At 45.7% G+C, this 57,531-nt stretch carries 56 protein-coding genes and 2 pseudogenes (1 of these 58 running past the window's edge); 39 read left to right on the forward strand and 19 right to left on the reverse strand.

The window, feature by feature from the left end; genetic code table 11:
* The first annotated feature begins 129 nt into the window (after nucleotides 1-129).
* Together C1T21_RS27640 and C1T21_RS00790 are read left to right on the forward strand one after the other, a co-directional pair.
* On the forward strand, nucleotides 130-252 hold the full coding sequence (locus tag C1T21_RS27640) for a hypothetical protein (protein ID WP_258012324.1): 123 nt from the start codon (nucleotides 130-132) through the stop codon (nucleotides 250-252).
* A 21-nt stretch (nucleotides 253-273) separates the two neighbouring features.
* On the forward strand, nucleotides 274-990 hold the full coding sequence (locus C1T21_RS00790) for a hypothetical protein (RefSeq protein ID WP_103046824.1): 717 nt from the start codon (nucleotides 274-276) through the stop codon (nucleotides 988-990).
* 762 nt (nucleotides 991-1,752) lie between these two features.
* Here C1T21_RS00790 and C1T21_RS27645 read toward each other — a convergent pair.
* Together C1T21_RS27645 and C1T21_RS00795 are read right to left on the reverse strand one after the other, a co-directional pair.
* Nucleotides 1,753-1,941, reverse strand: a pseudogene (locus tag C1T21_RS27645) (tyrosine-type recombinase/integrase); the annotation flags it as partial.
* A 228-nt stretch (nucleotides 1,942-2,169) separates the two neighbouring features.
* The gene (locus C1T21_RS00795) at nucleotides 2,170-3,162 is read right to left on the reverse strand and encodes a YiiG family protein (protein WP_103046825.1); all 993 of its coding nucleotides are present in this window, start codon (nucleotides 3,160-3,162) and stop codon (nucleotides 2,170-2,172) included.
* Nucleotides 3,163-3,989: 827 nt separating this feature from the next.
* On the opposite strand from C1T21_RS00795, the gene C1T21_RS00800 reads away from it, so the two are divergent.
* A complete protein-coding gene (locus C1T21_RS00800) occupies nucleotides 3,990-5,411 on the forward strand; it encodes a tetratricopeptide repeat protein (RefSeq protein ID WP_103046826.1) in 1,422 nt (473 codons plus the stop codon).
* Between the two features lie 182 nt (nucleotides 5,412-5,593).
* On the opposite strand, the gene C1T21_RS00805 is transcribed toward C1T21_RS00800, so the two are convergent.
* Nucleotides 5,594-6,112, reverse strand: coding sequence for a DUF3231 family protein (locus C1T21_RS00805; RefSeq protein WP_025723699.1), 519 nt, complete (start codon nucleotides 6,110-6,112; stop codon nucleotides 5,594-5,596).
* 154 nt (nucleotides 6,113-6,266) lie between these two features.
* Between C1T21_RS00805 and C1T21_RS00810 the strand changes: the two genes are divergently transcribed.
* Complete coding sequence (locus C1T21_RS00810; RefSeq protein ID WP_103046827.1) at nucleotides 6,267-6,515, forward strand: WGxxGxxG family protein; 249 nt, start codon at nucleotides 6,267-6,269, stop codon at nucleotides 6,513-6,515.
* Between the two features lie 157 nt (nucleotides 6,516-6,672).
* Entirely contained in the window at nucleotides 6,673-7,221 is a 549-nt protein-coding gene (locus C1T21_RS00815; protein ID WP_374703713.1) for a glycosyltransferase, read from the forward strand.
* A 239-nt stretch (nucleotides 7,222-7,460) separates the two neighbouring features.
* On the opposite strand, the gene C1T21_RS00820 is transcribed toward C1T21_RS00815, so the two are convergent.
* Both C1T21_RS00820 and C1T21_RS00825 read right to left on the reverse strand, forming a co-directional pair.
* The gene (locus tag C1T21_RS00820) at nucleotides 7,461-8,102 is read right to left on the reverse strand and encodes a hypothetical protein (protein WP_103046828.1); all 642 of its coding nucleotides are present in this window, start codon (nucleotides 8,100-8,102) and stop codon (nucleotides 7,461-7,463) included.
* A 281-nt stretch (nucleotides 8,103-8,383) separates the two neighbouring features.
* Entirely contained in the window at nucleotides 8,384-9,364 is a 981-nt protein-coding gene (locus tag C1T21_RS00825) for an SPRY domain-containing protein (RefSeq protein WP_103046829.1), read from the reverse strand.
* A gap of 288 nt (nucleotides 9,365-9,652) precedes the next feature.
* On the opposite strand from C1T21_RS00825, the gene C1T21_RS00830 reads away from it, so the two are divergent.
* Both C1T21_RS00830 and C1T21_RS00835 read left to right on the forward strand, forming a co-directional pair.
* Nucleotides 9,653-9,886, forward strand: coding sequence for a hypothetical protein (locus C1T21_RS00830; RefSeq protein ID WP_180984527.1), 234 nt, complete (start codon nucleotides 9,653-9,655; stop codon nucleotides 9,884-9,886).
* 195 nt (nucleotides 9,887-10,081) lie between these two features.
* Entirely contained in the window at nucleotides 10,082-10,897 is an 816-nt protein-coding gene (locus tag C1T21_RS00835) for a DUF2935 domain-containing protein (RefSeq protein ID WP_103046830.1), read from the forward strand.
* Nucleotides 10,898-10,976: 79 nt separating this feature from the next.
* Here C1T21_RS00835 and C1T21_RS28370 read toward each other — a convergent pair.
* The 3 genes and pseudogenes from C1T21_RS28370 to C1T21_RS00850 form a co-directional block, all read right to left on the reverse strand.
* Nucleotides 10,977-11,171: pseudogene (locus C1T21_RS28370) on the reverse strand (alpha/beta hydrolase family protein); the annotation flags it as partial.
* 109 nt (nucleotides 11,172-11,280) lie between these two features.
* On the reverse strand, nucleotides 11,281-11,646 hold the full coding sequence (locus C1T21_RS00845) for a cupin domain-containing protein (protein ID WP_103046831.1): 366 nt from the start codon (nucleotides 11,644-11,646) through the stop codon (nucleotides 11,281-11,283).
* A gap of 109 nt (nucleotides 11,647-11,755) precedes the next feature.
* A complete protein-coding gene (locus tag C1T21_RS00850; RefSeq protein WP_061830017.1) occupies nucleotides 11,756-12,298 on the reverse strand; it encodes a GNAT family N-acetyltransferase in 543 nt (180 codons plus the stop codon).
* A gap of 175 nt (nucleotides 12,299-12,473) precedes the next feature.
* Here C1T21_RS00850 and C1T21_RS00855 point away from each other — a divergent pair, with 175 nt between their 5' ends.
* Genes C1T21_RS00855 through C1T21_RS00865 form a run of 3 tightly spaced genes read left to right on the forward strand, consistent with a single transcriptional unit; the run spans nucleotide 12,474 to nucleotide 15,118 of the window.
* Complete coding sequence (locus C1T21_RS00855; RefSeq protein WP_103046832.1) at nucleotides 12,474-13,328, forward strand: aminoglycoside 6-adenylyltransferase; 855 nt, start codon at nucleotides 12,474-12,476, stop codon at nucleotides 13,326-13,328.
* Nucleotides 13,312-13,905, forward strand: a complete 594-nt coding sequence (locus C1T21_RS00860; RefSeq protein ID WP_103046833.1) for a dienelactone hydrolase family protein — start codon at nucleotides 13,312-13,314, stop codon at nucleotides 13,903-13,905. Before C1T21_RS00855 ends, C1T21_RS00860 begins: the two co-directional genes overlap by 17 nt.
* A gap of 58 nt (nucleotides 13,906-13,963) precedes the next feature.
* Nucleotides 13,964-15,118: a hypothetical protein gene (locus C1T21_RS00865; protein WP_103046834.1), complete on the forward strand. Its 1,155-nt coding sequence runs from the start codon at nucleotides 13,964-13,966 to the stop codon at nucleotides 15,116-15,118.
* 24 nt (nucleotides 15,119-15,142) lie between these two features.
* On the opposite strand, the gene C1T21_RS00870 is transcribed toward C1T21_RS00865, so the two are convergent.
* A complete protein-coding gene (locus tag C1T21_RS00870; protein WP_103046835.1) occupies nucleotides 15,143-15,832 on the reverse strand; it encodes an ArsR/SmtB family transcription factor in 690 nt (229 codons plus the stop codon).
* Between the two features lie 98 nt (nucleotides 15,833-15,930).
* Between C1T21_RS00870 and C1T21_RS00875 the strand changes: the two genes are divergently transcribed.
* The 4 genes from C1T21_RS00875 to C1T21_RS00890 all read left to right on the forward strand — a co-directional run bounded on the left by C1T21_RS00875 (nucleotide 15,931) and on the right by C1T21_RS00890 (nucleotide 20,543).
* Nucleotides 15,931-16,569: a flavin reductase family protein gene (locus C1T21_RS00875; RefSeq protein WP_103046836.1), complete on the forward strand. Its 639-nt coding sequence runs from the start codon at nucleotides 15,931-15,933 to the stop codon at nucleotides 16,567-16,569.
* A 63-nt stretch (nucleotides 16,570-16,632) separates the two neighbouring features.
* Nucleotides 16,633-17,250, forward strand: coding sequence for a nucleotidyltransferase family protein (locus C1T21_RS00880; RefSeq protein ID WP_258012325.1), 618 nt, complete (start codon nucleotides 16,633-16,635; stop codon nucleotides 17,248-17,250).
* 145 nt (nucleotides 17,251-17,395) lie between these two features.
* Nucleotides 17,396-18,688, forward strand: coding sequence for a homocysteine synthase (locus C1T21_RS00885; protein ID WP_023986774.1), 1,293 nt, complete (start codon nucleotides 17,396-17,398; stop codon nucleotides 18,686-18,688).
* 190 nt (nucleotides 18,689-18,878) lie between these two features.
* On the forward strand, nucleotides 18,879-20,543 hold the full coding sequence (locus C1T21_RS00890; RefSeq protein ID WP_103046837.1) for a CoA-disulfide reductase: 1,665 nt from the start codon (nucleotides 18,879-18,881) through the stop codon (nucleotides 20,541-20,543).
* Here the strand turns inward: C1T21_RS00890 and C1T21_RS00895 are convergent.
* Nucleotides 20,528-20,896 (reverse strand): VOC family protein, encoded by a 369-nt coding sequence (locus tag C1T21_RS00895; RefSeq protein ID WP_103046838.1) that lies wholly within the window; start codon nucleotides 20,894-20,896, stop codon nucleotides 20,528-20,530. The genes C1T21_RS00890 and C1T21_RS00895 overlap by 16 nt on opposite strands.
* Nucleotides 20,897-21,040: 144 nt before the next feature.
* On the opposite strand from C1T21_RS00895, the gene C1T21_RS00900 reads away from it, so the two are divergent.
* The 6 genes from C1T21_RS00900 (at nucleotide 21,041) to C1T21_RS00920 (ending at nucleotide 26,912) form a co-directional block, all read left to right on the forward strand.
* On the forward strand, nucleotides 21,041-21,370 hold the full coding sequence (locus C1T21_RS00900) for a hypothetical protein (RefSeq protein WP_023986776.1): 330 nt from the start codon (nucleotides 21,041-21,043) through the stop codon (nucleotides 21,368-21,370).
* Nucleotides 21,371-21,708: 338 nt separating this feature from the next.
* Nucleotides 21,709-21,831 (forward strand): hypothetical protein, encoded by a 123-nt coding sequence (locus C1T21_RS27650; protein ID WP_023986778.1) that lies wholly within the window; start codon nucleotides 21,709-21,711, stop codon nucleotides 21,829-21,831.
* 99 nt (nucleotides 21,832-21,930) lie between these two features.
* The gene (locus C1T21_RS00905) at nucleotides 21,931-22,239 is read left to right on the forward strand and encodes a hypothetical protein (protein WP_023986779.1); all 309 of its coding nucleotides are present in this window, start codon (nucleotides 21,931-21,933) and stop codon (nucleotides 22,237-22,239) included.
* Nucleotides 22,240-23,023: 784 nt separating this feature from the next.
* Entirely contained in the window at nucleotides 23,024-24,526 is a 1,503-nt protein-coding gene (locus C1T21_RS00910; protein ID WP_103046839.1) for an HD-GYP domain-containing protein, read from the forward strand.
* Between the two features lie 174 nt (nucleotides 24,527-24,700).
* A complete protein-coding gene (locus C1T21_RS00915) occupies nucleotides 24,701-26,146 on the forward strand; it encodes an ATP-binding protein (RefSeq protein WP_103046840.1) in 1,446 nt (481 codons plus the stop codon).
* A 46-nt stretch (nucleotides 26,147-26,192) separates the two neighbouring features.
* Nucleotides 26,193-26,912 (forward strand): NAD(P)H-binding protein, encoded by a 720-nt coding sequence (locus C1T21_RS00920; protein WP_103046841.1) that lies wholly within the window; start codon nucleotides 26,193-26,195, stop codon nucleotides 26,910-26,912.
* A 77-nt stretch (nucleotides 26,913-26,989) separates the two neighbouring features.
* Here the strand turns inward: C1T21_RS00920 and C1T21_RS00925 are convergent, their stop codons facing one another.
* Together C1T21_RS00925 and C1T21_RS00930 are read right to left on the reverse strand one after the other, a co-directional pair.
* On the reverse strand, nucleotides 26,990-28,258 hold the full coding sequence (locus C1T21_RS00925) for a DUF4179 domain-containing protein (protein ID WP_103046842.1): 1,269 nt from the start codon (nucleotides 28,256-28,258) through the stop codon (nucleotides 26,990-26,992).
* Nucleotides 28,255-28,782, reverse strand: coding sequence for an RNA polymerase sigma factor (locus tag C1T21_RS00930; RefSeq protein ID WP_103046843.1), 528 nt, complete (start codon nucleotides 28,780-28,782; stop codon nucleotides 28,255-28,257). The genes C1T21_RS00925 and C1T21_RS00930 overlap by 4 nt, the downstream gene beginning before the upstream one ends.
* Nucleotides 28,783-29,045: 263 nt before the next feature.
* On the opposite strand from C1T21_RS00930, the gene C1T21_RS00935 reads away from it, so the two are divergent.
* Both C1T21_RS00935 and C1T21_RS00940 read left to right on the forward strand, forming a co-directional pair.
* Entirely contained in the window at nucleotides 29,046-29,426 is a 381-nt protein-coding gene (locus C1T21_RS00935) for a RidA family protein (RefSeq protein ID WP_013308546.1), read from the forward strand.
* 123 nt (nucleotides 29,427-29,549) lie between these two features.
* A complete protein-coding gene (locus C1T21_RS00940) occupies nucleotides 29,550-30,614 on the forward strand; it encodes an undecaprenyldiphospho-muramoylpentapeptide beta-N-acetylglucosaminyltransferase (protein ID WP_103046844.1) in 1,065 nt (354 codons plus the stop codon).
* Between the two features lie 98 nt (nucleotides 30,615-30,712).
* Here C1T21_RS00940 and C1T21_RS00945 read toward each other — a convergent pair whose 3' ends face one another.
* Nucleotides 30,713-31,468, reverse strand: coding sequence for a TspO/MBR family protein (locus tag C1T21_RS00945; RefSeq protein WP_103046845.1), 756 nt, complete (start codon nucleotides 31,466-31,468; stop codon nucleotides 30,713-30,715).
* Between the two features lie 244 nt (nucleotides 31,469-31,712).
* Between C1T21_RS00945 and C1T21_RS00950 the strand changes: the two genes are divergently transcribed.
* From C1T21_RS00950 to C1T21_RS00960, 3 genes are all read left to right on the forward strand, one after another.
* The gene (locus C1T21_RS00950; protein ID WP_103046846.1) at nucleotides 31,713-32,666 is read left to right on the forward strand and encodes a bile acid:sodium symporter family protein; all 954 of its coding nucleotides are present in this window, start codon (nucleotides 31,713-31,715) and stop codon (nucleotides 32,664-32,666) included.
* A 250-nt stretch (nucleotides 32,667-32,916) separates the two neighbouring features.
* Nucleotides 32,917-34,041: an NADH-dependent flavin oxidoreductase gene (locus C1T21_RS00955; RefSeq protein ID WP_103046847.1), complete on the forward strand. Its 1,125-nt coding sequence runs from the start codon at nucleotides 32,917-32,919 to the stop codon at nucleotides 34,039-34,041.
* A 112-nt stretch (nucleotides 34,042-34,153) separates the two neighbouring features.
* Nucleotides 34,154-34,741, forward strand: coding sequence for a GNAT family N-acetyltransferase (locus tag C1T21_RS00960; RefSeq protein ID WP_076158775.1), 588 nt, complete (start codon nucleotides 34,154-34,156; stop codon nucleotides 34,739-34,741).
* Here C1T21_RS00960 and C1T21_RS00965 read toward each other — a convergent pair.
* Together C1T21_RS00965 and C1T21_RS00970 are read right to left on the reverse strand one after the other, a co-directional pair.
* Nucleotides 34,707-36,341, reverse strand: coding sequence for a response regulator transcription factor (locus C1T21_RS00965; RefSeq protein WP_103046848.1), 1,635 nt, complete (start codon nucleotides 36,339-36,341; stop codon nucleotides 34,707-34,709). The genes C1T21_RS00960 and C1T21_RS00965 overlap by 35 nt on opposite strands.
* 7 nt (nucleotides 36,342-36,348) lie before the next feature.
* Complete coding sequence (locus C1T21_RS00970; protein ID WP_103046849.1) at nucleotides 36,349-38,163, reverse strand: sensor histidine kinase; 1,815 nt, start codon at nucleotides 38,161-38,163, stop codon at nucleotides 36,349-36,351.
* A 208-nt stretch (nucleotides 38,164-38,371) separates the two neighbouring features.
* Between C1T21_RS00970 and C1T21_RS00975 the strand changes: the two genes are divergently transcribed.
* From C1T21_RS00975 to C1T21_RS00985, 3 genes are all read left to right on the forward strand, one after another.
* The gene (locus tag C1T21_RS00975) at nucleotides 38,372-39,253 is read left to right on the forward strand and encodes a carbohydrate ABC transporter permease (protein ID WP_025721893.1); all 882 of its coding nucleotides are present in this window, start codon (nucleotides 38,372-38,374) and stop codon (nucleotides 39,251-39,253) included.
* Nucleotides 39,254-40,090 (forward strand): carbohydrate ABC transporter permease, encoded by an 837-nt coding sequence (locus C1T21_RS00980; RefSeq protein ID WP_103046850.1) that lies wholly within the window; start codon nucleotides 39,254-39,256, stop codon nucleotides 40,088-40,090. It begins immediately after the preceding gene.
* Between the two features lie 222 nt (nucleotides 40,091-40,312).
* Nucleotides 40,313-41,608, forward strand: a complete 1,296-nt coding sequence (locus tag C1T21_RS00985) for an ABC transporter substrate-binding protein (protein ID WP_103046851.1) — start codon at nucleotides 40,313-40,315, stop codon at nucleotides 41,606-41,608.
* An 82-nt stretch (nucleotides 41,609-41,690) separates the two neighbouring features.
* On the opposite strand, the gene C1T21_RS00990 is transcribed toward C1T21_RS00985, so the two are convergent.
* Nucleotides 41,691-42,230, reverse strand: a complete 540-nt coding sequence (locus C1T21_RS00990) for a dihydrofolate reductase family protein (RefSeq protein WP_103046852.1) — start codon at nucleotides 42,228-42,230, stop codon at nucleotides 41,691-41,693.
* 106 nt (nucleotides 42,231-42,336) lie between these two features.
* On the opposite strand from C1T21_RS00990, the gene C1T21_RS00995 reads away from it, so the two are divergent.
* From C1T21_RS00995 to C1T21_RS01035, 9 genes are all read left to right on the forward strand, one after another.
* Nucleotides 42,337-43,290: a helix-turn-helix transcriptional regulator gene (locus C1T21_RS00995; protein ID WP_103046853.1), complete on the forward strand. Its 954-nt coding sequence runs from the start codon at nucleotides 42,337-42,339 to the stop codon at nucleotides 43,288-43,290.
* Nucleotides 43,291-43,447: 157 nt separating this feature from the next.
* Nucleotides 43,448-46,573 carry a DEAD/DEAH box helicase gene (locus tag C1T21_RS01000; RefSeq protein ID WP_103046854.1) on the forward strand — a complete coding sequence of 1,042 codons (3,126 nt, stop codon included), beginning with the start codon at nucleotides 43,448-43,450 and terminating at the stop codon, nucleotides 46,571-46,573.
* Nucleotides 46,574-46,593: 20 nt separating this feature from the next.
* Complete coding sequence (locus C1T21_RS01005) at nucleotides 46,594-47,319, forward strand: phosphoribosylglycinamide synthetase (protein ID WP_103046855.1); 726 nt, start codon at nucleotides 46,594-46,596, stop codon at nucleotides 47,317-47,319.
* A gap of 151 nt (nucleotides 47,320-47,470) precedes the next feature.
* The gene (locus C1T21_RS01010; RefSeq protein ID WP_103046856.1) at nucleotides 47,471-48,376 is read left to right on the forward strand and encodes a M15 family metallopeptidase; all 906 of its coding nucleotides are present in this window, start codon (nucleotides 47,471-47,473) and stop codon (nucleotides 48,374-48,376) included.
* Nucleotides 48,377-48,466: 90 nt separating this feature from the next.
* A complete protein-coding gene (locus C1T21_RS27655; protein WP_258012326.1) occupies nucleotides 48,467-49,024 on the forward strand; it encodes a hypothetical protein in 558 nt (185 codons plus the stop codon).
* Entirely contained in the window at nucleotides 49,024-49,362 is a 339-nt protein-coding gene (locus C1T21_RS01020; RefSeq protein WP_023986799.1) for a hypothetical protein, read from the forward strand. Before C1T21_RS27655 ends, C1T21_RS01020 begins: the two co-directional genes overlap by 1 nt.
* 1 nt (nucleotide 49,363) lies before the next feature.
* Nucleotides 49,364-50,797, forward strand: a complete 1,434-nt coding sequence (locus C1T21_RS01025; protein WP_103046857.1) for a glutathionylspermidine synthase family protein — start codon at nucleotides 49,364-49,366, stop codon at nucleotides 50,795-50,797.
* A 94-nt stretch (nucleotides 50,798-50,891) separates the two neighbouring features.
* The gene (locus tag C1T21_RS01030) at nucleotides 50,892-51,305 is read left to right on the forward strand and encodes a DUF350 domain-containing protein (RefSeq protein ID WP_103046858.1); all 414 of its coding nucleotides are present in this window, start codon (nucleotides 50,892-50,894) and stop codon (nucleotides 51,303-51,305) included.
* Between the two features lie 233 nt (nucleotides 51,306-51,538).
* Entirely contained in the window at nucleotides 51,539-52,615 is a 1,077-nt protein-coding gene (locus C1T21_RS01035) for a Gfo/Idh/MocA family protein (RefSeq protein ID WP_103046859.1), read from the forward strand.
* 166 nt (nucleotides 52,616-52,781) lie between these two features.
* Here C1T21_RS01035 and C1T21_RS01040 read toward each other — a convergent pair whose 3' ends face one another.
* Together C1T21_RS01040 and C1T21_RS01045 are read right to left on the reverse strand one after the other, a co-directional pair.
* Nucleotides 52,782-53,282, reverse strand: coding sequence for an NAD(+) diphosphatase (locus C1T21_RS01040; protein WP_103046860.1), 501 nt, complete (start codon nucleotides 53,280-53,282; stop codon nucleotides 52,782-52,784).
* 135 nt (nucleotides 53,283-53,417) lie between these two features.
* Nucleotides 53,418-54,896: an MFS transporter gene (locus tag C1T21_RS01045; RefSeq protein WP_103046861.1), complete on the reverse strand. Its 1,479-nt coding sequence runs from the start codon at nucleotides 54,894-54,896 to the stop codon at nucleotides 53,418-53,420.
* A gap of 164 nt (nucleotides 54,897-55,060) precedes the next feature.
* Between C1T21_RS01045 and C1T21_RS01050 the strand changes: the two genes are divergently transcribed.
* Nucleotides 55,061-55,483 (forward strand): MarR family winged helix-turn-helix transcriptional regulator, encoded by a 423-nt coding sequence (locus C1T21_RS01050; RefSeq protein WP_103046862.1) that lies wholly within the window; start codon nucleotides 55,061-55,063, stop codon nucleotides 55,481-55,483.
* Between the two features lie 102 nt (nucleotides 55,484-55,585).
* On the opposite strand, the gene C1T21_RS01055 is transcribed toward C1T21_RS01050, so the two are convergent.
* Nucleotides 55,586-56,164 (reverse strand): TetR/AcrR family transcriptional regulator, encoded by a 579-nt coding sequence (locus tag C1T21_RS01055; protein ID WP_103046863.1) that lies wholly within the window; start codon nucleotides 56,162-56,164, stop codon nucleotides 55,586-55,588.
* 186 nt (nucleotides 56,165-56,350) lie between these two features.
* Between C1T21_RS01055 and C1T21_RS01060 the strand changes: the two genes are divergently transcribed.
* Nucleotides 56,351-57,531 carry the 5' portion of an MFS transporter gene (locus tag C1T21_RS01060; RefSeq protein ID WP_103046864.1) on the forward strand. 43 nt of this gene lie beyond the right edge of the window, so only the first 1,181 of its 1,224 coding nucleotides appear in the window; the start codon lies at nucleotides 56,351-56,353; its stop codon lies off the right edge, out of view.

Raw genomic sequence — 57,531 nt, forward strand, 5'->3', positions numbered from 1 at the left:
GGATCCGTATTTAAAATGGATTTCGTTAGTTATTGTATTTAGTAATTTTTTAATCCAATCCCCTGTAATTGCTCTATCTTTCACGGCTCAAGCTATTCTACTTCTACCACGGAAGGGAGGTGAGCAACAATGAAAAAGAGTATCGCGCGTCTTGTATCTAAACTGTTAGTTAACGATGCAGAAAAATCTTCTAGATCCGAAAAAACATTGGTAGGCGCAATGCCGCTTCCAAAAGAATTAAAAAAGAACTAAAAAAGAAATGAACATACTCATATGGAAAACAGACAAATTTTCGCACCTGAGATACTTCCAAGTGGGGACTTTGGAAATAGGTATTCATTTTTTGAAAAAGACTTAGTGTGTGTAGAGAGATGGATACCGAAGTCCAATTATGAAATACCCTTCTTCATTACAACGGATGGAAACTTTACCGCTCCTACAACACACGGGGAATTCGCTGATGGATTCCCCGATTTTATTAGCTTGGACTCGGGAAACTTGGTAAATTTAAAAAATGTCTCTAGAACGGAAACAGGTGAATATGGAGGGAAAGTTTTTTTCGGCGAATCTGACGTGTATACTAGCGTTAATAAGCTCAATTCGACGGTGCTTACTGATCTTATAGAAGCTGCCAATAAGCGGCCGACCGATCAGCGTTTTATTATAGGCACTGTTAATTCTAAGTCAGGTCTTTTTCCTGCTAGAGACGTTTATTATATGGACATGTGGGACCCGAAGAAAAATTACCATGTACCGCGTTTCTATTATGCTGGCGGATTTTACGTGGTTGCTCTTACCATGCGACATTGCCAGGATGCTTTTCCTTATCTATTTCCCGCAACTCCAGGCCACCTCATAAATGTATCCAAGGTAGCTGGGTTTGATGAACACAGTTTTGGCACGATAGTTAGGTTTAAAGATACGGATTATACGTGTCCGATATCGAAGCCAAAACATAGAAAATTGAAAAAATACTTCAAAAATAACTAAACCCGGCCAATGGTCGGGTTTTTATTATCATATTTTATCTTCATTGTCAATATCAATCTACCCTAGGATGGCCCAAATCAATTCGACATCATACGACATTTTTCCCCTTTACGCCATAACATGATAGTTGATATAAAAGGGGTAAGAGATTCAAAAAAATAGAATAACAGGAACGCAAGTTCTCGTTACGGGAAGGGAGTTAAAAAAACGCCTCCCAAAAGAGAGGCGCTTAATGTGGGTTGGCATCCCTGCCAGGATAGCCAAATCAGCCCCACAGGAAATTGAATCAACGTGAGTATACATGAAAAATAATTGCCAGTAAACATCACATCATGGGAGTTGATTAAATGGAACATGACACAATTACAATAAAAAAAGATATTAAATATGAGTACATTTCTCTGATAGCGGAAGCAATCACTAAAACTATGGGAACAGGAGAAATAACCAAAGTTAGAGTTGTTTCTGAAAATTCGATCTCAGACGTTTGTCTTTAAAAATGCAAACAGAAATGCAAACATACTTAGGGAAACACAACGTTACTTAATGACACTTAAAAGACCCAAAAACCTTATACCTCAAGGTTTTTGGGTCTTGTTAATACTAGCAAAACCTTGTCGCTACAAACTCGTAATGCGTAGGCCGGGGGTTCAATTCCCTTCACCAGCATTCTATGAAACTCAAGCACAGCGCGGCTTCCAAGCTTTTTGGAGGTCGCGCTTTTTTGTTGAATTGAGCATTCTTCTACCATTCTTCTACCCTTTAGTCTAGTAAAGTAGGTTTTTCGGTGCTAATGCTCTCTCCTGTGATTGAATCGCCAATGTTTTTTAACACCGCTTCTTGGAGATTCGGAAGAACATGTGAATAGGTATCCAGAGTCACATTGATAGACGAATGTCCAAGTCGCTCTTGAACGATGTTCGGATGAATACCAGCTTTGAGAAGTAATGTTGGTTATTTTTACACTTCCAGGATTATGCGGTTCCAGAAATTAAAGCAGCATTTTTAAATCTTATTGTTAATGTGCCGGATCAAGCTTTTAACCACCATCATAGCATTCACCCTCAAGTTACCATTGGAGGATTTTAAAGCAAAAGCTCTGCTAACCTTATGGTTGGCAGAGCTTGTTCGTTACCGGAACTCCGTATTTGTTTTCGCAGCCCCTATCGTTAGATACGCTTAATTTATTTCATTATATCGTTCGACTGCCTTGCTTAGCTTATAATTGAAATTCTCAGGTGTGCCATCCGTAGTGTTCAGGAACTGGCCGTTCAGGTCAGAATCAGATACAGGTTCCTTCTTATTGATGCGTTCAATGACTTTCGAAGCAGCCGCTTTTGCCTCAGTGGCTGAATCAACATAGTTCCTGATACTGAAGCTGTTAATCCCTTCTTTTTGAACTCGATTCTTGTCTTTTGAGATTGTCATGAGCGCACTCAGATCTGCGGTCATAATGTCGTATTTGGCTTTAAACTTCGTCATATCAAGCTGCAGCACATTGTCGGCGGTGATACCCTGCTCATCCATTTCAATGGCCGTAGCCTCGGCATCTATCATGAACTTCAAGGCATTATACCTGATCTGCTGGTCTGAATCCTTGAGTTTTTGCAGTTCAGCCAGACGCTGCTCGTTACCCAACTTTTGCATAGCCGTGAAGTATTGTTTGGAGACAGTCTCGTAAGCGAGATTGGCACTTACCAGCTTGGTATGCAGCTGTTTTCCTTTTGCGAAATCATCATCCACGTAGCCTTTTGTATCATAGTAGGCTTTCATCTCGTCCAGGACGGACAACAGATCATTGATGACCGGTGTCAGTTTGATCACTGCGGGGTCTGCGTTCGCAAAAGCAGGTTGGCTTGCGGTATAGCCGTTCGCTTTATCAATAACTTCCCGCTCAGTTTCAGCAACGCCGAGCATGATGAAGCTGAAGTTCTTCTCGATTACAGGCTGTGTATCAACTCCGAACTTCTCGAAATAATGAACCAGAACCTCATTGATTCTGCCTGTCATCAAGTTATTCAGCCTCACATACGCATTGTATTTTTCGATTTCTTTGCTCTCGCCGGACGTAACACCTGCAGACGCTTGATCCACGGTGGATGTAATGGCAGAACAAGCGGACAACATTGCACCTAATATGATAATGGCAATAAAGAATGATAGCTTTCTCAAAATAGTGATTCCTCCGACTGAGTAATTTAACGTGCTTTTCTTTTGTAAGATGTCTGAATAGGGAGAGAACAACTGACCTCTTCTGGTCGATTAAATTCCCTCTTCGCCGCATATCAATGTTGATTGTGAAACAATCTATTCAATTTTAAATTTATTTGGTGAATAGGTCTTGAGACTTGAGTAGCATAATTTTATAAATTTCTTTGTTGTTGACGATTGTTCTGCCAACTTCCTAAATGCTTGTATTCCATTGGAACTGTCCTGCTCGTTAGCTTAACGTCGCCGTTCAGTCTACTAGCTTTCAGCAGGCCGCTGTGCCAGCTATGAAGGATCTGGAGATAAAGACGGGGAGGCGCACAGAGGACATAAAAATTAGGCTGCTTGCTTTAGAGCAAGATAACTATATTTATGGGGGCGGATAATTCTACACTACGGGATATCGTCATCTGGAGGGCTGGGATCGCAAACAAAAGATCATTCTACTCGCAGGAGACGGAGAAGGGTACTTTAGAGAGCATTAGGCATCAATCTCGTCTTGTTGCCTCAATTATTTCCTTCTAACGGCTTCGGATCATTTATAAATATTTGAGGAGCCTTAGGGCGAACGTAATTAAATAATTACAGACTTTTTTTGGACAATCTTATACGCTGAGGTCTTTTTAGTAGGATTATTATGTTATATATAATTAGTTTTTTTGTTTTCGTTTCATGCTAAAAATTAAATTCTAGCATTAGTTGCACGGTATATTGACAGTTGGTCAATTATGGTGAAAAATGAAGTATGTTTTTAAAAATTATGGAATATTTATGCGAAGGGTGGCTATGGCATGAAGCATACACCTACGATTCGGGCGGAATTAGACAGGTACCTACAACAAGAGGCTTTGAGCATGACGGAGTTTGGACATATTGCAGGCATGAACAGGGGGATAGTAAGTAGCATAGTGTCAGGAAATAAATCTATGTCTGTTAACCAGATAGATCGCATTACTGAGGCTATGGGTTTACCAGAAGGCTATTTTTATGATCTATTTATAGAGAACTACATCATCGATCATCCCCCGAATATGAGACGAATTGAGCCATTTTTGTATCGCTGTGCGGAGTTGGACAAGCTGGGTGCAATCCGTCGAGTGGTAGAAATCATCATGGACAACCTACTCTATTCGCCTAAACTATTTGATATGGCAGAAGCGCTATTAGCACAGGGACGACATGATGCTGCATTGCTGCTCTATGAGGGCGTAGCTGAAGCGGAGAAGTACCAACATTCTGAGCGCTTAGCCATCTGTCAATATCGTATATTCACGATTCAAATTGGAGACGATCAAAGTCGCAATCTCAGTGCAGCTACGATATTTGAAGCTTTTGTTGAGCGCTTAGATGAATTAGACCAACTCGACGCACTGAAGGATTTGGCTAACGTGTATCGTTCTTTGCGTAAATGGGATAAGGTTGATGAAACAGCGAAAAAAATGAAGCAAAAAGCGAAAACTCAATATTCGTTGAAACATCAACAGAAGAATCGAAAGTGTGACGAGACTAATAAGCAGCTAAGTCGTCCCTTGTTTGTATACATTTCCTATGCCGATTTATTGTGTGCGAGTGTCTGTGAAGCTCAAGGCAACTATCAACAAGCTCTAGATTATACATACACCTACGCTAATCTAGATTGGGTCAAAGAGACTGACGACGACACTCAACACTGGGTTAGCTTGTTTAAAAGTTGGGCAGAAGGTAATACTTACGTATATAAACTGTTGTCAGGAGATATAAGTGTGCTTCAAGATTATGTTGAATATATTGCAGCGACATCAGCCACTAACGAGAATGAGAAAATCTCAAAACTGTTGAATGTTATAATTTCAGCAAACCAATATAACATAGATGTGGAAGGTATACTTCAGCAATTTGAAGCCGAAATAAACGCTTTTGCACAACAGCAACCATCATCAGATGATATGTATACCCAACAGGTGATACCGGATTATATCGCGTGGTTTGGTTACGAGTTAGCTTATTATTATTTACATCGAGGATCTTACATTGATGGTTTTAAACATTTGATGTATGCAATGGTAAGTTATCATACATTAAATAATGAGACTTATTTTATAAACTGCATGGGTTTGTTTTTACATTTTCGAGATTATGCAGTTCCTGAAACCAAAGCAGCATTTTTAAATTTTATTGAAAAGGTGTGGATGACCAATGTTGAAAAAAATGGTACTGCTGATCATTGCGGCTAGCTTTTTGTTTATTGTTACTGTGCCGGATCAAGCCCTTAACCACCACAATAGTATTCAGCCTTACGTTACCATCGGAGGTGCTTAAACGTAAGCAAAGCAAATCCCCGCAAACCTTAACTGGTCGGCGGGGATTTTTGTTGAACAATCTAAGGAACAGTGTGTTGAAGATTCGTGCGGGAAGTTTAGGCTTTAACTGGTTCAGGTCTTTTTAATTGAAGAGGGGGAGGTATTAGCCAACCCTTTTCTTTGTTCATTTTTAGAATACGAACTCCCAGAGCAGTCTTAGTTAGATGATATTTCGCAAATAAAGCCCCGATGTCTTCTCTAATGGATTGACCCATAGCTTGGCTGCAAGATGTCAATCCCACAGAGGTATCTAATGCGATTTTAGCTGCAATTTCGGGATCAGTAAACCTTGCACCAACCGGGATATCCTCAAGTTTCACAGGGGGTCTTTCAGGCAAAATAGGAGCTGGAGCAATACCATTATCAGTAAGCATTGCGTCGCATTCCTGGATTTCCAGTTTAGCTTGATCAATAAGATCATCCAGTATTTTTTTGAGTTCTTTGTCTCCTGCGTGGTTTAAACATGCTTGGTAAAATGAAACGCTGCCTTTCGCTAACGCTGAAAACTGCCACACACTATAAATTTCACCGTAATGCATGGGCTCGTCTTTTGGATTCCCGCTTAGGATACCCATTATAAAAACCACTCCTTTTTTAATTTTAATGATGTACAAATTTATGATTCCCAGTAGTGAAGATTTAATGTATGTATACGAAATAAGTCCTACTGGGCATGCTAAATTCATTAAAGAATTGATTTCAAACAAAATTTAAAGGAGTGGTTTAGGTATGGTGAAAAAAATGAAGATAATGGTTGTTGTTGCATTAATGATTTCATGTTTTGGAGCGGCAGTAGCATTTGCTGAAAACGGTGATACCAATATGGGCACAAACGATAATGGTAGAACACAAATGCTGACTACTAATAATAACGATAACGATAACGATAATGATAATTGGGGATGGCTTGGTCTGTTGGGGTTAATTGGATTGGCGGGTTTAAAACGTCGCGAGCCTGAAAACCACAAAAAAAGATAATCGTAAATAACAACTCAAAAACAACTTAACAATCCCCGCTAACCTAACCTGGTCGGTGGGGATTGTTTTTAATCGAACTATGTCTTTAGACGAAGAATAAAGATTAAGACACCACTTTTGATCTCTGCGATGATGGCTAGCAGTCGCGCAAGCGAAGATAGGCGAGGAGAAGAATTCTGCTTGCCTAAGTTCCAAAATGGTGCAACTGAAAGGCGATATGCAGAAGGTATGTACCAGAAGTTATATTGTCAGCGCCATATCTAATCGTCAAGATCAGAAGGACGTATTGGACCGGCTTTTACGGAACCAGCAGGATATAGGCAATGTGATCGAGCCTTATTATGGGGAGGCCGCCGGTAATAAGCTGGCGGGTCTTCTGAGGGAGCATATTCTGATCGCGGGGAAAATTGTAGCGGCTGCCAAAGCGGGCAATCAGGCGGATGTGAAAAAGCTAGATGCGGATTGGCATAAAAACGCCGACGATATCGCCAGGTTTTTAAGTGCAGCGAATCCGAACTGGCAGTTTAAAGCGCTACAAGATATGCTGTATACGCACCTTCAGTTGATTACGGAATTAGTCCTTGACTGTATCAAAGGAGATTGGAAAGCTTATATTGCAGTAATCGACAAAAACGAGATCCATATGATTCATTTAGCGGACATCTTGACAGAAGGCACTGTCAAACAGTTTCCTGAAAAATTTTAAGTGAGCGCTATAGACGCTGCCAAGCAGATTAGCTTTCTATAATCGCCCCAAAGGGTGGTATAGAAAGCTTTTTTATCGGTTTAATGAATCGTTAATACAACTATGAATGCAATCGGCATGTCGAACCGATATACGTTCTCCCGCAGCTCAATGTTATTGACTCTATTTCGACGCACTCATAATACGTAGGGGTTCAATTTCCTTCATCAGCATTCTGTGAAACTCAAGCACATTAAAATTTATTGATTTTCCTTCGTGAGAAAAGAAGCTGCTAACAGTGTAGTATTCGTATAGCCACCTGAGACATTTTCATATGAAAAATTAGCGATAGGAACTCCAATAACTGTGGCAACGTCTCCTTCAAAAATTTCTCCACTTGCTCCCGGATAAACTGCCATTACTGTATTATCATTTTCATCACTAATATAAACGATAGCCGTTGTTCCTATAGGAATGTTATCTTCTTCTATATCTATTACATCACCGCTTATTTTTACAAATTTGTTTAAGTATAAGTTCAGATTTTTATTTAAGTGTTTTGTTGTTACGGATTTATCTACTAGATTAATGACTTTGCTTTTATCTGTGGAAGGAAATAAGTCACTGTTTTTAACAATGAAGTCATAAGATGTTTGTTCCATAGAAGCTTGATCTTCTGTTAACACGGGTGTTCCATCTTTCATGAATTCAGCAAATAAATATTGTTTATCTGTGACCTCATTTGTAGAAGCTTGCTGAGCAGTATTTTCATTGCTTGCTGTTTGTTCAGTAGCAAAGGATGTACTTGAAGACCCAGACCTTGTCGTTGTTTCCTTAAAATTGCTTCCACAAGCTGTTAAAGCTACAGAAAGTAGAGCAATGGATAGAATTTTTTTTAACATGACGAATTCTCCTGTGTATCCTCATCGGTTGAGGTAGTTGCTCATTTTATCTTGTTACCTTTATTATCGAATATTGGTGTTGAATACATAAGCAAAGCACAGCACAGCTTCCAGGCTTTTTGGAAGCCGTGCTTTTTTTGTTAAAAAAAACGATGTGCAAACTTTTAGTCCAGAAAAAATGTATCGTCCAGTATAGCAGTTTAGGCGTGATCTCGAGATTACAGTAAATGTAAATAAGGACTTCATCGGCATATTAGCCGATATGAAGTCCTTCATCATGTTTATTTAGTTGAATATTCGCTTACTTCAAATGTGAGAATTTTGTTGAAGATTACGTAGTCTTTGCGATTGCTGAATGGACCTTTGTTGTTATTGTGCTTGTCAATGGCAAAGAAAGAAGCACCTCTACCAGCATCTTTAGCGTCATACCAAGCGATGAAGGCATTGAGTTCTTTTTTACTCAGATCGAATTCTTTATCAAACCCATTGTCCATGGTTACAGTCAGAATGGCGCGATCACCAGTTGGTTGGGAGGCCCCATCGGTATCTGACGGATCCGGTGTAGTAGAAGGATCAGGCTTTGTAGACGGATCCGGTGTAGTAGAAGGATCAGGCTTTGTAGATGGGTCTGGTGTAGTAGAAGGATCAGGCTTTGTAGATGGATCCGGTGTTGTAGATGTACCTGATTCTTGGTAAGGCAAAAATCCTTCAGGAACTGGATATTTAAAATCGCTTGCTCCGAAATTAGCTTCGTAAGTCATTTTTCCACCAGTTCCATTCGCGACCATCGGGAAAACCTGTGTTCCTTCTAGTTCAGATGGTTTAACGGTGTTGGCTCCCAGGGAAACGCCATTCTTGTACCAAACAATTTTATCGTTATCTAAGTCCAGTGCAACACCGATAACATCATTAAGTCCAAACATAGGACCATAAGCTGTTCGTACGTCTGATGTAATTTTATTTATAATTTCACCACTATAACCGTAGTATGCTTGATATTTCGGACCAGATTCACCTGTTATTCCTACTAATGAAATACTGTGGCTAACCTTTACTTCCCAATACCATTTTCCTTTTGTTTTTCCCACTGTTGCTTTGTCGCTTGCTCCTACTTCCCCAAGAGAAGTTACTACAGATCCGTTTTTCCAAGTCACATTTGTAGTCTCAGCTTTTGTAACGGCAGGGAACAAGGAGAACACCGAAGCTCCAATGAGAAGGGCTAACACTATTGTTCCAAGTTTTTTGAATATAATATTTTTCAGGACTTCCTCCTAAATATATGTAATAACAAGTGAATTATAGAATTAGATTGGGAGAATTGTCCAAACATTAAATGATATATATTCAAATATGAGTATTATTATGGAATTAAATTTGTTTCAGGGGAACGTAGGTCGTCGAAAGTATAAAGGCACTAGTCATTAAATTGGAGGTTTCGAAGAAACATCCGATTAAGCTTCGTAAGAAACAGTGGATGCATGCGCAGAAATGTTTAAAGCAGAAGGAATCCATATGTGGTTCACCGAAATGGAATATTTGAGGTGATCATCGTGAAACGCACATATAAAGTATTGAAGACAGACATGGAGTTGTTTGGAGCTGCTCTGGTCCAGGCACATGTATACGTTGTATCCGTTGATGAGGAATTGCGTGTGACATTTGAGGATTATGGGGGAGTAGTAGAGGAGGTTAAGCTAGAATCAGTTAAGATAGCGGGTAAAATTTTTATGCGAGACCAGTTTGAATTTCGAATAGACCTAGTATCAGGAGAGGACCCAGAATGACTAATAACTCCGACGGTCAATAGCCAGTATAGAGAAATATTTCACGTACATAAATAAGGCAACAGAGTTACGAGTCACAATAGCTCAACTTCGGAATTAGATTGTATGAGGCGTAGGATTCGATATTCATAATGACAAGGCATATCCCATATGACTAAGTAAGTGCTTTTTTGCTCACATAGAGGAGGGATATGATTGGATGCATTCGTTTCACGCTCATTAGATGAAATACGATTTTGGTCCAGGATTATGAAGGAGCATTCATTTTTTCTGGGGTTAGGTTTTCGAGCGGAAGATACTCAACTTAAAACAGAAGCCAATCGGTTCTACGCCATTTTTGAGGATATTGAGAAAAGGTCGCATGAATTTAATACCGAGACAGATCCTTATACAATCAAAGAGTTTAATACGGAAGTTCAGAATGCGGCGACAAATATTTGGGCATTTAAGAGAATGGTATTGGGCCTTATATTACAATGCAAACTTCCTGGGCAAACCAATTTTCCCTTACTGGTAGATCACGTAAGCCGGGAAGCCAATTATTTCAGAAATCGTTTAGGAGAACTCAATTCAGGAAAGCTTGAACCATTACCCGATGCAATTATTGATGAAAATGTATTTTTCTTAAAAATCATGGCCGATCACGCAAAATTTATAGGCCATTTGCTTGATCCATCCGAACGTAAACTGGTTGAACAAGCTAGGGAGTTTAGTAATGATTTTGATATGCTGATGTTTCAAGCGATTGACCTAAGTCATATGCGGCCACAGTCACAAACCGTTCCACTCCTGAGTCAATTTGTTGATGAGAACCGTGTCTCTGTGAAGTCTTTGCGTGATTTTAAGAAAACAGCGCGTGATTTAATCGACGAGTGCCGAATAAAAAGCATTATCCATCCTTTATTGGCCGATCATGTATTTCGTGAAGCTGAGAGGTTCCTTTTTATTCTCGATATGTTTGATCAATCCTTATCAGGTGTTAAGGTGAATAAGAGAGAAATCATGCACTGAGAGAAACTAACAAAAAATCCAACAGCGGCAGACCAAGACCTGAAAAATAAAGTCTTAGACAGCCGCTGTTGTCTTCCAACTAACGTGTATGAGTACATAGAAAATCCAATATGTCAGCATTAAGCATCCTATGGAAACGTTCGCGATCAAAGCCGGGAGGGTCTTGCGATGGGAGAAATGCCGGAGTCCTCATCGATTCCGGGAAAGGACTCAGAAAGGAGAAATGTCCGGCGTTTTTTACTGTTTTGTATTGTACCTTCTTAGGATCTGGCACGCACTATTCTAAAATTCTGCGTTTCTTATCATCCATCATACTTTTCCTTGCTCGAATTAGCACAAAACACGTATGTTTATTCTGTATTAAAGCTCGTCATTATTGCATTTTAAATCCAAATATCATTGACTGCTGTTAATTCTGAATCCGCTTCTCCAGTATTTACTACACCTCTCGGCTCTACTAGCATGATGTGGCACTCCTGATGTGCGAAAGGCTTGTGTTCGACCCCCTTAGGTACAATAAACATTTCTCCCTGAGAAACCTGTACCCGTCCATCTCTAAAATCAATAAACATCTCGCCTTCAAGTACAATAAAGACCTCGTCAGTATCTTGATGATCGTGCCATACAAAATCCCCAACTATTTTCACCAATTTAAATTGATAGTCATTCATTTCACCAATAACTTTCGGAGACCAATGATCACTAAACTTAGATAACTTTTCATGCAGTTTGATTGATTGATACTTCATAATAACCTCCTTGGAATTTCCTGAAATTCAATTACAGTAATAAGAATATTGAGATTTGGTACTTTTATCTACTACCTACAATGGTTAAACGATTGTTCGCTCTGAAAAACTAGATATCCTCTGACGGATTTATAATCGCCAGTACCTGGTGATCCTCCCATTTTCCGTTGATCTTTACGTTGCTTCGAGAGATGCCTTCTTTATGAAAGCCAGCCTTCTCAAGCACACGGATGGATCCTGGATTCCGAGGAGAGGCTTCCCCGAAGATTCGGTGAAACTTTAGCTCATCGAAAGCATAGCGAACCACCTGCTTCACCGCCTCCGTCGTATAGCCCTTGCCGTTATATGCTTGGTCTAGGCTGTATCCGATCATACAGCTTTGAAGCGGCCCCCTCACCACAAAAGATAGACCTATGCTGCCTATAATCCGGTCGTCCTCCTTGTGGCATACCACAAAGGAATATTTCCGATCCTCCATCATGTCGGTCTTGCTCTTAATAATCGTCTGGAGCTGGTACTCCTCCGTATAGTACTTCTCTTGGTTGTTTGGTGAAAACTTATCAAAGAACTCCTGATTGCGCTTGTACATTGCTGCCAACTCTGCGGCGTCCGTCTCCTCAGAGAACCGGATGTATACTTGCTGCTCCGACATTTGCACCATCCTTCCAAACTATAATATTGAAAGAATTATATCACAGGCTGAAGATTGGGAAATGATTTGATGAATGGTGTATATCAGGCAGCATTCCTTTGAATGTTAACAAAAAAATATATAGCGAAATTATTGGATTGCATATAATGTTTTCTAAAAAAGGGAGGCCAGAAAGTTGAATTATACTTACGAAGTGCTTGAGGAGCGCATATCCGAATGGGGACTCTCTAATGAAGAAATTATTGCGGTTTATATCGTTGGGTCCCGGGCAAGAGAGGACAAACCTTTTGATGAGTTTTCTGACTTGGATGTAGTCGTCTTTTCAACGAATCCAGATTACTATCTTCAAAATGATCAATGGTTATTAAACATCGGCAAGGTTTGGACCAGCTTTATGTTTCGAACGGCAAAAGGAGATCCGGAAAAACTCGTTCTCTTTGACCAAGGGGCTGAGGTTGATTTTCTATTCCGTCATACATCCGATCTGGATCATATAATCAAAAATGGACGTATTCCTGAAGGGTTTCAGCGGGGGGGCAGGATGCTGCTCGATAAGACGGGAAATGGAAACCAAATCATCCCTCAAACCACTACGATCCCGGGTACTCCTCCGATATCTGAAGGTGCTTATCTACAGGTTGTTAACATGTATTGCTTCGCCTCTCTCTATGTGGCTAAACAAATTTTGCGCAATGATCTGTGGGTAGCTAAGCAAAGAGATACGGACTGTAAACAATTATTGCTGCAAATGATAGAGTGGCATGCAAAAGCTGTACATGGATCGGAATATGATACTTGGCATGCAGGGAAATTCATAAATGAATGGGCTGATCAAGATGTCGTTGCTGATTTGAGAAAATCTTTTGGGGAATATGATCCCAATCATAGTTGGGAAGCACTGGTCGTATCCTTTGAGTTGTTCAAACGGTTATCCTCGGAAGTGGCAGCTAAGTATAAATACTCGTATCCGAATGACTTGTTTTCCCATATTCAAAACTGGTTAGGGGGACAATATGATAAGCATAGATAAAAAGTCGGACACCCTAATTGTTGTGCTGCATGAGATTTATGGGATTAACCAGCATATAGAAAATTTTTGCAGCTCATTATCGGATCAGGGCTATGCTGTCATTTGTCCAAATTTACTAGGCAAAGAAACGCCTTATGACTATTCGCAAGAGGAAACTGCCTACACCAATTTTATGAATAATATAGGATTTGACCGCGCTTTCTATCATATCGAAAGTTTATTATTAAGTAATCGAGCTCGTTATAAAAAGGTATTTATCGTCGGCTTTAGCATAGGGGCAACGATTGCCTGGCTGTGTAGTAAAGAAAAGTATGTTGATGGAATCGTAGGATACTATGGCTCTCGTATTAGAAATTATTTAGAAATAGCTCCACATTGTCCAATACTGCTTTTTTTCCCACAGGAAGAACCATCATTTAATGTGGATGAGCTCATTTCAACTTTAGACAACCGTAATATCCGGGTACATAAATTCAGTGGACAGCACGGATTCAGTGACCCGTACTCTCCCCGATATAACGTACACTCAGCTCAGCAATCATTTAAAGAAATGGTAGAGTTCTTCAAGGAAGGTTGATCAATGAACAGTTCATCTAGCCCACACCTTTTTCATTGTTCTGGGGAAACGCACAGTCATGATGTGCGAATTAGTCATATGTATATACATCATTGACTATGAAAAGGGGATGTATGTGGCTGTGGCTACCTTTTATCAAGCCTTCAAATTGAAGAGTCGGATTTGGCGAACGATGCTAAAGCGGAACGGAGTAACAGGGATTGGAGTAGGCTATGCTGATCCTAACAGACCCGCAAAGGGTGCGGCGATTGTGTTATATACCTTGAGAAATCTTTCGGCTGTGACGCAAACCAAATTGCAGGCAGTAACCCATAATATAAGTCGGGCTTCTGCGGTACCTATCCGAATTTTAGGTGTGGGTTCCTTCAAAAGGGAAGCGACGGCTCCTACCCAAACGAACCCTCGCCAAAGATGGCGCCCTGTGCCCGGTGCAGTCAGTGTAGGAACGACGGTTCCCACCACTGCAGGAGGAACCGGAGGACTCATTGTTATTAAGAATAATACTTTGTTTATTTTGAGTAATGCCCATGTTCTAGTCCCGACGAATACAAACCAATTTCACAATACCATTCAGCCTTCTCCGGCAGATGGGGGCAGAACGGCGGATCAGATCGGGAGAGCTTTTCAATTTGTCCCGCTTACTACGACAGGTGTTAACTTTCAGGACTCTGCCATTGCTATTGCCAATTCAAACAGTCTGCTTAACCCGAGGTATCTGATTAACCAAAGCGGTGGCCTCATTACCGTACCCGGGCACTTATTGAGCTACCGTCTGGGAATGACGTTTAAAAGAATGGCAAAAACCAACGGCTTCGCCAGAGGAGTCGTGGAGGCGATTGGCGTGGAACAAAGGGTGAGAGGCGATTCGGGAATCAAGATTTTCCGTGATCAAACGGTCATTCGTTTTACCCAGGGACGAACTGGGCCTGGAGATTCAGGTTCCGTATGGCTGAATGACAGTAACGATCGGTTGAACAACTATGCGGCCGCGGTCCATTTTGCCGGATCTACAGACGGAACGCGTTCTACATCTTTCCCGATTGAACGAGCGATGAGAACGTACGGAACCTTGGTCGCCATCCCGGCTGGAGCTGGAAGATATAAAGCAGGTGTAGCAAAGGGAAAGGCTCCAAAAAACAATTATGCCTATGTCCGTCCAATGACGAGAAAACAACTGGCCTTGTCTCCAATCATAAAATCCAATGCGGAATAAGAGAAGGACTAGAACTATGATGATCTAGTCGACTTCTATCGAAAATATCTCTTTAAAACCTCTTTTACCATCGGCTGTAATACGTATCGCTCGGGTTGTGGGCAGACGCTCGATCCAATTTAATTCGAATAATCTGTCTAGAACAGCACTTCCTAAAGCACCTGCAAGGTGATGGCGTCGTTCACTCCAATCCAGGCATTTATGTGAGAAGGAGCGGCGCTTTTGTCTTGTTTTTTTTAGATCAATCTGAAAGTCAGTGAAGAAAGCCTCTCCTGATTCCGTGATATGAAGCCCGTCCTGATCTTCGAAAAGAATCCCCTTTTGAATGAAAAAATTCATGAGCTGTACGCCTAATTGACCCGCAACATGATCGTAGCAAGTTCTTGCCAACCGTAGGGCCTCGTTTTCAGAGGCATGTTTGAATGAATGGATAGGGACAGGCGGAGCTATAGATAAAAATGACTCCATCACCCGGGCAACTTCGGGGTCTTGAATGCCATAGTAACGGTGCCGCCCCTGTTTTTGCACAGTAACGACTTGTGCCTCGGTCATTTTTGCTAGATGGAAGCTGGCTGTTTGCGGTTTGATGCCTGCCATATGGGCCAATTCACTTGCCGTGTGGAACCTGCCGTCTAATAAAGCGGTGAGTATAGCTGCACGGGAAGGCTCGCTAACAAGAGAAGCAATCATGGCTACATTTGACTTGGTACTCATGGCACGATTATCCCCCTTTGTAATCCATACTTCGATGAAGGTTGAAATATTTATATTTTACAATAGGGAGGTAGATCTGAATAGAAGGAGAAGAGATGATGAACCCAATACATCAGATGAATGAGATGAATCATAGCCCAGACGTTATAACGATTAACCCTAGCATTTTATATTACGGAACCCCTGTGATTTTACTCAACACGCTGAATGAGGATGGAACAACCAATATTAGCCCCATTTCCTCCTCGTGGGCATTAGGAGATTGTGTGGTACTAGGCATTGGAACAGGTGGCAAAGCATTAGAAAATATGGAGCGGCATCCCGAATGTGTAATCAATGTTCCTGGGCCTTCGATGTGGGAAAATGTAGAACGTTTGGCTCCTTATACAGGCAAGAATCCTGTTCCAGCGGAAAAAAAGGAACATGGGTTTATGCACCATAAAGATAAGTATGAGATCAGCGGACTAACTTCGATTGAGTCGAATAGGGTCAAGCCCGCCCGAATCAGGGAGTGCCCTATTCAAATTGAAGCCAAGGTCAAGGATGTAAGAATCCCTAACCATTCTCCTTATTTTGCGATCGTCGAAACTCAAGCCATACAGGTGCATGTTCATCAGGATATCATCCTCGGCGAGAACCATATTGATCCGACAAAGTGGAGCCCGCTCATCTATAACTTCCGCCATTATTTCGGCCTTGGGGAGCAGTTGGGTAAAACCTTCCGGTCTGAAACCTGATGATATAATGAAATGTAAATAAATCCTGATGAAGCATTTATTTTAGAAAATGGAGGGTACAAGTTGAAAACCAATTTCTCTGTTTATAATCAGGATCTTGCTGTTCAGATGGATGGTCTAACCCGGATTATAGAGTCAAACCCTATGCTAGATGCAGTGTTGCAGAAAGCAGTTGAGTTAGAAATAAAGCATTATTACGTAGGTGCCGGGTGTATTGCGCAAAGTGTCTGGAACCACCTGCTCGGCTTGCCCCTTCAACATGGGATTAACGATGTTGATTTTGTGTATTATGATGCCGACGTATCGTATGACAAAGAATGCGAGGTGATCCATAACGTCAGGGAACAGTTTGGAGATATGGATATGCCTGTCCGTCTGGATATTAAAAATCAGGCGCGCGTTCACTTGTGGTATGAACAGCATTTTGGCTATACGATCCAACCGTATAACTCTCTAGAGGAAGCTATCAATACTTGGCCTACGACTGCTACGGCCTTAGGCGTGCGAAGGACAGAGGGCGGAGCTTGGAAAGTTTACGCCCCTTTCGGATTAAATGATCTGTTTGGGTTAATCGTGAGGGCTAATAAAGTCCAGATAACCCAAGAGATATACAATAACAAGGTACAAAGATGGAGAGCCAATTGGCCGGGACTAAGAGTTATTCCTTGGGAGTCGAATTGAACATTTTAATAATATCCTACCTGAATAATGAGAATTATCTTCCCAAATCGTTCTTTTTGTGCGAGAATGATTGAAAAATCATCCATGAGTACGCATACAGGAAGAGACGATTCATACAGCACGTATAACAAGGGAGGAAATAACCATGTCAGAAGAACGCAAGCTGTCATTCGAAACTCTCGCTGTCCATGCCGGACAACAAATTGATCCTACTACCTTTGCCCGCGCCGTTCCATTGTATCAAACCACTTCATATGGATTTCGGGATGCGGAGCATGCGGCTGATTTGTTCTCGCTGAAAGAATTCGGCAACATTTATACGCGTCTGATGAATCCGACCACGGATGTATTCGAGCAACGGATCGCCGCGTTGGAAGGCGGGGCTGGCGCGTTGGCAACGGCTTCGGGAGCGGCGGCAATTTCCTTCTCCATCCTGAACATTGCGGGAGCTGGGGATGAAATTGTGTCGGCCTCCAGTCTGTATGGCGGTACATATAATCTATTTTCTACAACACTGCCGAAATTGGGCATTAAAGTACATTTTGTCGATTCGGATGACCCAGAGAACTTCCGCAAAGCCATTACGGATAAGACGAAGGCATTATTTGCCGAAACGATTGGCAACCCACAGGGCAATGTGCTGGATGTGGAAGCTGTAGCGGCGATTGCGCACGAATATGGTATTCCGCTAATTGTGGATAACACATTCCCAAGTCCTTACTTGTTGCGCCCTATTGAATACGGAGCGGACATTGTCGTGCATTCTGCAACGAAGTTTATTGGCGGACACGGTACGTCTATTGGTGGGGTGATCGTGGACAGCGGCAAGTTTGACTGGAAAGCGAGTGGTCGTTTCCCAGGACTGACTGAGCCGGACCCGAGCTACCACGGAGTTGTTTACACCGAGGCGGTGGGACCTATCGCATATATTATCAAGGCACGGGTGCAATTGCTGCGGGACTTGGGAGCAGCCATTTCTCCATTTAATTCATGGTTATTGCTTCAGGGCTTGGAGACACTTCATCTGCGGTTGGAAAGACATAGTCAGAATGCCTTGAAGGTAGCGCAATATCTCGAAGGCCACAAGGATGTGGAGTGGGTCAGCTACACCGGGCTGCCAAGCCATCCGTCCTATGAATTAGCTCAAAAGTACTTGCCGAAAGGACAAGGAGCAATCCTGACCTTTGGTATTAAAGGTGGAAGCCAAGCGGGAAGCAAGCTAATTGCGAATGTAAAGCTATTTTCTCATTTGGCGAATGTGGGTGATTCCAAGTCTTTAATTATTCACCCGGCAAGCACAACGCACCAGCAGTTGAATGTGGAAGAACAGGTCGCTGCCGGAGTCAAACCAGAGCTGTTACGCCTATCTGTCGGGACAGAAGCGATAGACGATATTTTGTACGATCTGGAACAGGCGATCGCGGCCAGCCAGCAGTAGTAGCAGTAGACCCTTCTTAGACTAAGTGTGACAGAGCATTCGTGTAGCATCGCAAGTGATTTTTCGACCCAGATCGGTATTCGTTCAGGGTTGATCAGGCGGGGGGCAACCTCCGTCTTTTTTTGCGTGTTGACATCATACCCCCATAGGTATATATTATACCCCGTAGGGTATATGAGGAGGGGAAGAAATGGGTAGGAAAATAGTTATTATTGGCGGGGTAGCAGGTGGAGCTTCTGCTGCTGCGAGATTGCGTAGATGGAATGAGGAAGACGAGATTATTCTGTTTGAACGCGGAGAGCATGTTTCTTTTGCGAACTGTGGCCTTCCCTACTATATTGGCGGGACAATCCATGCGCGGGAGAAGCTGTTTCTCCAGACGCCTCAAGGGATAAGAGACCGTTTTAATATAGATGTAAGGGTACTGAAAGAAGTGATACAAATAGACCGCGAGCAGAAGCTCGTCCGCTTCCGCGATATGATTACAGGGGAAACAGATGAGCAGCCGTACGATATTGTGGTATTGTCGCCGGGAGCCAAACCGATGATACCGGACATTCCCGGATTACATGAAGCTGTGAATGTATTTACATTAAGAAACATTCATGACATGGACGTCATTAAAGCATATGTAGATGAAAGACATCCCCAGCATGTCACGGTGATCGGGGCCGGATTTATTGGGCTGGAGATGGCCGAGAATTTGCGGGAGCGTGGACTTGCAGTAACTATTATTGATATGGGTCAACAATTATTGAATCCGCTGGACCCTGAAATGGCCAAATGGGTAGAACAGCATATGAGGCTGAACGGGGTGGAGGTGCGTTTAGAGGAAGGAGTCACGGCTTTTGAAGAGCAGGGGACACAACTTCGATTGACCTCCGGGGGTGTGCTTCATACGGACATGGTTATTCTGGCGATCGGTGTTGTTCCTGAAAATGAGTTGGCTAAGCAAAGCGGATTGGAACTTGGTTTTCGCGGCGCCATTCAGGTCAACGCCCAACTGCAAACCAGCGATCCGGCCATTTATGCGGTGGGGGATGCCATCCAGGTCAAAGACCGCAATCATGGGTTTGCAACGATGGTATCACTAGCTTGGGGAGCCAATCGTCAGGGGCGTTTGGTAGCGGATCATATTAACGGTCAAGCCATTTCTTATGATGGGGCGCTTGGAACATCCGTAATTAAGACCTTTGCATTGACTTCAGCTTCTACAGGTAATAATGAAAAAACATTACAGCGGCTGGGCGTTCCTTATCAGGCTGTTCATATTCATCCTGGTTCGCATGCCGGCTATTACCCTGGCGCATCACCCATTGCTATGAAGCTGCTCTTTAATCCTGAGAACGGGATGATCTATGGGGCGCAGGCTGTTGGAGCTGATGGAGCAGACAAAAGGATTGATGTGATTGCGACGGCTATTCGTGGTCATTTGAACGTCCGTGAGCTGGCTGATATTGAACTTGCTTACGCACCTCCCTATTCTTCAGCAAAAGACCCTGTGAATATGGCGGGTTACGTGGCTTCGAATATCATGGATGGGCTGGTCCAAACGATACAGTGGCATGAAGTTGATGATTTTCACCGCAATGGTGGTCTTATTATTGATGTTAGGGATGCGGTGGAGCTACAGGCAGGGGCCATTCCAGGTTCGATTCATATTCCTCTGGCCGAGATTAGAGAGCGGATGGCAGAAATCCCCAGTGATCTGGAGATCGCGGTATCCTGCCAAGTCGGTCTGCGAGGCTATATTGCGGCCAGAATTTTGACTCAAAACGGTTATCGGGTGAGGAACGTTGATGGTGGCTATAAGACGTATTCGGTTATGGCTGAATGTGATCATCTCTTAAAATAGTTCATCACCCATCCAATCTGGTTGAGGTGATCCGTTACTTCGCCGTGCAACGCACCAAAGAAAGTATCTTGTAGCTCCACGGTAACGGTACCCTTTTCTGCTAGTGCGCGGTAAGCTTGCTTAAGCTCGTCCTCACTTTCACAGTCGAGAATGATTTGTACATGCTGTGCTTTCAGCGGTTTACCGTAGGAATCTGAAAAATGGATATGACTGCTACCCAGGTGAAGTTCAGCGTGCAAGAGTCTGCCTTCCTGCTTGTTTAGCACTTTGATTTTCCCGCCTAACACCGATTGGTAATAATCAATGGACTGCTGCACATCGTTTACAATGACAAAAGGACTTGCACTTCTCATGGGATCATCATTTCCTTTCATGTCTTTGGTGTAGGATCGCTACTGTACATTATTTACCTTATCCGCAGGGTTTACCCCTTTTCTGATCAAATTATGGCTTGGTTCACTGTGTGACGTCTGTTACAATAGAAGAGGCATATACGAATGGATAGAAAAGAGGTTGAACAGGTGGGCACTTCAGTGATTTGGGAAGCAGTTATATATTGGGTGATCTTGGTGATTTCCGCTCTGTGCGTGATCGCAGTATCGGGTACTCGGAAGACAGCAAGCACGATTATTTTAGCGCCCGTTGTTTTGTTCTGTACCATATTTATGATGCAGGGATCAGTGTTTACTGCCATGAATCACCCGACGATGGGGTCTAATGTCGGTTTGGGTATGGCATTTCTGACAACATGGGTGGTCAGCGGAATATTGTTTGCTGTAGCGCTTGTAATTGCTTTTATTAAATATAACAAGAAGAACAAGGCGTAATTTAGCCTTAACCTCAGATGGATAAAGGCTTTCGGTGATGTGCCGAAAGCCTTTTTTTGTATTTTTTTAACAATGTAGGATGTCTCTGCTTATCTGCGTCTTCTCATAAGCAATACAACGATCAGCACGACGATGATCACGATCAATAGGAATTTCATATTCAATAACCTCCTTGGTCTGTCTCATATTTGGTATTAACCACTTTTAGTTAGTATGTACCGATGAATCTCAAGCAAGTATTTATTGTTGATTACCTGGGAAAAATTAGAATGTGGGACTAAAAAGAGGTTTACAGGCTTAGCTGGAAAGTGTATACATAAAGTAAGGAGGCGATTGCCATGAGTGATCGTGCATTTCATTTGTTCTATATTATTTTCTTAACGGTTCTGGCACTTGGAAGTGTTGGTGGAATCGCCTGGTGGTTGCGCTCTGTTGGTCGTCAGGAGAAGGAAAAAAACTAAATTCAACATGGGCATAAAAGCCCGAATGCATCTTCCAGTAGGAGGATGCATTTTTATATGTTATAATGGGAACGTATGTTCTTTGTAGGAGGGAAGACGATGTTGCCAGATTTGGAACGAAAGCTGCTACGTATTTTGTATAATTATTTCGCCCAGCATCGCCACATGCCCACAATGGCGGAATTGACCGTAAAAACAGGCAAGCGAGACGCTGAAATTACAGTCGCCTTGCGACATATGGAACAGGAACGCTACATCACTTGGGAAAACAATTCGGGTACCCAGCATGTTGTTTTACTGGAAGGGTGGGAGCGTCCCTCGACCCAAAGGCGCACTCAAGCGGAAACAAGACGTTCCACTACGCAAACGATGCCGCCCGATGGTACAGAATATTGGACGAATTATTAGAAGGTATATAAAACTGGAAAATTAATGAGTTTTTAAGGTGCATATCATTTAGTTTTAAGAAAGCGAGACTATAATGACCCTATTAACCCCTTTTTGATCAAGCTATAGGCCCTGCCGATGTATCGGCAGGGCCACTTTTTTGTTCATAGATATGCTTTCCGTATATGAAAAATCCCCCGGGGATCATCCGGAGGATGGTGCAGTTTGCATATACTGCACGGCCTGCTCAAACTTCATCGTTTGATGGCATAATATATATTCAACCCCTGCTACCTTGCATTATATGGTCAGCATGTTCATAAGGGGCAGTGTGATTCCACTGTTCATTTTCCAAACGACAAAAGCCCTACCTCTCTTTCGTCCTTGCGGCTCCGATGACCGCGCCAGTGTGAATGTGAAAATCTTCGGCAAAAGCTCAAAATTCTACATTAGGGTTATACATAAAATTTGGAGAAGCTCCATACGGTGATTAGGAGTAATAGCTTGTTGCGTGGAATCTTATGGGGTTAATACATATTCTAATAGTATAGCAAGAATGATTATAAAACACAAGTCATTTTTTGTTTTTTGATGATAGACTGGAAAAATGATGGCTAAAATGTCCTTCCCTCGCGAGTTTCTTAATTAAGAATAAGATGATTTTCCATCTATAAATTGCAGATTAAAAGCCGTCCTCGTATTTATGTAAAATGCTCAAGCAAGAAGGTAAACTTTTGATGGTTGGACTCCGATATTGAATACACAAGATATTTTAGAGTGTACGGATGAAAAGAGGGGTAGCAATTTGCCGACCTATAAGCGCTTTATTCAGCATGTTATCCTGAACTATATTATAGGTTCGTTTATCGCTGTATTGTTGGTAGGTATGATTTTTGTATTTTCCACGTTAAATGTAGCCCACTATGAAATTCTGGGTCTTGTTAAAATTATTGCATTTTCCAGCGTTATTATGATTGCTTGTGAAACCATAGTGTTTCGAATGCATTTGAGACCCGTTCATCGTTTTTTTCTAGGTAACCAGGAAACGCTCCAGGATGTAGAAGCGGTGTATATCCGGGTTCATCATCTGCCTAATTTGTCAGTTTTACGTATTGTTGGACCGCATTTGTTAGGCTTCTCTATCCCGGCAACCGTTATTGCGCTATGGATGATACATACTGGACAACTTACTTTTCCCTTTTATTATGTAGGAATCGCCTGTATAGGAGCTTGTCTGGTCGCTTCCATGCACGCACTGGTTGAATTTTTCCTGACCATGAGAGCAATCAAACCGCTTCTGGAGGAAATTCGTGATCGAACCTACCAGCAATATGGATTAAACCTGTCTCTGCGAGGACGAGTCCTGCTATCGCTTCGGCATAAATTTCAGTTAAGTGCGACGCTCATTGGTGCTTTTCCTTTATTTTTATTTTGTTTAGCTACACAGATTCGCCTGGAACGTTGGGAGGCGACGGATTCTAGCTCCTATTGGGCTTGGGCGGGTACGATTTTAATTTTTGGTGTAGCCTTTGCTTATCTGGGCGGCAGGTTGCTGACCCGTGAGATCGAACAGCCGATCCACCATCTGCTGGAAAAAATGAATGAAGTGAAGGAAGGCCGCCTGAACAGTAATGCCAGCGATTTGTATTCGGACGAATTTGCGGAGCTGGTCGAAGGATTTAACATGATGATCGAGGGCCTGAAGGAACGGGAAGAAAAGAACGGTCAGCTATTGGACAGTTACTTCGCCACCTTGGCGGCAGCACTGGATGCGCGAGATGCCTATACCGCAGGACATTCTTTGCGTGTAGCTGAATATTCCGTACTCATTGGGCGCAAGGGAGGTTTGAATGAGACGGACCTCGACTTGCTGCGCAAAACAGCCTTGCTGCATGATATCGGTAAAATCGGCGTGGCTGACGCTGTGCTGCTCAAGGACGGTAAGCTGACGGACGAGGAGTTTGATCAGATTAAAATGCACCCGGTTATGGGAGAGAGCATTCTCCGGCAAGTTGAGCCGGCTTATGCTATGGCCCCTTATTTGCCCGGCGTGCGCTCGCACCATGAGCGTTATGATGGCAAGGGATACCCTGACCAGCTCGCAGGGGAAGATATCCCCTTATTTGGGCGAATCATTGCTGTAGCGGATGCTTATGATGCGATGACGTCTGATCGTCCCTATCGGCAAGGTATGAAGGAAGAGAAGGCGGTTATGATATTGGAGGAGGGAAAGGGAACCCAATGGGACCCTTATTTTGCCGAATTATTTGTCAAAGAGTGGCGCCGGAACAAAGGCATCACAAGCTGACTCTATAGGTATCAGCACTAGGGCGAGCCATTGAGGTTCGCTTTTTTTATATAGGAATGTAAGCATCTTTCGACATGTCGAAAGATGGGGCTTCATGTTATGATGTACAAGAAAGGCAAACGCGGTTAACATAGGCCTGGCATCCAATTTTTTGCGCTATGGGAGTGTGAGTCCATGCAATTTTCAATGATGTTTCTGATGAATTTAGGGATGCTGATTGCCGTTGCCTATGTGGCGAACGTGATTTATAAATATGGTTTGAGTCGTACCTCTTCGCGGTTCAAATATGTCAGCTCGGTGCTGCTAGTGATATTTGGCGGATGGGTCAGCTCTTGCTTTGGTTTTAACTTTAGTGAAACGGTTATTTTTGATCTGCGTTTCGTACCGCTGATTATCGCGGCGTTGGTGTATCCCCGCTCCTATACGCTTATTATTATTGGGGTCGCAATCGGACTTACGAGATTTACCTTCGGCCTGCATACGGCGGCGTGGGTCGGCTTTTTGAATATGAGCATTCTGGGCGTCCTGTGCGCCGGATTGAACTACTGGATGCGCCGTTCCACCTGGCGTTTGATTATCAAGGCATCGGTAACCATTTTAGCGGTTAATATCGTAAATACGTTAAATATTGCCTGTCTAGGCGTCATTCCCTGGCGCTATTATGTAGCGGAGGTTGTTCCTCTTACACTGCCTATCGGCATCGTTCTCAGTTTTTTATTTGCTCTGATTTTACGTGACTTTCAGATGGAGCAGCAGCGGAATCATCAGATTAAGCAGGCGAATGAGTTGTTATCAGAGCAGCGAGATGAGTTGCAGAAGGCAAAGGTCATTCTAGAGGAACGTGCCAAGCAACTGATGATGGCTTCCCAATATAAATCGGATTTTATGGCAACGATGTCGCATGAGTTACGTACACCTCTTAACAGCATCATTAATCTGGCGCAAATTATCAATGAGCAGGGAAAAGAGCTGGATGAGGACGAGCTAGACCAGTACAGTGATCTAATTTATGCCTCCGGGCATGATTTGCTCCAATTGATCAACGACATTCTGGACCTATCCAAGGTCGAGGCTGGGCACATGGAAATCGTAAGTGAGCCAGTCAGTGTACGTGAGATTGCGCAGGTGATGATGATGCATTTTGAAGTCACAGCGAAGGATAAAAATCTGGAATTCAGCTTGAAGGAGCATGAGCCTATACCGAATGAAATCCGGTCTGATTCCAAACGCGTACAGCAAATTTTGCGTAATCTGTTGTCCAATGCCTTTAAGTTCACTCATGAAGGACGTGTATTGCTGGAAATCAGCACACAACATCTGGATCGAAAGGGACAGGAGGGAGATTGGGTTGTATTTGCTGTAAAAGATACGGGCATCGGCATTTCCAAGCTTCAGCAGCATGTTATTTTTGAGGCATTCCAGCAGGCGAACGGTTCCATTAATCGTAAATATGGAGGAACTGGGTTGGGATTGTCCATCAGCCGTGATTTTTCCCGCTTGTTGGGCGGGTTTATCCGTCTGGAGAGTGAGGAGGGCAAGGGAAGTACATTTTCCCTGTACCTACCGATGTGTCCGTCCAAAAGCAAGGAGGCGGACGAACAGCCGTTTAAATTAACCTAATCGCAATTGTAGGAGCAGGAGCGCTATGGCACAAAGGAGGTCTATCATGGAACGCAAAGCGGTCGTTGTGGGTGCAACAGGGCTTGTCGGGGGTTATGTTGTACGAGAGCTGCTGGTGCAAAAGGAATACAACCGCGTCATGGTTATGGGCAGACGTCCATTGGACATCAAGCATCCCAAGCTGGAGCAGGCGCTCATCGATTGGGAACAGCCGCAGAAAGCGGCGTTCGCCTTCGAAGGGGTGGATGATGTTTTTTGCTGTCTTGGGACAACGATGAAAAAGGCGGGCTCCAAGGAGCAGTTCCGTCAGGTGGATCTGGACTACCCGGTGCTGACAGCCCAGTTGGGCAAAGAAGCTGGAGCGGTACAGATGCTTGCGGTCTCTGCGATGGGCGCCGATCCAGACTCACGCGTGTTTTATAATCGCACCAAGGGTGAGGCTGAAGAGGCGCTTGCTGCTGTCGGAGTGCCTGCGCTGCATTTGTTCCGTCCGTCGCTGATTTTGGGCGCGAGACCTGAACGACGTTTGGGTGAAGCCGCTGCCGCTGTTGTCATGAAAGCGCTGGACGGTCTGATGACGGGCAAGCTCGCTTCCTACCGCGCCATCCCGGCCCCGGTCATCGCACGAGCCATGGTACGAATTGCTCTCGCACAGGCGAGCGGCGTACATATTTATCCGAACGACATCATTCGAGTCATCGGTGCAGAACTAACATCCGATGATGAGAAATCCGGTACAGGAACGGCTCCTGATGAGAATATGTAAAACCACAGCTAGGGTTAAAAATGACAATAACGCTGCTGCTGCCCGATGATTCGGACAACAGCGGCGTTATTTGTGTTTTATTGGCGGTTTGTATGTTGCGACACATCTATCGTAATCTCTAATTCATCAATATAATGTCGTGTCCAGTTGCCATTAGCATCGAGTAGGGCACTACCTCCTGGTTGTGTTGGCAATATATAAGGCTTGAAAATGATCTTCTGGGGAGTGTCCACAAAAGGAGTAAACAGGGTGATCATTTTGCTGTCACGTTCTTTGGTAAGGGGAACTCCAGAGCCGCTCAGGAGCTGGAGTTCTCTTCCCTGCTCGTCGAATATAGCATACTCAAGCATATCCAATTCCTTTTTGGTGTACTGGATCGTGTGGCCGTTTTTGATGTACTTGTATTCTCGCTCCACAGTGTAATCATCCGGCATATGTGCAATATCGGTCAGCATTTTGAACGACGTTGTGATCTTGGTCGTGATGGGTGTAATTTCTACCTTTTCTGCCGTAAATGCAAGATACGGATTAGACTTGCTCATTTGCAGCTGAAGAATCTTGTTATTTATTTTAGTTTTGTGAACCGTGGTTTGTATGCGAAACGGCTCGGACACACCTTTTAACTTGGCATATACCTCTAGCTCAAACTGATCTGGTAAGGCGGGTTTACCACTGGCAGGGTCACGCATATACGCAATCAGCATAGAATTACTATCTTTGCCTGGGCGGCCATACATGAAATTAAAGGCGCCATTATTGCTATTGACCGATGTCCCATTGATGAACAGGTCCACTTTCTCCAGAATGTCCTCTTCGGGCAGTCCTTGCGTTTGGATCGTCGGATATAGGGTTTGATGTTGTGAATCTCCGCCGCTCTTTTCCAACGCCACGACCAAGCGTGTCCCGTCAAATATGATTTGTGGTACCTTTAATGTAATACCGCTATGGATAACACTGAGATTCGAGGAAGTTGCCAACCCTTTCTGATCCGCGGTTTGCAGCCCGAGATCCCCAGCAAGCTTGAACACGCTGTCTACAAGGGGAACCTGTTTCAATGATTCTGCCATTGTAGGCGAAACAAAGGCGCTACCAATGATCATAACGCTAATGACAGCCGCAGAAGCAGCGGCAATTGCGGTCCCCCGGAGAAATTTTTTGCCCGGTCGATGTAAGGAAGGAGACTTGGATAACGGATCCACATCCGATTCCATTTGTGTGTAAAATGCATCTAAGCGTTCTCTTACCAAATCGGGAATCATTACCGTGTCTGCGTCCAAGTTTTCTTTTTCTGATTGTAATTTCCGATCCAGCTCTTGATTCTGTTTCTCAATCTCTGAAGGGCTCATTGAAAGGTCACCTTCCTTTCTCCACGATTTTGTAGCAGGTCCATTAATGTTCTGCGAGCACGGTGTAATCGTGTTTTGACGGCCCCCTCTGATATATCCAGTACCTCTGATATTTCTCTGATCGGCATATCCCGCAAATAGTGCAGGGAAATTACGGTTCGCATGGATTCCTCCAAATGGTCGATGGCCTCGCGCAGTTCGATTTTTTCATATCCGCCCGAGGTGGAGGGTTCCTGCACAAATTCCGCCACGGGTAAGATCCGTTTTTGCTTGCGGATAATGAGATGGCACTCATTAATGAGGATACGAAGCAGCCATGTTTTAAAATAGCGAGGTTCACGCAGCTCACCCAGAGCCTGGTATGCTTTGAGCATCGCTTCTTGCATCGCGTCCGCGCAATCCTCATTGCTGCGAAGAATGGAACGCGCCATGCCATACATATCGGATTCCATAAGTTTCATCAAGGCGACGAATGCCTTGCGGTCTCCCTGCCTTGCTTGGTGTAAGCTTGTTTCGAGATTCAAAGGATGGTGCTCCTTTCCCGTTTATACTAGCTATGATCATTGTACCTGTATCTGGATTTGTAGAATTTATTTTGTAGCAGGTTATAGGAGTTAGATGATACATAGGTGCTAAAGGTTACAGCGGGAATAAAAAAATATAGTACCTTCCCAATGGGGTGTCTTAAAAGAAGCCCAGTGCGTTAATCCGTCGCACGGAATAGTGGCTTTGGACTGCACATGCTATAATACGGTGAACCAGTATCAGGAAGGAGAATCCAACCCTTATGAAAAAAACAATTGCTACTGAAAAAGCACCTGGTGCTATCGGCCCTTATAGCCAAGCGGTAGAGGCAGGCGGGTTTATTTACACCTCGGGACAGCTTGGACTGAATCCGGCAACAGGTGAGTTTGGTAAGGATGTACAGGAGCAGGCGCGCCTGTCCTTGAGCAACGTACAAGCCATTCTGGAAGCGGCAGGCAGCAACATGAATCAGGTCGTGAAAGCGACTGTATTCCTGAAGGACATGAACGATTTTGTCAGCGTCAATGAGGTGTACAGTTCTTTCTTTGAACAACCCTACCCAGCACGCAGTGCAGTGGAGGTAGCTCGTCTGCCCAAGGATGCACTGGTAGAGATTGAAGTCATTGCATTGAAGGGCGAATAGTCTGAAAGGTCCGTTCATAAAATAAAAAGTTTGTATGGCAACCGGGTGTCCCTACTATAGAGGCACCCGGTTGCTCAAATTTAATGTGTTTTGTTTTTTTTTGAATACAGAGTGGAGGTGGAGATGATTAAAAAAATAATTTTCACTGGTGGAGGCTCTTCAGGACATGTAGCAGTAAACCTAGCTTTGATTCCTCACTTACTGGAACAACATTGGAGTGTCCAATACATAGGCTCTGAACAAGGGATTGAAAGAAAATTGATTTCTGGACTAGAAGACGTGTGTTATTTTAGCATCTCAACTGGGAAATTACGCAGATATTTTGATTGGAATAATTTTAAGGACCCTTTTAAAGTACTGAAGGGGATTTCTCAAGCGTACCGGATTATAAGAAAAGAAAAACCGGATGTTATTTTTTCAAAAGGCGGGTTTGTTTCGGTTCCTGTGGTATTGGCTGGGTGGTTGAATAAAGTCCCTGTAATCATTCATGAATCAGATATTACCCCTGGATTAGCTAATAAGATTTCCAGCACATTTGCTACAGAAATTTGTACTACCTTTCCTGAAACCACTCAGTACTTTCGCTCTAAGCATACCCGGTATGTAGGTGCTATTGTGAGAGATGAACTAAAAGATGGGGAGGCAGCTAAAGGTTTGACCTATTGCGGATTTACTCGAAATAAGCCGATCATTTTGATCATGGGTGGGAGTTTAGGCTCCAAGAAGATCAATGAGATGGTCTGGATGAATTTAGAGGCTTTGCTCGTTCATTTTCAAATCGTGCATATTTGTGGTAAAGACCAAGTGAATCATTCCATTCATATGCATGGCTACAAGCAAGTTGAATACATAAACGATGAACTGGCGGATGTTATGGCGATGGCAGATATGGTTGTTTCTAGGGCGGGTTCAAATTCCATTTTTGAATTCTTGACGCTGCGGAAGCCGATGCTATTGATCCCTCTTTCAAAGGCGGTTAGCCGGGGAGATCAAATTCTAAATGCAAAATCATTTAAAGCGCAAGGCTTTTGTGAGTTTTTAGAAGAAGAAGAGTTGGAATCTGAACGATTTGTTGACATGATTCTTCGTTTGTATGAAAAAAGGTCGGATTATATTATCAATATGAAGAAAACAAATGCAGATCACTCGACAAGCAAGCTTATAGATTTGATCAAAATCTATACCTAATCACATGGTTAAAATGAATAAACAAAGCAAGCGAGCTTGGGCTAGATGATTCAGACCCAAACTCGCTTGTTCTGGCTAGGAGATCATATTCGTTTTCTTTAATCTCGGTCTCGATTACGGGCAAAGAATAGCCATAGCGCGTACACCAGAATGATTGCCGCCAAGATCAATGCGGCCAGCCGTACATTTTCATTGTTCGGATGCTCGACGGCGATGGCGACATAGGCCCATACAAATACGAGAGGATAAATGCTGTCGCGATAAGGGAAGCTGACCATGATGGCCAATACGGTGCCGATGAGCAGGATAATGATCGCCCATGTCGTATCGCTCAGTCCCCAGCCACTCCATTCATTCTTTTTTAGTGCCACTGCAATGTTGATAATAGTAGCAACAGATACCCAACCGAGGTTCAGGCTGAACGGTAGCTTGACGAACCACATTTCTCCGCGGGTTGGCTGCGGCGTGCGGGTACGTACATACACGACGCCCAAGGAAAGCAAGTATAGAATAATGACGATGACGCACAGTTCTACGTATACATACTGCCAGAGGAAAATCCAGATGATATTGAAGAGACAGCTTAAAATAAAGAAAATACCGATGGACTGAACGCTTGTCTTGGCTTGTCCTGTAGGTGTAGCTTGGTACACGACAAAGCAGGCGAGCAGTATGTAGATGACCGACCAGATGGAAAAAGCGTAACCCGCTGGTGTGATCAAGGTTGGGTACATGTTGGATACAGCAGCAGTGCTTCTGCCGCCGATAAGAAGTGTAGAAGCCAAAATGTTAACGAGAATGACAGCGATAAATGCAATAATATTCCACCATTTATACGGATGGCTTCGTGACATAGGGATATCTCCTCCTCAACGAATGATGATCCAAAAATGACCGACTGGTCACAATCTTCTATTATGAATATACCCACTTTGCTTTCGAATATGTCCTAACCGGAAAAAGTTTCTTGATCCCGGTAAAATCATAAAAAGTTGTATGTATATGCAGTCATATGTAGTACAATGGTGAAAATTTTAAGCACTATATAAGCTGAATTTCCACAAATTCAAATTATATAGAAGTAAGGAGATAAGTAGAATGAATGGCTTGGAGAAAGTAGGGAAATTTGTAGGAGGAACCTTTTCCATCTGGGTACTTTTATTTGCATGCTTGGGATTTTTCTTTCCTGCGGCGTTTACAGGGTTAAAAGGATACATACAGTTATTTTTGGGCATTGTCATGTTCGGGATGGGGCTGACTTTATCTGCGGCTGACTTTCGTGAAGTATTCCGGCGTCCAGTGGATGTGGCTATTGGCGTGGTCGGGCATTATCTGATTATGCCGTTTCTGGCCTTTGGATTGGCATTAGTATTGCAGCTGCCACCGGATATTGCGGTAGGTGTCATTTTGGTAGGCTGCTGCCCGAGTGGAACCGCGTCCAACGTAATGACGCTCTTATCCAAAGGCGACGTGGCATTGGGAGTATCGATTGCTTCGGTGTCGACGCTGATTGCTCCACTGGCTACCCCGGCCATGATTAACCTGCTTGCTGGACGTTGGATGAATATTGATGCGAAGTCGCTGATCATGGATATTCTCATCGTGGTTATTGTCCCCATTGTGCTGGGTGTTATCGTCAAATCGCTATTTCGCAAACAGGCAGAAGCCAGTGTCCAGGCGCTGCCGCTTATATCAACACTGGTGATTATGCTCATCGTGGCTATTGTGATTGCAGGCAGCAAAGGCAAGATTTTGGAGACAGGTCCGATTATTTTTGGTGTGGTTATTTTGCATAACGGTATCGGGTTCCTGCTTGGATATTGGTTTGCCAAGCTGTTCGGCATGGATCTTTCCAAGCGTAAAGCTGTTACGCTGGAAACGGGAATGCAGAATTCCGGACTGGGCGCTGCGCTGGCAGCAGCTCATTTTAACCCGATTGCTGCTGTACCGAGTGCGATTTTTAGCGTGTGGCATAATATTTCCGGCTCGTTGCTCGCGACTTGGTTTTCCCGCCGGGAGGAGAAGAAGAAAGGCACAGCCGGGAAGCATTAAGCTTTGTTAGTTTCTTGTGCCAAGTGGCTACGGTTCAGCTTTTTCGAACAGTTTAGGGAAGGTCAGAAAGGATAGATTTGACTTTATAGTTGCGGATCATTATACTGTGGTTATTATAACCACTGTATTTAAGTAAGCAACAGTAGTTTGAGTTCGTTGTGGAAGGAAAACTGCATCGAATTCATATTCGGCTTCATGCTTAACAGCCTTATATTATCTGATCTGATTTAAACTGAAGGAGAGAGAACGAATGAACCCAAAATATAATTCTCTATTTGAAGCTTTTACCCTGCCATCCGGTGTTACGTTGAAGAACCGTATTACCATGGCACCTATGACTAACTTTGCTTCCCACGAAAATGGTGAAGTCAGTGACGAGGAACTGGCATACTACCGTGAACGCTCCGGTGGTGTGGGCGCGGTTATTACCGCTTGTGTGTATGTAACTCCAGATGGCAAAGGCTTTGTCAATGAGTTCGGTGCGGACAAGGATGAAATGATTCCGAGCCTGCGTCGTCTAGCGGATACGATTCATCAGGAGGGCGCGAAAGCGATCCTGCAAATTTATCATGGTGGCCGCCTGTGTCCACCAGATCAAATTCCAGATGGACAGCCGATCAGTGCAAGCGCAGTAGCCGAGGAAAAAGAAGGCGCGCCTGTACCGCGTGAAATGACATCCGATGATATCCACCGCGTCATCCGTGCCTATGGCGAAGCAACTCGTCGTGCGATTGAAGCAGGCTATGATGGTGTGGAGCTTCACGGAGCGAACGGTTACCTGGTGCAACAGTTCTTCTCCCCGCACTCCAACCGTCGTACCGATGAATGGGGAGGAAGTGTTGAAAAAAGACTGACCTTCCCGCTGGCGATTGTTCACGAAGTGAAGAAAGTGATCGCAGAACATGCAAAGCGGCCATTCATCTTTGGATACCGCTTGTCTCCTGAGGAAGGACACACACCAGGCATTACGCTGGATGATACGATGGTGCTTGTAGACCGTCTGGCGGATCAAGGGCTGGATTACCTGCACATTTCCGTGAATCATTTCTTTGGTGGTTCGTTCCGCGACCGTAGTGACGAACGGTCACGTACCGTTCTCATCCATGAGAAGGTAGGTAACCGTGTGCCGATTATGGGAGTCGGGTCGCTGAATACACCGGACGAGGCGATTGCAGCACTGGAGACAGGTGTACCGCTTGTATCGCTGGGACGTCCGCTTTTGATGGAGCCGCAATGGGTTCAGAAGGTGCAAAACGGCACAGAAGATACCATTCGCACGACATTATCCAAGCAAGCCCAGCAGGAGCTAGTCATTCCTGACTACTTGTGGGGTGCGTTGACGACCCTTCCAGGCTGGATGCCTGTTACGGACTAAATTTTGAATGATGGAGATACCCTAGGCTGCTCTCATGCACCTGGGGTATTTTCTTGTCTCGTGACCGTGAACACAATAATATAGGAATAACTGAGAAAGAAGGAAAATGACAATGTTACATAAAGCTAATGGCGCCATTTTGATAAAGTCCACCCATCCGGGGCTACAGATTCGACTGTTACAAGTAAGTGATGCAGCACGTTTATTAGAGATCAGACGTGAAAATTTTGATTTCTTCAAACCGTTCGAGCCAGAACGACCTGAAATTTACTTTACGCTGGAGGAACAGGCGCGTCTGATTTCTAACGGTTTGGAAGCGGCACAAGCCGGACAAGGGTATACGTTTGGACTTTTTTTGCCGGAAAATGATAAGCTGATTGGCAGAATGGAGCTGTCGGGTATCGCTAGAGGTCCCTTTCAAAACGCCAATCTGGGCTACTTTGTAGATCCCGCTTACCATGGACAGGGCTATGCTACTTCCGCTGTGAAGGATATTGTGCGCTACGCCCTAAATGAGTTGGAATTACACCGTATTCAAGCAGGAGTGATGCCAAGAAATGCGCCTTCCAATCGAGTGATGGAAAAGGCAGGATTTCGCCGCGAAGGGCTGGCTCTCAACTATTTGAAGATTAATGGTGTGTGGGAAGATCACGTGTTGTATGCGGTCACGGCTGAGGATTTGCAGAATGGCGTTTTCTGAATTCGCCAGGCGTGACCCCCTCCAGTTTTTTGAACACCTTGCCAAAATATTTTTCATCCTGATACCCGACCATACCGGCAATATGATGAAGGCGCAGCTTGTCATTCAGCAGCAATAGCTTTGCCTTGCTCATCCTGATCTGACACAAATAGTCCGACAGATTAACCCCGTACTCCTGCTTGAATTTACGAGAAATATATTCCCGACTGAGATAAAAGCGGCTCGCCATATCCTGTAGAGAAATGTCCTCGTCGTAGTGTGCATCCAGATAGCGGGCAATATCACGGATGGTCGGGTTGTTTGGGCTATGGCTTGGTGTAAGTGCCTGACCGGCTGCCAGCAGTCGGTTTTCAACCTGTCTTTGCCATAAGGGCAGGGAAAGCATGCCACGGTTGTCGATCGGCAATGCATGAATGGAGCCGGACTCATCTGTCAGTTCCTCGCCATCGGTATCTCCAGGTCTGTCATTCAGCCAGCGGGCCAGCATCCAGTCCAACTCCTGATTCCAACTGGCTAGCTGCTCTGCTGTCACCGAAGGCAGCTCGGCTACGGCTGCTATCCAGTGGCCTACCGCTATCGACACATGATTGGCATTACAGCTGAGCGCACTAAGTCGCAGTTCCTCTTCCATCTCAGGCAACTGGGGAAGACGAGTGCTCTGCCGTGTCTGGGAACTCTGGTGCATCCAGTCGGCGGTTTGCAACACATCCCGTTTCCACAACGCTTGCCGTGCCTCTTGGTAGGCAGTGGCTGCCGCTATGGGAAAAGCGCCAAAAGAGCCAAAAGAGCCAACCCCGATGTGCATGTAACACCGCAAAGCCGTTTTGATCCCTGTGTGAATATCCTGCAAGAGCAGCGGCCAACGAGATGGCTCGCCCCAATATAGCAGAATAATTTCGTCCATACGCTCCAGATGACGGAATGCAATTCCGGTTTGAGAAGTTCCAAGAAATTCGTTACAGATGTTAATCAGGGAAAAGCTCAAAAGCGCACGACGCGTTTTATATTTGTCCAGTATATCGGCATCCAGCTGCGTTGTACTCATCACAGCTGCATTACATATCTGAATAACTGCGGGAAGACGTAACTCCTCACGTAAGGGCGTAATGGAAAGAGGGGTACTCGCTATACCGGAAACGATCTCAGTCAGGAGCTTATCAGCATAGTGCGGCCTCATCCGGTTGACCTCCATGGCCTGCATCGTCTGCCTATTTCGGTCTTGCTCCGCTGTCCGCCAGGCTTGAGTGGCTTTATTTAGAGCCTCGTTAATCTCCACTGGATCTACGGGCTTAAGAATATAGTCCATGCCTCCCCGGCGGATGACCTGTCGAACCAAGTCAAAATCATCATAACCACTGACCACCACAACTCTGGTTGCTGGGGAATTCACTTGAATCCACTCCATCAGTGCTACTCCATCCTTGCCGGGCATCCGCATATCCGTAAGTACAACGGGTGGGGAAAGGGCGGTAATGACCTCAATCGCCTGATCGCCCGACTCAGCTTCAATTACCTCGCTCACACCGCACGCTTCCCAATGTACGAGCATCCGAATGGCATGGCGTACATGCTTCTCATCATCCACAATCAGGACTTTCATTGATAGATCACTCTCCCTTAATATGAATTTCCGTGGGGACTTCAGTACGAATTTCGAGTGTATAACGGACGCCATGAGGCAGAATGTTGTCTACGCACAGGGTGTTAGATCCATCCTCCGAGTGAAGCTGAATACGCAATAGAACATTACGAAGGCCAATGGAGTCCTGCTCGCTAGTGTCCGGCTCCTCGTAGGCTTTCAGCGGACGTTTTAACATATGCTGGAGCTGCTCCAACTCGGCCTGTGGAATGGAAATTCCGTTATTTTCCACGGTTATTTTCACAATACCTTCCCGGATTCGGCTGCCTGTAATGCGAACTTCACCGGGCCCCAGCCGGGGATCGGCACCGTGTTTAAAGTAGTTTTCCACCAACGGTTGGAGAATCATTTTAGGCACCCGATCATTCAGGACCTCATCTTCCCACTGGTAAGTGACCTCTAATTGCTCACCGAAGCGTTCCTTTTGTAAATCAAGATATTGTTTTACATGTTCGGCTTCTTCCTTGAGTGTAACGACCGTATGGTCCCGCATGTTATAGCGCAGCATTTTGGCAAGGGAAGAGAGCAGAGAATAAATTCGCGGCACCTCATGCTGTAGAGCCAGGGTTCCAATTGATTGTAGCGTATTATATAAAAAATGAGGATTAATCTGTGCTTGAAGCGCTTTCAACTGATGTGTCTTATTAGCCAGCTCCAGCTTGTATTCCCGCAAAATGAGGTTATTGATGGTATCCATCATCTGTCTGAAACGGCGCGACAGTACTCCGATCTCATCGTTACTCATGGCCCGAATGTCTACATCCAGTTGACCGGACTGAATCTGGTTTATGTAGCGAGTCAGTCGCTTAATAGGTTCCGTGATTTTTATCGAAATCCATAACGTGGCAACAATGACAAGTAGCAACGCTGCACCTGTAATGACCGCATTGATCTGAGTCAGGCGGGTAGCCCGTAAATACAGCGTACGATGTGGAATTTTCTTGACGAGCGTCCAGCCTGATAGGTTGGCATCCAGCTTGCCGTACACGTGCAGTGCCGTATCATCCTCAATCACTCCGTGCTCGTCTTCTTTAGAAATTCGATTGAGCAGGTCAGATTCCTTCCAGTGTGTTCCAATCGCTGCTTCTTTTCCGCTATATATGATTGTTCCGTTCCGATCGATCAAAAACAGATCTTCTGTATCCGCATCATACAATTGACGGCAAATACTGCGCAGTGGCTCCAGATCAACATCTATAGCCAGTACCCCAAGCGTCTCTGAGGCAGGAATGTTCCGAATCGCCCGATGAAGTGTAAATACCTGCCGCTTTGTGCTGTGCTCCGCATAGGAAACCGCCGAAAAGCCGTACAAATGCTTCATGTGCGAAGGCTGTATGAATAGTCCAGAAGGGCCGTAATGAATAGAACCGGTAAAGGGCTCCAGTCGGAATTCTCGTAGAGGGACTGTACTGGTAATCAACGTGGATTGCCCAGCCTCAAAAGAATGCAAATACACTTGGTCAATGCCTGACGAAGCATTCATCATCGTTTGCAGCGTGGTGTAAATTTCAGCGACGGCCCGGTAATCATCCGGAATTTTGGCCAGATTACGCAGAAAATGGGGGTCATTATAGACTCCGATGGACGCGCGATTCAGCCCCTGTAAATAGTTATCCAGATTCGTAATTCCCTGAAAAATAAGCCGTTCATTTTCTTGTGTGGCCTGCTCCCGCAAGGATTGCTTGGTGAGAACGAAGGTCATAGTCATCGACAGCAGCAGCGGCAGAGTGACCGCAATGAGCAAAAACCAGATCAGGCGGGAACGAATACTGTGAAATTTCATGCAGTGAGCTCCTTTCACAATTCAAGGCGAGCCAGAGGTCAATATTTTCCCCCCTAATGGTTCACGATCCTACGTGTTCTCCAGAGCGCTTATTCGACATAATGAACATGTGAATCGCATATCCGTACGGCCCAAGCATCATGCTGCTGAAAGAAAGCCGTAAGGGAGCGTTCCAGACACCAACAGACAACAAAAGGGGGGGATCGGATTGAATCGCGCCAAGTCGTCGCAATGGCTCCAGCAATGCATTTTTGTAGGGCCGTCGACGTTATTTTTCGTTATCATTATTGTAATCCCTTTTATGCTCGGAATGTACTATTCTTTTACAGAGTGGAATGGGGTAGCCAATGAGGCAAAGTGGGTCGGGCTGGATAATTTCAGTCACATTTTATGGAATGATGACAAATTTGGGACAGCGTTCTGGTTTACGGTCCGTTTTACGGTGGTAGGAGTGGTGGCTGCGAATATTTTTGGCTTTCTGCTGGCATATTTTCTAACCAAACCGCTGAAAACAAAAAATGTACTAAGGACCATCTTTTTTATGCCTAATGTGATCGGAGGTCTGTTGCTGGGCTTTATCTGGCAGTTTATTTTCGTCAAGGGATTTGCAGCAATCGGAGAGAGCACGAACTTGTCCTTCTTCAACCTGTCCTGGTTGGGAGATGAGATCACGGCCTTCTGGGGCATTGTAATCGTGTTTATCTGGCAAACTGCCGGGTATTTGATGGTTATTTATATCTCTTCCCTGACCAATGTGCCCCGCGATATGCTGGAAGCAGCCGAAATTGACGGAGCAAGCCGGATGCAAATTTTGCGGTCGATTATACTTCCTTTGATCATGCCTGCCGTTACAGTATGTCTTTTCCTGGCGATATCATGGTCATTCAAAATGTTCGATCTCAATTTGTCACTGACCAAAGGCGGTCCCTTCGGGTCCACAGAGTCGGTTGCACTCAATATTTACAATGAAGCGTTTGTGAATAATCGTTATGGGCTGGGAACAGCTAAAGCACTCATTTTCTTTATCATTGTTGCTCTGGTTACGAGCCTTCAGGTACGACTGACGAAAAGTCGGGAGGTGGAAGCGTAAATGGAAACAAGCAAACGCTACCGCTTTGGAACATGGGCGACCGAGATGGTGATGATCCTCGTCGCATTGTTATTCCTCGTCCCGTTTTACTTTTTATTCGTGAATTCGGTCAAAAGCTTTGGTGACCTGCTCACTGATTCCGCGGCCTGGCCACAAACCTTTGTATGGAGCAACTACGCTAGAGCGTGGAGCATCACGCGTTTTCCCGAAGCTTTATGGAATTCATTTGTAGTTACGGTAGTTAGTAATCTACTGCTCGTACTGATCAGCTCAATGGCTGCTTACCGAATGGTCCGGCGTCCGACGCGTTATAATCGAGTGTTGTTCAGCCTGTTCGTAGCTGCTATGGTCATTCCTTTTCAATCGGTGATGATTCCTTTGGTCAAGGTTGTAAGTACACTGGATTTAATGAACAGTATAAGTGGTCTGGTAATCTGTTATCTGGGATTCGGAGCCCCTATGTCAATCTTCCTCTTTCATGGATTCGTCAAAGGTGTGCCAGTCGAGGTGGAAGAAGCAGCTACGGTGGACGGCTGTACGCCTTACGGAGTGTTTTTCCGAATTGTGTATCCGTTGATGCTGCCGATGATGGTAACTGTTATTATTTTAAATACGCTCTGGATTTGGAATGATTATCTCCTGCCTTCTCTGGTACTGCAAAAGGCTGAACTACGCACGATTCCGATTGCGACCTATGCCTTTTTTGGACAATACACGAAGCAGTGGGATTTGGCTTTGCCTGCTCTGGTGCTGGGCATCTTGCCAGTCATTGTATTCTTTCTGGCCATGCAAAAATATATTATACAAGGTATTATGGCTGGTTCGGTCAAAGGTTGAGTGTGGCGATGAGCTGAAAATGTACACGGTGTGCCACTCCGCAAACGGATGGTGCTTACCATCGCTGTTGCCTCCAGATTCCCCTGAATAAACGAATAAAGGTGGGAATCTAGAGACAAAGGCGAGCGCTATCGCTTGTTCAGCAACATTCCGTTTGCTCCGTTTCCACATGAATTTTTCGAGTTCATCTGATATGAATTTAGAATAGAAAGGAACATAAAAATGAAAACGCATACTTTTAAAAAGAAAGCTCAAGCACTAATCTTGCTTCTCTCGGCCTTTGCTCTGGTTTTGGCAGGTTGTAACAGCAGTGGCGGACAAAACGCAGGCAAAGAGGAAGTGAAGGAAAAAACAATTCACATTTTTCAGTTTAAGGTAGAGATTGCAGAAGCGCTGAATCGCATGAAAGCGGAATACGAAGCATCTCATCCGGGCATCAAGCTCGATATTCAAACCGTGGGCGGGGGCAGTGACTATGGTGCGGCGTTAAAGGCGAAGTTCGCCTCCGGGGAGCAGCCGGATATTTTTAACGTAGGAGGTTACCGCGAGCTGGATACGTGGCTGGAATATTTGGAGGACCTGTCTGACCAGCCTTGGGTTGGCGATGTGGTCGATGTCGCCAAAGAACCGATGACCAAAGACGGCAAGCTGTATGGCCAGCCGATGAATCTGGAGGGGTACGGCTTTATTTATAACAAGGATTTGTTCAAGAAGGCGGGGATTACGGAGACCCCTAAAACATTGTCCGAACTGGAGGGAGCTGCGCAAAAGCTCCAAGCCGCAGGGATTACTCCATTTTCTAATGGATATCAGGAGTTTTGGGTGCTGGGCAATCATTTGCTGAACGTGGCATTTGCCAATCAGCCGGACCCTTCGGCCTTCGTCAAAGGACTAAATGATGGAACAGCAAAGATTCCGGGCAACGCTGTATTCGCCGAGTGGGTTAAGCTGTTCGATCTGACACTGAAGTATGGCAATTCGAAGCCGCTCACGACCGATTACAACACGCAGGTAACGAACTTCGCCACTGGAAAGGCTGCCATGATGCAGCAAGGGAACTGGACTCAGGTCCAAATTGACGGAATTAATCCGAAGCTGAATCTGGGTATTTTGCCTATGCCGATTGGTGAAGACGCAACAGCCGGAGATAAGCTGTTTGTAGGTGTCGCTAACAACTGGGTGGTTAATAAAAATTCGACTGTCAAACCCGAGGCGAAGGAGTTCTTAAACTGGATGGTGACATCCGAGCAGGGTAAAAAGTATATCACCAAGGAATTCAAGTTTATTCCAGCGTTCAAGAGTATCGAAGGGGCAGAGGCTGATATGGGCCAACTGGGTGCGGAAGTGGTGAAATACAGTAAGGAAAACAAACTGTTGGGCTGGTTCTTTAGCCGCTATCCTGAAGGAGCACAGCAAGAATTCGGAAGTCAGATGCAAGCCTATGTGGCAGGTAAATCGGATGCCGGGAAGCTATTCGAGGATTTCCAGAGAACATGGGATAATTTGAAGACCAAATAATGAACAAAAGCACGCGATAAAGCCTTCATATTTCTGGGAGATTGCATGATCCTGAAATATGAAGGCTTTTCTGTAAACAAAATTATAAATGGTAATGGAGCAGAGCGATATCCCCGCGGCGTTCTATTTCTTTGAGCTTAAACGTACTTGGTAGCGTTCCTTCTGGAAATAACGGTATTCCTTGTCCAAGCACCTTGGGAATGATCGCAATGATAGCTTTCTCCAGCAGTCCAGCTTGTAAGAAGGCCTGGACTAACTGGCCTCCACCGACTAGCCATACCGCACCTTCCGATTGTTCTTGTAGACGTGGAACCAGTTCAGTCAGAGCTTCGTCCGTAAATGTAACATGTGGCGCTTGCTGTTGCTCCGTTAATGCTCGTGTGAGCACATAGCATGGCTTGCCAGCATAAGGGAAATCATCTGAGAGCTTCAATACTTCCTCATACGTCAGCCTGCCCATCAGCACTGTATCTACGGTGTCGTAAAAGTCGGCATATCCATTGTCCCCGCCATCCCCTTTAACATCATACAGCCAGTCCACCGAACCGTCCGGCAAAGCGATATACCCGTCGAGACTCATGGCAATATACAGCACAACTGCGTTTGATTTCAAATCCTCCATAGTTCATTCACTCCTTTCTATTTCCTAATGTTACAATGTATTTATGACATAGTATGTCGTAGTTAAACGGTCATTTTAAATTAATTTTTGATTCGAGGGGTACCTTATGAACGAACGCAGAATTGCTCTTATGAGGATACTGGATTCCCAAAAAAAATATACAGCGCGTGAGCTGGCTGAACGTTTTGGTGTCTCCGTCAGGACGATACAAAGAGATCTCGACTATTTACAGCAGACCGGGTTACCTCTTTATACCGAAATGGGTCCTCATGGCGGGTATCGGGCACTCCCCAATCGGCTTCTTCCTCCCCTTCATCTTGCTCGCGACGAGGCTCTGGGTCTTTTCCTCATGCTGCAACTGTTGGAGAACATTCCAGATATCCCTTTTGGCTCGGTTCGTGGACATTTATCCGAGTACTATTATGCCGAACTTCCACAGGATGTGCAGGACAGCATCGATCAATTAAAGGAGTACATTTCTTTTCGTATGCTACCCACTCACGCAGAGTCACCCTACACCTCAATCATTTTGGAGGCTGCGTTGAATAAGCGCCGGGTGAACATGCATTACCGCTCTGTTTCCGGTGAAAAGTGGACTGAAGTATATCCGATTGGACTGTATTTTGATCACGGATATTGGTACATGCCAGCGCATAGCAGAGACCGCATCATTCTGTACCGTTCAGATCGGGTGATTACAATTACGATGCTGGACGAAACCTTGGACAGCCTTCCCACACTTCAGGAATGGTTGGCTTCGGAGGATTCCCGTATAGGAATTCCGTCCAAGATAAAATTTACCGCATTGGGTGCCAGGCTGGCCGGATCAGATGCCCTCTTCCAAAATGTTTCCCATCAGGAAGGGAAGGGTCAGGAATGGCAGGGATATATTCCGGTCGAAGAGTTTAGATATGTGTCCCGACTTTTGCTAAAATACGGGCCAGAGGCCGAGGTCATATATCCGAAAGAACTGCGGATGAGGGTCAAGGAATTGCTGCAAGACAGCCTGAACCCTTATCGGAAGGATGCAAAAGCAGATGATGAAGAAAAAGACAATTAATCCTGTAAATTGATTCTCTTATTTATAGTTAACTACATGAATATTTAAGGTTATTAACTTATGACTTTCCATTTATTTTTGTGATAAAGTTTTGAAAAGAGCCCGTTTTCGTATATGATGAAGAGTAATAATTCAAAAGGCTGGACGGGAGACAGATATGAATCAACCGCTTTATGGAATATGGCTCGGAGATGTGTTTTTTTGCTTTTCTGGTGAGACGTCGGAACCACGTATCGATGCGTGGAGCAGTGTAATCCGCAGGCTGACGCTAAAGGGAGACCTTCGGCCGTTTCGGCAGGCTGCGTTGCGTCTTGCCGAGGTACGGATACCGAACACTGCTCGTGTGGAAACCGCGGGCAGAGGTGGCAAAAGACGTTCCATGCTGGGGCGTACATTGGAGGGTTTGGCGCTGGAACCGCGCGAGACGATGGCGCTGCTGACCCGCATGGACGAGAAGGGCTGTGCGGCATCGGGCATTACGCTGGGCGAGGAAATGCAATATTGGCAAAAAGCCGCTTATTTCGCGCTAGAGCTGATGCAACGGGGCGAAATTGCGCCATCGCTTACAGAGGCGCGTCCATCGGGACCGCGTCGTCGTGGTCCGGAAGCGGCTGTCGGGGTGTGGATTCCTCGACTGTGTCAAGAGGAGGACATACGCCGCTTTCATGAGCTGGCTGCTGCGATGCCAGCTGTTTGTATGGCGGCTCCGGCCGTGTTCGCGGGTAAGGAGCCTGAAACACGCGAGGATGCAGCCGGAATCGTGCTGTACTCCTTCTTGTGTGCGGTCATCCATGCGGAAACGACCGCGGTGCTGGCAGCATCAGACCGTGAGCTGGGCCGATATCGCGCAGAGTATCGGCGCGGAGGATCGCCGCTGGCAGAGCTATGGTGGAACAGTCTGCTGACAGGTTCCCGGCCGGTGGCGATTCAGGGAACGCCCGCGGAGATGGAGGAGCTGGTCATTCAAGCGTCCTCTCTTGAGGGAAGCGCAATGCCTGTCACGGAACGGGAAGACAAGGAGCCGATAGAAGGGCAACTGCGGTTGTGCCTTCGTTTGGAGCCTTCCCTGGAAGAGAGTGTCAAGGATTGGCACATTACCTTTTGGGCAGAAAGCGATGCTGAGCCGGGGTTGAGACTGCCTGCTCTGGCACTGTGGGCGCATCCTGAACGTGATCTGGTTCGCGGCGGAATTGTATATCGTCAAGTGCAGGCGCAACTGCTAATGAGGCTCGGACAGGCGGCTGAAGCGGCACCTATATTGCAAGAAGCGTTGAACCGTCCTTATCCTGAGGGGCTGACACTGGAGCCAGAGTTGTTCTTCCGCTTCCTGACGGAAGCCGTTCCCGCATTACAAAAGAACGGTATCACCGTGCAAATGCCTTCACGCTGGAGCCGGGAGGGCCGAAGACGTGCAGGCTTGCGGCTCAAAATGCGTTCGACAGAGCAGGGTGCCAAGCCAGATGGTGTGATTGCCGATACATCGTCTGTCGGCATTAACCGCATGATTTCGTTTGATGCCGAGGCTGTGCTGGGTGATACGACTTTGACGATGGAGGAACTGGAAAGCATCGTCGCAGCCAATTTGCCGTATGTGCGTCTAGGAGGGGAATGGATCGAGGTCGATCCCAAGGAAATCCGTCAGGTGCTGCGCTTTATCAAGCGCGGGGAAAACGGTGAGATGAGCTTGTCCGAATGGATGCATCTGGCTGCAGAAAATGAAAGTGCAGGCGAGGCCTCATGGAAAGGCTTGTCCATCTTTGGCGCGGAATCGGCCGGATTGCTTGCGTCTTTGGCTGAGGGCGGCGTACTCCGTTCGGTAGAGCCGCGGCCTGTGCCGGAGACACTGCACGGCGCATTACGGCCCTATCAAGAGCGCGGCTTTCAATGGCTGGCTGCGATGCGCGGATTGGGCTTTGGCGTCTGCCTTGCGGACGACATGGGGCTTGGTAAAACGATTCAGGTTATCACCTGCCTGCTCGACGGTGGCATCGGCGCAGATGATCAACGTCCGGCGTTGATCATCTGTCCGACGTCCTTGCTCGGCAACTGGCAGCGCGAGTTGAAGCGCTTTTCACCGGATTTGTCACTGTATATTCACCATGGCAACCAGCGACTCCACGGCGAGCTGTTTCAGGAAAGTGTACGTGAGTATGATATCGTCCTCACTACCTATCATTTGGCGGGCCGGGACGGCAGCGATTTATCTGCGGTATACTGGTCCTCTATCGTGTTGGATGAGGCGCAATATATAAAAAATGCACGAACAAAGCAAGCACAAAGCGTCATGAAGCTGTCTGCTCCACACCGGATTGCCATGACAGGTACCCCGGTAGAAAATCGCCTGAGCGAGCTGTGGTCTATTTTTCAATTCCTGAATCCAGGTTACCTCGGTACGGCGTCTTCGTTCCGCCAGCGTTACAGTCTGGCGGGAGAAGAGCGGGGGTCCGCGTTGCGTGAGCTTCATCGCCTCGTCTCCCCGTTCATGCTGCGTCGACTCAAAAGCGACCCAGATATCCGCAAGGATTTGCCAGAGAAGCTGGAGTTGAAATCCTACTGTGTACTGACACCAGAACAGGCCGGATTGTATCGGGGCGTGGTGGATCAATTATTGGGAACACTGGATGGGCAGATCGGTATGGCTCGCAAAGGGCTTGTTCTGTCTTCACTGACCAAGTTGAAGCAGATTTGTGACCACCCGGGTCTGATCATTCCGGGTCGGGCTGATAGTGGTAAAACGGAAAATTCGGGCAAAATGGAGCGACTGCTGGAATTGGTAGAGACGATTCGCGAGAACGGCGAATCGGCGCTGATATTCACCCAATATGTGTCGATGGGAGAATTGCTGGTCTCACGGTTGGCCAAAATCTTCGGGGAAGAGCCGTATTTTCTGCATGGAGGACTGGCGAAAACCAGACGGGATGAAATTGTTCACAACTTCCAGCAGGGGGGAGGCCCGAATATATTCGTACTTTCCCTGCGTGCAGGTGGCGTGGGTCTGAACCTGACACGTGCCAGCCATGTCATTCACTATGACCGCTGGTGGAATCCAGCAGTGGAAAATCAGGCGACGGACCGTGTATTCCGTATTGGTCAAAGCCGCAATGTACAAGTGCACAAGCTGATTTGCCAAGGTACACTGGAGGAGCGGATTGACGAGCTGATCGAGAGCAAAAAGGCACTTTCCGAGCAGGTTGTCGGCTCCGGTGAACATTGGCTCACCGAAATGTCTGATGATGAATTGCGCGGTCTGATTGCGTTGCAAAATGATGTATGGATTGAGTGAGCAGAGAAAGGATGAAGGCGATGACGAGGCCGCGAGTGAAGCTGAAAGTAACTGACGGTCAATGGATAGCGGAATTAGACGGACATGGGCTGGAAGGCGAATCAACGGGTGTATCTTCCACACATACTGTCCAATGGACTGGCCCAGCGCCTGTACTGAACCCCGAACAGCGAAAGGCATGGCTGGAGCAGCTAAAAGCAGATCCTTTGGACATCTACCGTTTTTTGCAAGGGGAAACCTGTCTATCGCTGGATGAGATCGTTCAGCTAGCAGCTGAGACAGCCACTTCCAGCATGGAGGATGGCGTGGGTGTAGTCGACGATGTGAAGAAAGCCCTTCAAACCGGTCTGGAAAGCGAGCCGCAGACCTGTCTAGAACTGATCGGAATGACACGGGAAGAGCTGCTGGAGTACGTATTCAGTGCTTGGGCCGGAGAGTTATCCCATGTGCAGGGGACATCCCCCGCGCTTGAGTCTACCTCGCGGCCAGAGGGCGGACGTAGCGGATCGGCAGCGATTAGCGAATGGATTGCAGAGTCTGCGGCGGAAGGAGCATTGCATCGTCCCGGTGCGGGCTTTCATGCGATTGAGATTCGTCTGCCGCAGAAGCTTGCTTCTAAGAAGGAAGCGGATATTACAGCTTTGCTGCCGGGTTTACCCCGTGCGGAAGAGGCGTTGAAACTCATACGTGAACGAGTAGCCGAGCGGGCCCGAGCTGTAATCCCACAAAAACGTCATACTCCGTAACAATTCGAGTATATACTTCCTTTTTCGAGTCTATTCGCCTTCATCGAACGGGATAACGGCTTCGAAGAGTGCCAAAAGTTCAGTTACAATGGGGAAACGGAAAAGTCACAGCAAGTCATGCATCAAATGCATTATTGGAGGAGATACCAGCATGAAACGACATATACAACAGACGCGAGCATCTAAGCGCTGGACCAAAGCGCTCATTCCGGGGCTGATCCTGCCAGGGCTATTACTGGCAGCCTGCCAGCAGGGAGGATCAGGTGGACAGGAAAGCGAGCCGTTGAAGTCATCTACAGCGGTGCAGGAGAATGTACAGCCTTCCGCCCAGCCGGATGCGGGCAATGGCAGCACTAGCGCTGGACAAGCCTCTGCGGGTACAGAAAGTGGACAGGCCGACCCTGTGATGGCGTTGCGAAGCCAGAGTGCACTGCAAGCCACGGTTAAGGAAGAGGATGGAACCGCGATCGTCACCAATGCGACTTCTGATACAGTCGTTGTGAACAAAAAGCGCAGCTTGCCTGTAGGCTATGTCCCCGATGACCTGGTGGAGCCGCAGGTGCCTTTTTCCTTCGAGGGACCGCATGAAAAGCGGCATTTGCGTAAGGAGGCGGCAGAGGCACTGGAGAAGCTGTTCGACGGTGCGGAAAAAGACGGCATTGAGCTGCGTGCGGTATCGGGATACCGTTCCTATAAGCGTCAGGTATCTATTTTCAACAACAATGTAAAGACAAAGGGGCAGGAATATGCCTCTAAAGTTAGCGCTGTACCGGGTACGAGTGAGCATCAGACAGGTTTGTCCATTGATGTATCCAGCCCAAGCGTAGGTAATGCGCTGGAGCAATCCTTCGGAGCTTCCAAGGAAGGCGAATGGTTGGATAAACATGCACCGGAATACGGATTTATTATTCGTTATATGAAGGGTAAGGAAGATGTGACCGGCTATGTGTACGAGCCTTGGCATATCCGTTATGTGGGAATAGACATTGCGGAGGATGTAGCCAAGCAGGGGATGACGCTGGAGGAATATTTCGACGAGAACAATATCAAGCTGTAGCAGTGAAAACCAAGCCGTAATCCTAGAGATTGCGGCTTTTTGTCGTGTTTTTCTTCCAAATTGAACCTTTTCAAGGTAGAATCTCGTATAGTGAACGACGACAGAAGCGCTTTGATTTGTTGCAAACCTCATGGCAGAAGCGTACAGGAAGGGAAGGGAATCATCATTTATTATTCATTGACGTATCGCGAATGGTCGGAAGACACTCAAAAGGAACTGCGCAGCCTGACACGGGAATCCGTATCGGGAGATGAGCTGTTTCTACGCAAGCTTGTAGACGCTACGCGTCTCCATGACAAACTATGGTCGCATATATCGAATGAAAGTGAGGAACATACGGATCATTCCGTCTATGTGACTGAATTTACAGGGGAACGGGCAAAGCCTTACGGTGCGTCCATCACAGACCTCGTGCTTGCCAGTGAGGGAGGTTACACTTCCACATACAGTGCAATGTATTGGATATGGCATGAACCTGCATTCCGTAGTATGGATCAACGGGAAGGCTCGGTATTTACTTTGGAGCTAGCCCAACGGCTATTAGATCACTATACAGTACTGGGTGGCAAAACCTATGAATTTATATATTCGGTACTGGACCCTCAGCTGAAAAAGGTACATCTGTTTGTGAAGGAGGTCGATCTGTGATGGAGCATTCTTGGGAAAAAATGAAATCCAAACCAGGCTCTCGTACACGGATGGCGGCCTTTGCTCTGATGTTGGCTGTCCCGGCTGCTCTGACGGGTTGCGGTGACGACGAGTATTATGACTGCGATGAGCTTCCTGTATCGGAGCAAACGGCGTGTCGGGATTCAGGCAGCAGCGGGTATTACTATGGCGGATCGACTTATTATAGTGGGGGCTCCTCATACCATAGCAGTCGTTCATCTTCCAGCTCATACCGCAAAAGTTCATCCTCATCTTCCAGCTCACACAGCGGTTTTGGCAGTAGCGGCTCACGCAGCGGCTTTTTCTCTGGGGGTTAAAATGAGCATGCGTACGATTAGGCAATTGCCTTATGAACATGATGAGCTTTTTAAGGGTGAAATCAGCCGTATCATCCCGTATCACCGCATGTATGGCAAGTCTTATTGCGTGCCGGCCTTAACGGTATATCGGGAAAGCGAGCTGGCAGAGCTTCAGGCTGCTTCTGAGGCGGTACATCGTATTTATCGCAAGGTTCAGCAATTCGTTCAGCGCTATATGCCGGATGAATACCTGGTGGAACGGTTGGGGATTCATCCGGGCTTGCTGCGTGCTGCACGAATGGAGGCCGAGCCGGATGGGATAACCCGCCAGGACTGGATTGTGGGGGAAACGGGTATCAAGTGCATTGAGAATAACACCGATACCCCAACCGGGATTCCCGAGGTGGCTTATCTCGAAGGAAAGCTGCTGGAGGTGCTGAGTAGGAATGGAATGTCGGAGGATGACAATGCACTACACGGACCCTCATCTGGAATGGACGAGGCGATTCAGTCTGCCTTGACCGAGCTCATTCATTTTTATAGCCGCAAGGGATTAGGGACAAAGGTGTATTTTGCTTGCTATGACTGGCACATCGAGGATCAGACGAACACCAAATATATCATGCGTTTATGTGAACAAGCCGGGTTTGAAGTCGTTTATGCGCCTTTGGAAGAATTGGAGATTATCCCGAATGAAGGATTGTATCACCGGGGAGAGGAGATCCACATTCTCTATCGCCTGTATCCGCTGGAGTATCTAATTGATGACCGGGAGGAGAATACGGGGCTTGAGGTGGGGCAGGTGCTAATGGATATGGTGGCAGACGGGAAAATAGGATTAATCAACCCGCCGCAGCATATCATTACCCAGAGCAAAGGGTTCACCGCAACCGTGTGGTCGCTATATGAGCGCAATGAGCAGACACCAGAGTTCTGCGGTTTTCGCTTGTTTGACGATCGCGAGCTGGAGGTGATACGAACCTACCTGCTGCCTACGTATTTTGAACCCTCGGTGTTTATGCAAAATAAAGAGCCTTATGTGGCCAAAGGTATATGGGGTCGGGAGGGTAAAGGGACGCACTTGATTGAACATCCTCAATCCGAAGAGATGTTGAAAGGTGCTTTGGGAGAGGTTGAACCTGCGGAGACTGACAACCCTGATCTGCTTCACCAAGCTGACGCTCCACGAACGCCTGAGCAGGAGGAAGCCGCACTTATTGCCGCTTATTACGAGGGACAGCCTAAGATTTATCAGCGGCTGTGGCCGATGCAGAGCGCAGAGGTACAGACCGAGGAAGGGCTATTTCACGGCTATGTGCTGACAGGCATATTCGTGATCGGGGGGCGTTTTGCGGGTGTCCTGCCGCGAATCGGTGAAAAGGTAACAGGTGATATGGCCTATTATTGCGCCGCCGCCGTTGCCACCGTACCTCCTAATCCGCCTGTTATATAAGCTGAATTAAAAAATGTACAACATTCGAACATATCTGTTATTTTCACAAGTGAGGATTTTGCAAAATCCTGAAGTATCATAAGGAGGAAGAAAATTGGACTCTCATATCAGTTTGGGCAACGCATTGGGCAATGTGGGTATCGGCCTGCTTATCCTGTTTGCCATCTTAATCGTAGGTTATTTTGTGTTCAGCTTGCTGACACGTTATAACGATAATCAAGAAATCGCACGCGGCAATGAGGCGGCAGGCATCTATATGGGTGCAAAGCTGCTGGGTCTGTGTATCATCGTGGGGATGGTGTCGTACAGCAGTCATTCATGGCTCGAAATGCTGACATGGTCGGCCGTAGGTATTGTAGTGCTGTGTCTGGTCTATGTGATTTTTGATCTGATAACGCCGCGTACCAAGGTGTGTGAGGAAATTGCCAAAGGCAATGTGGCTCTGGCACAGCTGCTGCGTTCGATCATCGTCGGGGTGTCTTTTGTGGTAGGTACATTTTTGATGTAGTCGATATAGAGAAGGAATACCAAGGATCTGCAAAACCGGACAACGGAGCTGCAGATCCTTTTTTTATGGAACATTGTATTCACTGCCCGGCATTAGCCTGTTGAATTGAAAGATTGCGACGATCACTTCCTGTGGGGACTATTCTACAAAGCAACGGGTGATACTGCATAGCAAAAAGGAATTTGCTACAGAGTTCAAACAAACTGAAGAGAAGGGAAGGGAAATCTGAACATATGAGTACCTCCACCTCCCCAACCAAACAAATTCGGATGGGTATCATTGGCCTGGGTCTTATCGCTGAATATCACGTGAGATCACTGCACACTATCTCGGGGGTATCTATTGTGGCCGTTAGTGATGTGAATCCCAATCGCCTTCAAGCCATCGGAGAACAATTGCAACTGCCTGAGTCCAAGCGGTACGCCCATTATGAAGCATTAATCCGTGACTCAGAGGTAGATGCGATTCTGTCGCTGACGCCCAATGATGTGCATTTTGACATTATTCGTATTGCGCTGGAAGAACACAAAGCTGTACTGGCAGAAAAACCATTGACTCTCACATGGGAAGAAGCGGATCAGTTGAAAAAGCTATATACAGCGAATCCGGTGCCTTTGCTGGTTCACTATAAGCATCGCTATGGCGCGGCCTTCCAATATACCAAGCAACTGCTGGATGAGCAAAAGCTGGGTAAAATCTATAACATTCAATTTCGTTATCTAATGGATGCATTTGCGCCGTATCGTCAGCATCCGTATACATGGCGTCACAATTTAGCCAAGGCTGGTTCTGGAGTAGTGGGGGATACAGCCTCACATATCATTGATCTGGCCCGTTTTTTGGTGGGTGAATTCAAAAGTGTCGCAGCGCTGCTACATACCATTACACCCGAGCGGCTCGATCCGATCACGGGCCTGCCTGTAAAAGTGGATGTGGAAGATCTCGCTGCCTTTCATGGCATCGTAGGCGACAATACCGTGGGAACCTTTATCACTCATAAAAATGCCATCGGCATACGGCACGATATCGAAGTCGATATCTATGGAGAACTTGGTACGCTGCACGCCAGCCTCAATAACCCGGAAAGTATCCGCATTGTGCTGCGTGACCTGGAACACCCGGGTGCCGAATACGAGAGTTGGGCTGTCCCTGCAATCTATAATCATACGGCCTATGAAGATTTTGTTGAGCTGGCAAGGGGAAAGTCTGTGGATCGTGCTCCCTTATTCGAGGACGGCTACAAAAACCAGTGGGTACTTGAGAAAATACTGCAATCCTGGAAAGAAAATGGACGTTTAGTAGAAATGTAGGAATGTGAGGGGAGTCGCTGAAATTCCAGCAATGACAAAGAGTATAAACATGCTGTGATCCGCAAGAGGGTTCCTTGGAAAGAGCAGCCATCTTGCGGTTTAGCAATTCAATATATCTGTAAAGACATCTTTTTCATCATTATCGCATCGCCACGCTTATATCACTTCAAAATAAGTCTGCCTCAATCTTTTCAATAATGGTCAGTAAGAAGGATTCAGCTAAGCTGTTTTTCAAAATAGCTTCCTTGGCTTCCTCCAGTGTAAACCAACGTGCTTGATCTACCTCCGTACTAAGAACATCCAACTGATCGTCATTCACAATGGATACAAAGTTCAGCATCAGTGTATTGCTTCGTTCAAAATACTCGCTGCGCATATATTGATACTCATCGACTTGTAATCCCACTTCTTCCTTAACTTCACGCACCAATGTCTGCTCGGCGGATTCACCCTTGTTCACATAACCTGCCAATAAAATGAAGCCTTGAATATTGTACTGCTGTATGAGCAGCACCTTATCTCTCTGACTATTCAATACAGCGGTACTGATCGCAGTGCTGAATATCGGGAAACGAAAGACCTGGCATGTATGACAAAAGGGGATAGGGCCTTCGTCTTCACACTCCTTCACCATCAATTTTGTTCCGCATTCATAGCAATATTTCATGTAAGCTCCACCCTTGTATCCCATTTTTAAAATTGTAAATGTTGCTTTTAATGCCGTGTTTGTACTGCAATACTCATCATCTTAATTCTACGATCATTGTTCTGTCTACGGACGCTTTATTTCTTCTCTTGGTCTTTATCCCTTTTCTTGCTGCGTTCTTGCCCGTCTAGCCCCGATCAGCCGCCAGCCTGTTAACAATGCCGCCACAAGACAGATGGACGCGGACGTTATAAAGACTACATGCATGCCTGCCAGAAAAATTTCTGGATGACCCGGGACCAAGCCGGTGACCCGATAACCAGCCTCTTTACTCATAATATAAAAGAGGATCGATGTGGCCAAAGTGATCCCCACAACCATACCGACGTTGCGAACCAGCGAATTGACACTCCCGGCTGAGCCGAGCTGTGTGCGGGGTACCGTGGACATAATCAGCGAGTTGTTCGGCGATTGGAATAAACCACTGCCAATGCCCAGCATGGCAATCCACAGACCCACGAGCGGGATGGAGCTGCCTGCATGCAATTGGGCCAATCCAATCTGGGCAATAACCATAACGACTAGCCCGGCGAATGTAAGCAGTTCAGATCCGATTTTATCGGAAAGCGCACCGCTGAGAGGAGCCACAATAACCATTGAGATGGGGAGCAGCATCAGCAGGAAGCCGGCATGAAAAGGCGACAAGTTCAGCATATTCTGCGCATAGAAAGGCGAAATGATGTTAAAGCAAAAGTTAGCGACGAACACCAGAAAAGCACACAAAATACTGAGCGAAAATAACGGGTTTTTGAATAGCGCGAGCTGTAAGAGTGGCCCAGGACGACGAAGTTCCAACCTAATGAACATGGCAAAAGCAACTACTGCCACCACCAGCGAAGCAACGATACGTTTGTCGCCATACCCGACCTGCTGTCCCAGCAACAATCCGACGAATAAAGTGAGAATAAAAATAGCAAACACCAAGCTACCGGGAACGTCAATTTTATCTTTCACCTTGATCAAATCCTTCGGCAGAAGCTTCCAGCCAAGAAAGACAGCGACCAGCCCTACCGGTACATTGACCCAGAAAATGTACTGCCAGCCCAGCGACGAGACAATAATACCGCCCAGGCTTGGCCCGGCGATACTGCCCAGAGAAACGAAGGTTCCAATGAGGCCAAGTGCTTTGCCCCGTTCATTGGACGGGAAGATATCTGTCACGATCCCCTGGCTGTTCGCCATGGTCATGGACGCTCCAAATGCTTGAATAATGCGGGAAATCAGCAGCATAGAGAGCGAAGAGCTAAGACCGCAGAATAGGGAGCCAAGAATGAATACGATTGTGCCGATTTTGAATATTTTGATTTTACCGACGATATCTCCAAGCTTGCCAAAAAATAAGATAGCGGTACATATCGCCATTAAATAGGCGGTTGTCACCCATTCAATCTGTGCCACGGGTAAATGTAACGTGCGAGACAACACAGGAAGAGCGATATTGACGATGCTTCCATCCAATGTGGACATAAATGTAAACAGATTCAAAACAATTAAAATTAGCCAACGTTTCTTCTGGACTTCGATATTCTCTTGATAGGTTGTAGCAGCTGTAGCAGTTGTAGCAGTTGAACTCATCATTACACCTCGTTATCGTTAACAATTTCTATTTAGTTGCACGCGCAACTAAATGAACGGTTCTAGTGTACAGCAAATTAGTTGCGTGCGCAACAATATTGTTGTAAACTTTGCTTTGGTCCCAACTGGGGATTTGCCATTTTCAAGCCAATGAGGTGTAGTTGATGAGAAAAAAACCGATTGGAAAGCTAATTTCCCACTTGTACCGTCGAAATCAAAAAATACTGTCCAAAAAACTGGCCCCTTACGGAATCGGCAGTGGAGGACAACACAGCTTTTTAAAGCTCATTTTGCAGCGGCCAGGCATTACACAAGAGCAGTTGACGAATGAACTTAAATTTGACAAGGCAACCACGGCACGCTCTGTAAAACAATTGGAGGAATCAGGCTATATTGAACGGAAAACGGACCCAAATGACCGCCGTTCCTATCTTGTATCTCCCACGGCCAAGGCGTTAGAGTTTGCCCCTGTCTTACAAGGAATATTGGATGAGCTCAATGTCAGCCTTGTCCATAAACTATCCGAAGAGGAAGAGGATCTTATTATCGACTTACTGCAAAAGATTAGTATAGACCCTGACGAATAAACAAATAAATAAATAAGGAGTTAGCCAGAGGATCGTGGCAGGTAAAAGAAAAAGCAGCCCTCACAGAGGATACTCTGTGAGGGCTGCTTGATACCACGTCATTCAGTCCAAGCCAATTCCTTTGAACGCATTCGTGACTAATTGTCGCACATAGGAATCGTCTAATGGATAACCGGTTACCAGCAATCGATAAAAAACCGGCCCATAAATGAGATCAATACATAATTCAATATCGAGATTTTCCTTCAATTCTCCGCGCTCTATTCCGCGCTCAATAAGAAGCCTGGCCTCAAGTCGCCGAGGGTGGAAATATCGGGTCCGGTATGCCTCTGACAATCCTGAATCAAGTTGCCCTTCGCCTATTAACTCCGTAATGATTTTACCCTCTCGGCTTATTAAGAACCGCACTAAATTCGTGGCATGAATGAGAATGTCATCTAATACACAACCCGTGTCGGGCACGGGCAATCTTGCTATGGTGGCTGACAGGAAACCATCCATTACTACTGCAGCTTTGTTAGGCCACCATTTATAAATGGTGGCTTTGCTAACTTTCGCTCGCTCAGCGATTTTTTCTACCGTAACCGCCCCAAAGCCTTGCTCCAACAGTAGATCATAGGAAGCGTTAAGGATAGATTTTTGCGTCTCGACATTACGTGGACGTCCTCTTTTGCTCTGCACTGGAATGCTCACCTTCTTAACAGATATAAGTACGCGAAAAATAAACTATACGTTCAGTATATCAAATATCATGTGAAATAAAAAAGTTGATTTTGCCTATTTACAAAACGAAACGTTCAGTATATCATTTGATTATCGAATTAATGAACTATACGTTTAGTATTTAAATTAATGAGGAGGATTATCATGCAAAGAGAACAACAAGCTTTAAAAAGTAACCGTATCTCAAATTGGATGATGTTTTTGTTGGCAGCCGCATGCGGCCTTATTGTTGCCAACCTGTACTATGCTCAAACCCTTGTAGGACCTATTCACGTTGCTATGGGTCTTTCTTCTACAGCAGCGGGCTTCATTGTCACCTTAACTCAAATCGGTTATGTGGTGGGATTGCTATTTATCGTACCGCTCAGCGACATTATTGAAAATCGACGGCTTATGGTCATATCGCTAATCATCACAGTCTGTGCATTGGTTGTTGCCGCTTTTGCCACCAATGCCCCGTTGTTCCTGACCGCATCCTTATTCATTGGAATTGGATCTGTGGTAGCCCAAATACTGGTGCCGTACGCCACCTATTTAGCAACCGAAGAGCAGCGCGGCCGCGTTGTTGGGAATGTCATGAGCGGACTCTTGCTAGGCATTATGTTCGCACGGCCAGTAGCAAGCTTTATCACCAGCATCTGGGGATGGCAAGCCGTATTTATTTTGTCAGCCATTGTCTTGACGCTGTTGACGATTCTGCTCTCGCGAGCTCTTCCAGAGCGCAAGCCTGTGCCTACGGTATCTTACAGTAAATTAATTTTCTCGCTAGGCACTCTTTTAAAACAGACGCCTGCACTGCGCCGCCGTGCCCTCTATCAAGCCTGCCTATTTGGAGCCTTCAGCCTATTTTGGACTGTTGTCCCTTTACGATTGGCGGATGATTTCGGAATGTCTCAACAAGGGATTGCATTGTTTGCTTTGGTAGGCGTAGGCGGTGCAGTAGCTGCCCCGATTGCCGGGAGATTGGCTGATAAAGGCTGGAGTAAAGTATTAACCGGGTTAGCTATGATCATTGCAGCCTTGTCTTTTTTGCTCATCTATCTTTTTCAAAGTCATTCGACCGTTGCGCTCGTACTTCTCTTTATTTCAGCGATTACACTGGATATGGCTGTATCGGGAAACCTTGTACTTGGACAGCGTGTGATTTACTCCTTGGGAAGTGAAGCGAGAGGGCGTTTGAACGGATTATTCATGTCTATTTTTTTCATAGGCGGAGCGATTGGATCATCATTAGGGGGTTGGTCGTATGCATTAGGAGGTTGGAATTTCAGTGCTCTGATTGGGGTCGTCCTGCCTGTACTGGCTTTGCTGTACTTTTTTACTGA

This window comes from Paenibacillus sp. F4 (assembly GCF_002894905.1).
Lineage (GTDB): Bacteria > Bacillota > Bacilli > Paenibacillales > Paenibacillaceae > Paenibacillus > Paenibacillus polymyxa_B.

What these genes read in the sequence shown, in the direction of transcription:
- C1T21_RS27640 (WP_258012324.1), top strand. Translation starts at nt 130, where the DNA reads ATGAAAAAGAGTATCGCGCGTCTTGTATCTAAACTGTTAGTTAACGAT.
- C1T21_RS00790 (WP_103046824.1), top strand. Translation starts at nt 274, where the DNA reads ATGGAAAACAGACAAATTTTCGCACCTGAGATACTTCCAAGTGGGGAC.
- C1T21_RS00800 (WP_103046826.1), top strand. Translation starts at nt 3,990, where the DNA reads ATGAAGCATACACCTACGATTCGGGCGGAATTAGACAGGTACCTACAA.
- C1T21_RS00805 (WP_025723699.1), bottom strand. Translation starts at nt 6,112, where the DNA reads ATGGGTATCCTAAGCGGGAATCCAAAAGACGAGCCCATGCATTACGGT.
- C1T21_RS00810 (WP_103046827.1), top strand. Translation starts at nt 6,267, where the DNA reads ATGGTGAAAAAAATGAAGATAATGGTTGTTGTTGCATTAATGATTTCA.
- C1T21_RS00820 (WP_103046828.1), bottom strand. Translation starts at nt 8,102, where the DNA reads ATGTTAAAAAAAATTCTATCCATTGCTCTACTTTCTGTAGCTTTAACA.
- C1T21_RS00845 (WP_103046831.1), bottom strand. Translation starts at nt 11,646, where the DNA reads ATGAAGTATCAATCAATCAAACTGCATGAAAAGTTATCTAAGTTTAGT.
- C1T21_RS00850 (WP_061830017.1), bottom strand. Translation starts at nt 12,298, where the DNA reads ATGTCGGAGCAGCAAGTATACATCCGGTTCTCTGAGGAGACGGACGCC.
- C1T21_RS00860 (WP_103046833.1), top strand. Translation starts at nt 13,312, where the DNA reads ATGATAAGCATAGATAAAAAGTCGGACACCCTAATTGTTGTGCTGCAT.
- C1T21_RS00865 (WP_103046834.1), top strand. Translation starts at nt 13,964, where the DNA reads ATGATGTGCGAATTAGTCATATGTATATACATCATTGACTATGAAAAG.
- C1T21_RS00870 (WP_103046835.1), bottom strand. Translation starts at nt 15,832, where the DNA reads ATGAGTACCAAGTCAAATGTAGCCATGATTGCTTCTCTTGTTAGCGAG.
- C1T21_RS00875 (WP_103046836.1), top strand. Translation starts at nt 15,931, where the DNA reads ATGAACCCAATACATCAGATGAATGAGATGAATCATAGCCCAGACGTT.
- C1T21_RS00885 (WP_023986774.1), top strand. Translation starts at nt 17,396, where the DNA reads ATGTCAGAAGAACGCAAGCTGTCATTCGAAACTCTCGCTGTCCATGCC.
- C1T21_RS00890 (WP_103046837.1), top strand. Translation starts at nt 18,879, where the DNA reads ATGGGTAGGAAAATAGTTATTATTGGCGGGGTAGCAGGTGGAGCTTCT.
- C1T21_RS00895 (WP_103046838.1), bottom strand. Translation starts at nt 20,896, where the DNA reads ATGAGAAGTGCAAGTCCTTTTGTCATTGTAAACGATGTGCAGCAGTCC.
- C1T21_RS00900 (WP_023986776.1), top strand. Translation starts at nt 21,041, where the DNA reads ATGGATAGAAAAGAGGTTGAACAGGTGGGCACTTCAGTGATTTGGGAA.
- C1T21_RS27650 (WP_023986778.1), top strand. Translation starts at nt 21,709, where the DNA reads ATGAGTGATCGTGCATTTCATTTGTTCTATATTATTTTCTTAACGGTT.
- C1T21_RS00905 (WP_023986779.1), top strand. Translation starts at nt 21,931, where the DNA reads ATGTTGCCAGATTTGGAACGAAAGCTGCTACGTATTTTGTATAATTAT.
- C1T21_RS00915 (WP_103046840.1), top strand. Translation starts at nt 24,701, where the DNA reads ATGCAATTTTCAATGATGTTTCTGATGAATTTAGGGATGCTGATTGCC.
- C1T21_RS00920 (WP_103046841.1), top strand. Translation starts at nt 26,193, where the DNA reads ATGGAACGCAAAGCGGTCGTTGTGGGTGCAACAGGGCTTGTCGGGGGT.
- C1T21_RS00925 (WP_103046842.1), bottom strand. Translation starts at nt 28,258, where the DNA reads ATGAGCCCTTCAGAGATTGAGAAACAGAATCAAGAGCTGGATCGGAAA.
- C1T21_RS00935 (WP_013308546.1), top strand. Translation starts at nt 29,046, where the DNA reads ATGAAAAAAACAATTGCTACTGAAAAAGCACCTGGTGCTATCGGCCCT.
- C1T21_RS00940 (WP_103046844.1), top strand. Translation starts at nt 29,550, where the DNA reads ATGATTAAAAAAATAATTTTCACTGGTGGAGGCTCTTCAGGACATGTA.
- C1T21_RS00945 (WP_103046845.1), bottom strand. Translation starts at nt 31,468, where the DNA reads ATGTCACGAAGCCATCCGTATAAATGGTGGAATATTATTGCATTTATC.
- C1T21_RS00950 (WP_103046846.1), top strand. Translation starts at nt 31,713, where the DNA reads ATGAATGGCTTGGAGAAAGTAGGGAAATTTGTAGGAGGAACCTTTTCC.
- C1T21_RS00955 (WP_103046847.1), top strand. Translation starts at nt 32,917, where the DNA reads ATGAACCCAAAATATAATTCTCTATTTGAAGCTTTTACCCTGCCATCC.
- C1T21_RS00960 (WP_076158775.1), top strand. Translation starts at nt 34,154, where the DNA reads ATGTTACATAAAGCTAATGGCGCCATTTTGATAAAGTCCACCCATCCG.
- C1T21_RS00965 (WP_103046848.1), bottom strand. Translation starts at nt 36,341, where the DNA reads ATGAAAGTCCTGATTGTGGATGATGAGAAGCATGTACGCCATGCCATT.
- C1T21_RS00970 (WP_103046849.1), bottom strand. Translation starts at nt 38,163, where the DNA reads ATGAAATTTCACAGTATTCGTTCCCGCCTGATCTGGTTTTTGCTCATT.
- C1T21_RS00980 (WP_103046850.1), top strand. Translation starts at nt 39,254, where the DNA reads ATGGAAACAAGCAAACGCTACCGCTTTGGAACATGGGCGACCGAGATG.
- C1T21_RS00985 (WP_103046851.1), top strand. Translation starts at nt 40,313, where the DNA reads ATGAAAACGCATACTTTTAAAAAGAAAGCTCAAGCACTAATCTTGCTT.
- C1T21_RS00990 (WP_103046852.1), bottom strand. Translation starts at nt 42,230, where the DNA reads ATGGAGGATTTGAAATCAAACGCAGTTGTGCTGTATATTGCCATGAGT.
- C1T21_RS00995 (WP_103046853.1), top strand. Translation starts at nt 42,337, where the DNA reads ATGAACGAACGCAGAATTGCTCTTATGAGGATACTGGATTCCCAAAAA.
- C1T21_RS01000 (WP_103046854.1), top strand. Translation starts at nt 43,448, where the DNA reads ATGAATCAACCGCTTTATGGAATATGGCTCGGAGATGTGTTTTTTTGC.
- C1T21_RS01005 (WP_103046855.1), top strand. Translation starts at nt 46,594, where the DNA reads ATGACGAGGCCGCGAGTGAAGCTGAAAGTAACTGACGGTCAATGGATA.
- C1T21_RS01010 (WP_103046856.1), top strand. Translation starts at nt 47,471, where the DNA reads ATGAAACGACATATACAACAGACGCGAGCATCTAAGCGCTGGACCAAA.
- C1T21_RS01020 (WP_023986799.1), top strand. Translation starts at nt 49,024, where the DNA reads ATGGAGCATTCTTGGGAAAAAATGAAATCCAAACCAGGCTCTCGTACA.
- C1T21_RS01025 (WP_103046857.1), top strand. Translation starts at nt 49,364, where the DNA reads ATGAGCATGCGTACGATTAGGCAATTGCCTTATGAACATGATGAGCTT.
- C1T21_RS01035 (WP_103046859.1), top strand. Translation starts at nt 51,539, where the DNA reads ATGAGTACCTCCACCTCCCCAACCAAACAAATTCGGATGGGTATCATT.
- C1T21_RS01040 (WP_103046860.1), bottom strand. Translation starts at nt 53,282, where the DNA reads ATGAAATATTGCTATGAATGCGGAACAAAATTGATGGTGAAGGAGTGT.
- C1T21_RS01045 (WP_103046861.1), bottom strand. Translation starts at nt 54,896, where the DNA reads ATGAGTTCAACTGCTACAACTGCTACAGCTGCTACAACCTATCAAGAG.
- C1T21_RS01050 (WP_103046862.1), top strand. Translation starts at nt 55,061, where the DNA reads ATGAGAAAAAAACCGATTGGAAAGCTAATTTCCCACTTGTACCGTCGA.